Consider the following 57,671-nt stretch of genomic DNA (forward strand, 5'->3'; position numbering starts at 1 on the left):
TATGTTTGGCTGGAGGCTGCCAATCACTTCAAGGGGCCCCATCACAGTACAACTCACGCGAAGCTCGCGATAATGCCATTGCCGCATATATTGAAGTAATTAACGAAAATTCAATTGAAGCTTATTTCGATGAAAGTGATGCGCAGACTCGGCTTCGCATACGGAACAATTTTCTAGAAGCCAGATTAGGTCAAATTGATATCTATTATCGCGAGTTTGTGAGCGAGCTGATGGAGGAATCGACGTCCTTGAATGTATTCGTCGACACCAGCGTTGCAACACTGAATGCGGCTGGGACGATTGCTTTTGGTGGCCATACAAATGAGATTTTTTCGGCCACAGCGAGCAGTCTGCAAGGGCTCAAAGGCGCGATGAACTCGAATGCATTCTTTGAGCAATCTCTTCCAGCATTGATCACCACCATGGAAGCGCAGAGATTGAGCGTATATGGCGAAATCCGCGCAAGCCAGGAATGCGGCCCAACCTGTTCGGCAGCTGAAAATCTTGCAGGATATCCGATTTCGAGGGTCCTGGCCGATATTGCCAGATATGAAAGTGCCGGAACGATCCCGCTAGCGCTGACGCAGATCAACCGACGCGCTGGAGAAGCTCTAACAAATGCTGAGCTGCAGTTGAGGCAAGCGGTTAGTCAAAAACGTCGTTCAAAATCTGAGCGGCGAGTTTAGTATGCTGGTAAGCTTATACGGCCTGAAAAACTGCGACTCGTGCAAGAAGGCGATGAAGGCGTTCGACGCCTCCGGCCAGGCGGTCACCTTCATTGATATCCGCGCCGAGGCCGATGTGGCGTCACTGGCGCCGAAATGGCTGCAACAGGTTGAGGCGGCCAAGCTGATCAACACGCGCTCCACCACCTGGCGGCAGCTGGACGAATCCGAACGCGCCAAAGCCGAAAGCGACCCTGCAGGCCTGCTGGCGGCCAATCCGACCCTTGTCAAACGTCCGGTCATCGAGCGCGGCGATGACGTATTCGTCGGCTGGACGAAGGATGTTCAGGCCGCGCTGGGCATCTAGCCCACTTCACTCCACCAGCGTCACAAAGAACAGCTCCGTCTCGCGTATTTCACCATTGCGCCAATAGGTGACACGCGCGCTGTTGGCATCAGGATCAACCGGTTCGCAAGGCAGATCGGTGAGGGGCTGTCCGTTGAAATGGGTCAGCACATCCCCGATCTCCAGCCCGGCCTCCTGGCCGCGGCCACCGGGAAGAAAGCCGGTCACTTCCAGGCCACGCGCATTCGGCCCGAGAGAGATACCAAGCGACGGATCGGGCGCAACCGGGATCGGACCCTCGCCCTCAATCCGGGTGATCCGAACGCGGTTATTCTGTAGATCAAAAGTCCAGTTGAAATGGCGCATCAGCTCGCCGCCAATGATTTCCGACTGCACTGTGTTCTGGATCAGCGGGTCTTCGATAACGTGATCCCCGAAAGTCAGATTGCCATCAACGCGCCCGCCCATGCGGCGCTCGATCCGGGTCAGCCGGAAAGCTGAGCCGACCTGCACGGCCTCCTTGATCAGCGGCACATCGTCCAGATCGCTTATCGCCAGAAAGCTGCGCCCGGCCCCGGAATCAATCAACAGCCGCCTCGAACCCTCCGGCAGCCGCACCCGCAGCCAGGGCCGGCTGTCGCGCCCGCGCGTCGAAAATATGCGCTCATTGTCGATGCGGGGCAGGCGGCCCTGTTCGAGGTAAATTTCGCCATTTTCATAATCGAGCGTCATCAGGAAATCCTCGAAAACGCGAACGCCCATCAAGCCATCAACGGGCCGGCCAAGCGCCTGCGCGAGATGATCGAGTTCGGTCACCCGGGCGCTCAGATTGTTGATGCTGACATCGCCGGAACGGGCGTCCATGATATTGACCCGGTCCACATCGCGGACATCGCGGCCGGATACGCGCTCGATGGCATCCGGGTCCACCAGAGAGCTCGACGCACCGGTATCGTGGACAAACCACAGCGTCCGGTCGTCCGCATAGCCTTCGCGATCTGCCAGGGTGACGCCAACGAAAAAGTAATCGCGGCAAAAATGGGAGTCGAGTTCGATCCGGTCCTGTGCAGCGGCGTATTCCGGCACCGCAGCCGCAAGGAACACGCCCACGCTCAACCCGTAGATGATGCGCACAAAAACCTCCCTCATCTTGCCGAACCGATCCTGTCCGCGCCAGGATGAACACAGGATGGATTCGAACAAAACACTCTCTTCGATCTGCGTTTATTGCGGTTCCAATTCCGGCACGCATCCGGAATATCTGGCCGCTGCCCGGGCCATGGGCGAAGCCCTGGCCGAGCGCGAGCTCAGCCTCATTTATGGCGGCGGCAAGGTGGGCCTGATGGGCGCGGTTGCCGATGCCTGTCTGGCCGCTGGCGGCCGGGTGGTGGGAATCATTCCCGAATTTCTCGCGGTAAAAGAAGTCGCGCATAAAGGTCTGACCGAATTAATCGTGGTCGATAGCATGCACACGCGCAAAGCCGAGATGGAGCGGCTGTCGGACGGCTTTATCGCCATGCCGGGCGGGATCGGCACGATGGAAGAATTGTTCGAGATCTGGACGTGGAGCCAGCTCGGTCAGCATCGCAAACCCTGTGGTTTGCTGGATGCCGCCGGTTATTTTGATCATCTCAACGCGTTTCTCGACCGGATGTCAGCGGATGGATTCGTCAATCCGGAACATCGCGCCATGCTGCATCGAAGCGACGATGCCAACGCCTTGCTGGACGCGTTCGTGGCCTATGACGCACCGCCGGCAGATATTCGTATCAAGGTCAAACATACCTGATGACTTCACACAGCCTGTGAGTCGCGCTTAACGTCCCAGACCAACAGGGGAGGACATCATGACATCACTACTCACGCCCGCACTGGTGCTGATCTGCTGGACGCTGATCATGTGCCTGTGGATGTATGCCACGCGCATTCCGGCCATGCAGAAGGCGGGCATTGACGCCACAAAGATGAAAGAAAAATCCGAGATGGACGTGCTGCCGAAATCGGTGCGCCAGATCGCGGATAATTTCAATCATCTGCACGAACAGCCGGTCATTTTCTACGCGCTGGTCTTCTATGCCCAGCTGGCCGGTTCGACGACCCAGTTGATGATCTATGCCGCCTGGACCTATGTGATCCTGCGCATCGTGCACAGCCTGATCCAGGCGCTGTGGAACTTCATTCCCGCGCGGTTCGGCGTATTTTTCCTCTCAACGCTGGTCTTGATCCTGATGGCCGGGATCAATGTCGGGGCGTTGTTGGCGGGTTGACCGCAAATCAGCATTTTCACAATGCCTTAGGGGTGTTAATCAGCGGCCATGCACGCGCCTGAAGCCCGCCTGGAGCAGGTCATTGACCGGTTCGAAGAAGTTGAAGCCCGCCTTGGCGCCGCCGCCGATGGCGAGGAGATCGTGCGTTTGTCGCGCGAACATGCCGAGCTGAAACCGGTCGCCGATAAGGCCCGGGAGCTGAAAGCGGCCCGCGCCGAGCTTTCCGACCTCGAAGAGATGATGTCCGGCGAGGACAAGGACATGGCTGAAATGGCGCGTGAGGAGTTCTACGAACTTAAAGAGCGCCTGCCAGCGATGGAGCGCGAAGTCTCCTTGCTCCTCCTGCCGAAGGATAAGGACGATACCGCCAACGCCATGCTCGAAATCCGTGCCGGGACCGGCGGCGATGAGGCGGCGCTGTTTGCAGGCGATCTTTATGAAATGTATCGCCGCTATGCCGATCTTCAGGGATGGAAGTTCGAACTGGAAAGCGCCAGCGAGGGCGAGGTCGGCGGCTATAAGGAAGTCATCGCCTCGATCTCCGGGTCCGGCGTGTTCGGCCGGTTGAAATTTGAATCGGGCGTCCACCGCGTCCAGCGCGTCCCGGCCACCGAAAGCCAGGGCCGGGTGCATACCTCCGCGGCAACCGTCGCGATTTTGCCGGAACCGGAAGAGATCGATATCGAGCTGAAGGATGAAGACATTCGCGTCGATACGATGCGCGCTTCGGGCGCAGGCGGTCAGCACGTCAACAAGACAGATTCGGCCGTTCGCATGACGCACATTCCGACCGGAATAGTTGTCCTGTGTCAGGAAAAATCTCAGCACCAGAACCGGGCCCGCGCGCTGCAGCTTCTCAAGACCCGGCTCTACGATATGGAACAGCAGGCCAAGGCCGCCGAGCGCGCCGATGCCCGCAAATCCCAGGTCGGGTCCGGCGACCGGTCGGAAAAGATCCGCACCTATAACTTCCCGGAAAACCGGGTGTCCGATCACCGCATCAAGCTGACGCTCTACAAGCTGCAGGAAATCCTGTCCGGCAATGCGCTGGATGAGGTCGTCTCCGCCCTGATCGCCGAGGATGAGGCGGCGCGCCTGGCCGCCATGGAAGAGGCATGACCGGCAAGGTCGCCGCTCTGGCCCGCCATCCGGTGAAGGGCTTTACGCCGGAAGACCTGAAACACGTTCATTTAAAAGCCGGGGCACACTTTCCCGGTGATCGGCTATTTGCGGTTGAGGATGGCCCATCAGGGTTTGATCCTGACGCGCCGGAGCATATTGGAAAGATGGCCTTTACCGTGCTGGCGAAACTGCCGGACGTTGCGGCCATTCGAACGAAATGGAATGAGGATGAGGGCAGCCTGACCGCCTGGCATCCGGATTTCGGTGAGATCACCTGTGATCTCGACGGCGAGGCCGGGCGCAACATGTTTGCGGTCTGGCTTTCAGGCGTGCTCGCCGGACAAACCCGCGGGCCGTTGAAAGTGATCTCCGCCCCCAATGGCCATCGATTTATGGATAGTCGCTCCGGATATGTCTCCCTCATTAATCTGGAAAGCCTGCGCGACTTTGAAGGCAAAATCGGACGCAAAGTCGACCCGGCCCGTTTCCGGGGCAATATCATGATCGAGGACTGGCCTGCCTGGTCGGAACTCAACATGGCGGATCAGAAGATCAAGATTGGCGGGGCGCGCCTGAAAGGTCTCAAACCGATCGAGCGCTGCACCGCCACGCATGTCGATCCGCACGCCGCCAGGCGCGATATCGATGTCGTGCCGCTCTTGCGCGAGCATTATGGTCATTTCCTGTGTGGCCTCTATGCGGAAGTGATCGCCGATGGCGACATCAGGCCGGGCGATGCGGCAGAGCCTGTTTAAGTCTTGTCTTGCATGACCCCGCTCGGCGTAGGACATTAGGCTGTTAACCAATCCCGGATCCATCCCATGCGTTTTTCTCTGCCCGGCACCGCAACACTGATCGCCTCTTCTGCTCTTCTGGCCGCCTGTTCCGGTGAGCCCGAGCCCTTGAACCCTGACATGGTTTGCCATGTTGGCACCTATCAGTTCGTGGATGGCAACATCATCGATCTGGGGGCCTTATCGTCAGACGCCTTGCGCTGGCGCACAATGAATGGCGAAACCGGCCGGATCGCCCCGGGCGAAAACGGCCAATGGTCCGGACATATTGGATGGTCGGAACGGCCACATCCGGCCGTCTTCGAGATCGCAGAGTGCGGCAGCAACACGATCACGGTTTCAAATATCGACCGTCATGAGGGCGAGGCTACGCGGCTGGCGTTTTCAGTCGAAGACACAATTTTCGAAAACGAAGACGAGTTTATCGCGGGGCGTCTCGTAACCCCGCAAGGCGAGGGGCCGTTTCCGCTTGTCGTCCTTGTGCACGGCTCTGAGGACTACAGCGCGCTCGATTTTTATCCGATGCAGCGCATGCTGCCCGCCATGGGAATTGCCGTCTTTGTCTATGACAAGCGCGGGACCGGCACGTCTGGCGGAGAATACACACAGGACTTTTACTTGCTGGCGTCCGATGCCGCAGCGGCGATGGCCACCGCCCGAAGCCTTGGCGGCGATCGTATAGGCGAAGCCGGCTATGCCGGCTTCAGCCAGGGCGGCTGGGTCGGCCCGTTGGCCGCGTCCACCAGCGATCCGGATTTCGTTATAGCGGCCTTTGGCATGGCCGAAGGGGCGTTGGCCGAGGATCGCGAGGAAGTCCTCTTTAATCTCGCTGAGGCGGGTTATAGCGATGATCCGGAGGTTCTAGCCGCCGGGCGGGAACTGGCCGAAGCGGTTGGCCGCGTCATGGCGTCCGATTTCGAGGAGGGCGTAGAAGAACTGGCGGCGCTGAAAAACCAGTACCAAGACGAACCCTGGTATGACGGCATCCGTGGTGAGTTCACACACGAATTCCTCGCACGCCCCATTTGGCAGGTCGAAATGGCCATGCCCTTCTTCGAAGCCGGAACAAGCTGGGAATATGAACCCCGCCCGACGCTCGAGAGCTTGACCATGCCATCTCTTTGGGTGCTGGGCGGTGATGACTCGTCTGCGCCATCCGCCAACACGCAAGTCATTCTGTCCGAACTTCAGGCAGATGGTGTACCGATTGATGTCGCGCTCTTCCCGACCGCCGATCACGGCATCATCGAATATGAGCCGGGCGAAGACGGTGAACGCGTCTCCTTGCGATATTCAGAAGGCTATTACGCTCTGTTGGCCGACTGGATCCGTACGCGGCAATTCCAGGGCGAATACGGCACCGCCCAACTCACCCCCCGCCGCCAATAGAGCCTCGAGAAAACGCCCCAACACCATGGCCTACTCGCAGGCGCAAACCGCAGCCTGGCTCGCCCGTCTGAAAGCCGCCGGGATTGACGAGGCCAGCTTCGATCTCCGGCATATTCTGCTGGCCGCCATCAATGCGGAAATGGCCGACTCCATGGTTACGCGGCGCGTTAATCGCGAACCGCTTTCGCACATCCTGGGCGACAAGCCCTTCTGGACGCTCGATCTGAAAGTCACGCCGGATGTGCTTACGCCACGCGCCGACACCGAGACGCTGGTGGAGGTTGTCCTCAAACAGATAGACGACTGGCAGGCCGCACTCCGTCTGGCAGATTTCGGAACGGGTTCGGGCGCCATTTTGCTGGCGCTTGTTTCCGAATTGCCGAATTCCCACGGTATCGGCATTGATCTCAGCGAATCGGCGCTCGCAATTGCGCGGGAAAACGCGGTGCGGAATCAGCTCTCGGATCGGGTACAGTTCCAGACAGGTGATTGGGCCGCTGGGCTGGCGGATCAAAGCGTCGACATTGCCGTTTCAAACCCGCCCTACATTGCCAGTGCGGTGCTGGCGGCGCTCGATCCGGAAGTAAAGGATCACGAACCACATCTGGCGCTGGATGGTGGAGCCGATGGTTTGAATGCCTATCGGCTTTTAATGCCTCAGCTTTTCCGCATCCTGGTGCCGGGCGGGTTGATGGCAGTCGAAATCGGCCATGATCAGGCCGGGGCGGTTTCCGAATTGGCGCGCAGTGCCGGTTTTGCCGATGCCCGGACCGCCCGGGATCTTGCCGGCAATGACCGCACTGTGTGGGCCCGGAAGCGGGAAAAATAAGCTGGCAATACCCCCTTGGAAAATCGGAAAAGCCGGGCTAGCTTGACGTTCAAGTTGATGAATGCGCTTTGGGGCAAGGCTGTCAGGCGCGAAAATTCATCAAGCTTATCGTCCGGTTTCGTTATGGGTTTGCTTTGCAACGGATGATGCTCGCCGCAAGTACATGGGGGAAAGCGGCACGAATACAGCCTGAATATTGCGAGGATTGACGGCGATGAAACGTCAGCGCGGACGCGGCCGGGGGAAACCCGGCAATCAGGGTAACCGCTCATTTGAAAGCAATGGTCCGGATGTGAAAATCCGGGGCAATGCCTCAACTGTCTACGACAAATACATGCAGCTGGCGCGAGATGCCTCATCATCGGGTGACCGGGTGATGGCAGAAGCCTATTACCAGCATGCCGATCATTATTTCCGTGTAGTTGCCGCCCAGCAGGCCGAGCAGGAACAACGCCGCGCGCGTCAGCAGGAACAGCAGGACCGCCGCCGTCAACAGCGCCAGAATGACGGCGAGGATGATAATCAGGCCCAGAACAAGTCTGATCAGTCGGAAAATCAGTCTGAGGGCAACAAAGAACAGCAAGACGAGCGCCCGCGCCGCGGCCGCCGTCCCAAGCGCCAGTCCGCCGAAGAAAAATCCGATCCGCTTGAAATGGTTGATCCTGCGAAAAGCGAGCAGCCGGATGTTGCTGCGGCCGACGACGGTGAGGAGCAACCCAAGCCCAGGCGCGGCCGGCGGCCTCGTAAATCGGCCGAAGATTCCGGTGACAGCTCGGAAACCGAGGCGGCCTGATCAGGCGCTTACAGAGACTTTCAGAACCCCGGCCACTGTGCCGGGGTTTTTCTTTTGTGTCCTGATCTTGTGTGATCAATAGGCAACACCTATCTCAAACCCAGACACACCTGCCGTGCTTCATTCAAGGCGGCATCAAACCTGCAATCTCGCCTGAACGGGAGATGGAAAAGACATGAATCTGGAGACCTATACCGATCGCGCGCGGTCCATCATTCAAAACGCGCAACAATTGGCGCTTACCGGGCGCCATCAACAGTTCACGCCCGAACATGTGCTCAAAGCCCTGCTCGAGGATCAAGGCGGGCTGGCGGTCAATCTGATCAAATCCGCTGGCGGCAATCCCGGCCAGGTTCAGGATCTGACCGATCAGGCGCTGGCGCGTTTGCCGAAGGTCGAAGGCGCGGGTGCCGGGCAGATCTATCTGGCGCCTCAGACCGCGGATGTGTTCAAAACAGCCGAGGAAGCCGCCAGGAAGGCGGGCGACCAATACATTTCCGCTGAACGGCTTTTGCAGGCGCTGTCCATCGCCAAGGGGGCGCATTCCGCTGATATTCTCAAAAATGGCGGCCTCACGCCGCAATCGCTGAACACCGCGATCAATGACATGCGCGCAGGCCGCACCGCAGACAGCCAGTCGGCGGAAGACAGCTATGAAGCCCTCAAAAAATTTGCCCGCGACCTCACCGAGGCGGCCCGTGAGGGCAAGTTGGACCCGGTTATTGGGCGCGATGAAGAAATCCGTCGGGCCGTGCAGGTGCTCTCACGCCGGACAAAGAACAACCCGGTTCTGATCGGGGAGCCCGGCGTCGGCAAAACAGCTATCGCGGAAGGTCTGGCCTTGCGCATCGTCAACGGCGACGTGCCGGAAAGCCTGAAAGAGAAGAAACTTCTCGCCCTGGATATGGGCTCTCTGATCGCCGGTGCGAAGTATCGCGGCGAGTTTGAAGAACGCTTGAAAGCCGTACTGGGTGAGGTGGAAAGTGCGGGCGGCAATATCGTCCTTTTCATCGATGAAATGCACACGCTTGTAGGCGCGGGCAAAACCGATGGCGCGATGGATGCGTCCAACCTCTTGAAGCCCGCCCTGGCGCGCGGTGAACTTCACTGCATTGGAGCCACCACGCTGGATGAATACCGTAAGCATGTGGAAAAAGACGCCGCGCTCGCCCGCCGCTTCCAGCCGGTCTTCATCGGGGAGCCGACCGTGGAGGACACCATCTCCATCCTGCGCGGCCTGAAGGATAAGTATGAAGTCCACCATGGTGTACGGATTTCCGACAGCGCCATTGTGTCCGCCGCCACGCTCTCGAACCGTTACATCACCGACCGTTTCCTGCCGGATAAGGCCATCGATTTGATGGATGAGGCGGCCTCGCGCTTGCGCATGCAGGTCGATTCCAAGCCGGAAGAGCTGGACGAGATCGACCGCCGCATCATGCAGCTGAAGATCGAAGCGGAAGCCTTGAAGAAGGAAACCGATGACGCTTCCAAAACCCGGCTGGAGAAGCTGGGCAAGGAGATCGCCGAGCTGCAATCGAAATCCGATGAAATCACCGCCGCCTGGAGCGCCGAGAAGGACAAGCTGGCGTCTTCAACCGAAGTCAAAGACCGGCTCGACCGCGCCCGCGCCGAGCTGGCGGATGCGGAACGCCGGGGCGATCTCGGCAAAGCGTCAGAGCTGAAGTACGGCGTTATTCCGGAACTTGAAGCGAAGGTCACAGCCGCTGAAACCAGCGAGGATGGCGCACTTGTAAAAGAGGTGGTCGACGAAGAACAGATCGCGGCCGTCGTTTCCCGTTGGACGGGCGTTCCGGTGGATAAAATGCTGGAAGGTGAGCGTGAAAAACTCCTGAAAATGGAGGATGCGCTGCGCGGGCGCGTCGTCGGTCAGGATGAAGCCCTTGCCGCCGTTTCCGATGCCGTCCGCCGCGCCCGTGCGGGGCTGCAGGACCCCAGCCGTCCGATTGGCTCCTTCCTGTTTTTGGGCCCGACCGGGGTCGGTAAAACCGAGCTCACCAAAACGCTGGCCGATTTCCTGTTCGACGACGAACACGCGGTCACGCGAATGGACATGTCCGAATATATGGAAAAACACTCGGTTGCCCGCATGATCGGCGCGCCTCCGGGCTATGTCGGCTATGATGAGGGCGGGGCGCTGACAGAAGCGGTTCGCCGCCGGCCCTATCAGGTGATCCTGCTCGATGAGATCGAAAAAGCGCACCCGGACGTATTCAACGTGCTGCTTCAGGTGCTCGATGATGGCCGTCTCACCGACGGGCAAGGCCGCACCGTCGATTTCCGCAATACACTGATCATCATGACGTCCAATCTGGGCGCAGAATTCCTTATGTCCGCAGACGATGTAGAAACGGCGCGCGATGCGGTTATGGGCGCGGTGCGCGCGCACTTCCGGCCTGAATTCCTCAACCGGGTGGATGAGATCATCCTGTTCCGCCGTCTGGCCGAAGAGCATATGGGCGCGATTGTCGATATTCAGATGAAGCGTCTTGCGAAACTGTTGGCAGACCGCCGCATGACCATAGAGCTGGATGAAGCCGCGCGTGGCTGGCTGGCCCAGAAGGGCTTTGATCCCGCCTATGGGGCGCGGCCTCTGAAACGGGTGATCCAGAAGGAACTCCAGGATCCGCTCGCACGATTGTTGCTGGAAGGCCAGCTGAAAGACGGCGATGAGATCAAGGTCTCTGCAGAGGGTGGTTTTCTGTTGATCAATGGCAACGCGATTGCCCGCGAAGCTGCCCCGCCACCCGACGTGATGGTGAACTAGGCGATGGCAGGTCGGCAATCGCGCCCGCCAAAGCCATGCATTCAGTTTTCCCCGCCGTCACTTATAGCCACACGATGAGTACGCCAGTCGATTTCCAGATAGAGACCGATAAGCGCCGCCGTTCCCATATTGGCGAATGGCAATGGCAGAGTCGTTATCCGCGAAAGCGGGATTTCGGCATCTCCAATAAAGGCCGATGCATCAATCGGTGCCATCTGGATCTCCATAACCCGATCAATAGTTCGGGCCTCACCAACCACTCGGGCAGGCGCCGTGATGGGGAGTTCATTGATCCGCGTTTCTGGAAAGGTCAGTGTGGAGGGGTTGCCGGTATCAATATGAACCGGCAGCGAGACGTCTTCGACGCGTAAGGGGATTTCGATCAGCGGCGACGTGGGCGCGAAACTCAACCAAGTCGCATCCGTAGCGTGGCGCAGCTCGCCTCCGATCTCGACCCGATTCAATAAAAAATCGTAAGCCACGCGGCCATAGTCCGCGAAAATATCCGGCCCGATAACGCCGACACTTCCCATTTGGGTGGGGTCGCCGAAATCAATAATGATTGCGCCGATATCATTGGCTTGTGCGCCTCCCAGCTGAATCTCCGACAATTGCGTCGTATCAACCTCCACCGGATCGCCGCCCGCCGGGCTACCGACTGGCCGGCGTTCACCCAGTTCAAGCGAAAGCGTTTCCACCAGGCTCGTGCGGATCATTGCGCCGCTGGCGCCTGTGTCGAATATGAATGGGAAGGGGCCTTCCCCATTGATCATCACTTCCACAACTGGCCGTCCAGTTGAAATATCCATGGAGGCTGTATGAGGTGTGTCGGTGGGCGAAGGGGAAATGATTGCGAGAGCCATCAATGCGGTTACAAACATGAGATCACCTATATATTACGATTCGTAACATCTAAATGCCCCGATACCGATAGCAGGAGAAGTGAAAAATATGTCATCCAGAGAATCGGTCACCGAGCTGGAGGGTGCGACACTGGCCCTGATTGCTCGCGAAACTGCGGTCACCGCGTATCAGATAAAGGAATGGTTCCGGCGTTCGCCGTCATCTTTCTGGTCGGGCAGTGCAGGTGCGGTTTATCCGCTGATGAAGCGGCTTGAGACTGCCGGCCTGGTCGAATCAAAAGATGAGTCGCTTTCGAAGCGTCCAAAGAAAGTGTTTCGCCTGACTGCAGCCGGTCAGTTTGCATTGACGGCCTGGTTGTTGGATGCGGATCGCGCGGCCGATATGGGGTATGACCCCGTGCGTACGCGGTTAGCCTTTATCTCGCAGGTGCCGAAGCAAGCCGCGCGGTCCATGCTGTCTGCCGTGCTGGAGCGTCAAGATGAATTTTTGCCGCCGTCGGAAGCGCCAGGGACGATCCAGGCCCACGATTCCTGGCTGGCGATGCGGCGCCGGTGGATCAAGGGCTGGTTGAAGAATTTGGCTTAAACGGGCGGCATATTGTGCTGTCTCAGCGTGGAATAATCCATGATCGGTGTCTCGAAACGACAATTGCTTCGATCTTCTGGATTGTCCTCAAACAAACTGATCAGCCAAAATCTACGACAAACTAGCGTGCGCCGTCACCGGATTCGGCCTGGACCAGGTGAGACGCAGGTACTTCGCCAACTTCTGCGGCGTTCCGGGCCGTTTCGCGGATCTGGATGATCCGGTCGCGTTCCGCCTGAAACAGCGGAAGCTCATCTTCCTCCAGCACGCGGCCCGTGGGCAGATCCAGCGACATCGGGTTCACGGCCTGGCCGTTGTGATGCACTTCATAGTGCAGGTGCGGACCGGTGGACCGCCCGGTCGTCCCGACATAGCCAATGACCTGACCCTGCTGCACGCGCGCGCCAGCCGTAATGCCGCGCGCAAATCCATTCAGGTGCGCATAGGCCGTCTGGAATCCGTTGGAATGACGGATGCGGATATAGTTGCCGAATGTGCCAAACCGGTTGGCGCGTTCAACCACGCCATAGCCCGCAGCCAAAATCGGCGTACCGGTCGGCGCAGCGAAGTCGGTGCCCCGGTGCAAGCGGTTATAGCCCAGCACCGGATGACGGCGCATGCCGAAATGTGACGACAGGCGCGCGCCATTGATCGGCGTCATCATAAGAAGTCGCCGCGCGCTTTCGCCTTCGGCATTGAAATAGGCCACCTCGCCATCTTCCGCCTCATAACGGAAGTATTCAAAGGGATCGCCGCGCCCGGCATACATCACGTATAGAACATCGCCGGTGCGCATCACATTGCCGTCGGCGTCCAGAAAGCGTTCGAAGACCACGTCGAAGCGGTCGCCTTCGCGAATGGAACGCTGAAAATCGACCGCGTAGGCGAGTACGCCGGCAAGCTCGACCACGATCCGGTCGGTTGCGCCGGCTGCCAGGGCGTCAACATACAGACTGGTCGTGATGGAACCGGAGGAGCGCACCAGTTCGCGTTCAAACTCCGCGGTCATTTCACGCGCGCGATAGCTGCCATCTTCCAGGCGCGATACCGTGATGGACCGTTCAATATCGGGGCGGAAAGAAAATCCGGACAGGCGCGGACCATCCGCATCGTCAGCCTGATCGCGCGGCGTTTCGAGATATACCGTCAATCCTTGGCCAGCGCGGACGCGGCGCACGTCAAAAACCGGTTCCAGCGCATTCACGGCGCGGGCGATATCGCCGCCGGATGCACCGGCATCGCTTAAAGCACCGGCGAGCGTCCCGCCTCGGGGCACTTCTGCGGCGACGGTTTGGGTTTCAAGCGGACAGGCTACGCAGCCGGTATAAAACGCGGCGTGTTCCATTTGCTGCAGGGCGTCTACAGACGTCGTCACATAAGGCACGGCGTCCAATTCTGCAGCTGCTGTGGTTTCGGTTTCTGTGTAATACGGTTCTGAAAGTTCAACGATTTCCGGAGTATCAGCCTCACCGCCAATGCGGCTGATCAAGAGTGCAGCAAGCAGAATTACCGACAGGCTGACGCTCGCGATGATCGCCGCGGAACGGCGACGCAAATTGTCGAGAGAACGCACATCAAAACCGGACATGTATGGCCTTTAATGGATAGCTAACTTGCTTCGTTCAACGATGAGCAAGAACCGCGCCCGCTGCAGTTCTTGTGCTGTCAGACGAATGCGGGCGAGACAATGACGTGACGTAAGGAAGTTGCCAAGTGTTTACTGACAGTCAGAATTTGTAAGGTCAGGACATCGCGGCAGAATCATGTATCAGGATAAAACATGACTGAAACCAGCCCCGCCAACATGGCCCCCGAACAACTCGCCGCTCTGCTTTGTGCGCGGCTGTGCCACGATCTTGTCAGCCCGGTCTCTGCCATGGGCATGGCTTTTAGCGTCCTGGATGATGACGATGCCGACGGCATGCGCGAGGATGCGATCGAGCTGGTCCGCGAGAATGCGCGGCAGGCCGAAGCCAAGCTGGCCTTTGCCCGGATCGCCTTTGGCGCGGCCGGGTCCGCGCCGGGAACAATGGACTCTGACGAGCTGAAAGGCTTGGCGGAAAACTATTTCTCGACCTTGCGTCCCGACCTGGTCTGGAAAGTCAGTGCGTCTGGTCTTGAAAAAACGGCAGCGCGCTTGCTCTTGAACCTCTGTATGGCGGCCGGTTCGGCGGCAGCACGCGGCGGTACAGTAACGGTCGAAGCCAGCGCGGACGGGGCTGGTGGCACGCGGATGCGCCTGATTGCCGAAGGCCCTCGCGCCGAGCTAAAACCCGATTTCGAAGCGGCGCTGGATGGCAAGGAGCCAGAAGACGGCTTCAATGGCCGCTCGATTCAGCCATACTATGCTGGTTTGATTGCGCGTTCGGCTGGCGGTCGTGTCACGGCCCAGAATGGCGAGGACCGCGTGGAATTTGTGGCGCTGATCATCCCGAATGCCTCCATGGCGGCCTGATCTTTCAAAGACCTGTTAACCAAAGCGGGTGACGGTGAACTTCTGGACGCGGCCCACGCGTTGAGGAGAGAGACCCGCCATGAAAACCTGCCTGGTCGTAGACGATAGCCGGGTCATCCGGAAAGTCGCCCGCCGCATCGTCGAGAGTTTGAAATTTCATTGTGAGGAAGCGCCCGACGGCGCTGCGGCCCTCGAACACTGCCGGTCGGGCATGCCGGATGCCATCCTGCTCGACCGCAACATGCCGGTCATGAATGGCATCGATTTCGTCAAGGCATTGAGGCAGGAACCCGATGGCGACCAGCCGGTTGTTGTGTTCTGCACCACAGAAAATGATGTTCCCTCGATTACCGAAGCGCTTCGCGCGGGCGTCGACGAGTACATCATGAAACCTTTCGACAGCGACATTGTTCAGTCGAAATTCCAGCAAGTCGGATTGATCCCGGGATAGCCATGCTCGATAGCGCCGCCATAAAGTCCGTCTCCGCCGAAGCGCGCCGCCGCGCCGGTATCGCCATTCCTGCCGCCCAGACATTTCTGGTCGAAACCCGCCTGGCGCCGGTCGCCCGGTCGGAAGGCTATGACAGCCAATCCGACCTGGTGAATGCGCTTGAAAAATCACAGGAAGACCGGCTCTGGCGGCGCGTGGTAGAGAGCCTGGCGGATCACGAGACCTGGTTCTTCCGCGATGCGGCCCCGCTCGAACACTTCATGTCGGATATCCTGCCGGTCTTGGCACGGGTAAAGGGTAAGTCCGGCCCGATCCGCATCTGGTCGGCCGGGTGCGGTACCGGGCAGGAAGTCTGGTCTCTGGCCATGCTGCTGGAAGAGCAAAAAGCCCAGCTGGGCAATATGGAAATCGAAATCATTGGAACCGACATTTCCCGCCGCTCCATCGAGCGCGCGCAAGCCGGGGTCTACTCGCAATTTGAAGTCCAGCGCGGCTTGTCCATCCACCGGCTGATCGAGCATTTCGAGCCGGAAGGCCAGCAATGGAAGTTGAAGGATTCGATCAAGCGCTGGGCGCGTTTTGAACGTGGCAATCTGTTGAAGCCTGCGGAAACACTCGGCGCGTTTGACGTCATTTTCTGCCGCAATGTTCTGTCTGGCATGACGCCGGATGCGCGCAAACACACGCTGCGCATGCTGGCAGAACGCTCAGGCACCGCCGGTTATCTTATCCTCGGCCGCGGTGAAACCGTAGCCGGAGCCGGAGAAATGTTCCGCGCCATGAGTGGCGCCAAAGGCGTATACGCCCGGACCCTGGAAAGCGCCCGACAGGCGGCCTGAAAGGGTTAGCCCCGGTTGGGGTTCCAAACGCTTAAAGCACGCCCAGGAAGTAGGCCGACAGGATTTCATACCCATCTGCCTGCCGTGCGACCGTGAAAAAATGTGTTCCGAATGGCAAGTGGATATAGATCACCCAGCGATCTGTAACGGGCTCATGAACCAGGCGTTGAACCTGCTCTGTACAGGACCAGCCGTCTTCCTGAATGAGCGTTTGCTCGCAAAGCGCGACATCTTCATTGATCCCGGCCTCCAGGAGGAAGGCGGCAAGATCTGATGGCAGCAAGTCCTGCGCGACGAGTTGAGGCAGGCTGGGCCCTGACTGCGGATTAATCTGCGCGCGGGCGAAAGCGGCCCGGTCGCCCCGTGAACATCGCGCCACCTGATCGCGCAAATCATCCAGCGAAGCGTCGCCGGCAAATTCCGGATCTTCCAGCACATCGCCCAGTTCCTCTATAGTGAGAAGATACAGACAGGGTTCGCGATCCCAATAGCTGTGCACTTCCATTCCCGATTGTTGCAGCCGCTCTGCGATCTGTGCCTCGATAATCGGTGCATAATTTGAATCGAACAGAGGCCAGAAGACCAGCTGCCCGCCGCTGCCGGCATGATCGCACGCCGCATTCCGGGCGGTTCCGGACTGCCAGCGATCAAAAATTTCCTCTGAGGTCAGGGCTTCGTCCCGCAACTCGATCAAAATGTCCGCAAAAAGGGCGCGCTGGCAGTTGTTGAAAATCACCACGGTCCGGGTGACGTCGCGCCGCAATTGCAGGAGCGCAATAATCGATTCGAGGCTGACCAAATCTCCGCCCGCAAGCGCCGCGCCTCCCAGCTCGAAGAGGGTATAATCCAGAAAGCCGTCATAGAGCCGCAGCTCAGGGACAATCGCGCCATCCTCGGGGGGTTCGGTTTCAAACAAGGTGATCGTTTCGCGCTCCGGCCGCATGGCCAGGCGCTCAAGCGCAACATTGTTTTCGCCGATCTCAAGCGTGGCAAAGCGCGCCAGTGCGGTTTCGCTATCGCCCGTCTCCAGCAAGGCAGACAGGACAATGAACTCATGCAGATCGGCTTGGGTAAGGCGTATTTCGGTCCGGTCTTCGCGTGGGCTGCAGGCCGTCAGGACCAGCGTGAAAATTAGAAGGGTATAACGCATCGCGTTTCCTGATTTTGTCTGACCGACCGGAATGCCCGACCACGAAGCCGGTTCGCTGAAAGCCTAGCAGCGGGCAGCCCCGGCAGGCCATTACAAACAGGTAAGGATCGGCATTGCCATGGGGTAATTGAGTTTAAAAGAAAAAGCCCGGCGCGGGGCACCGGGCTTGTCCTGCTTGAGGGGTGTGGAGGTTTAGGCCACGTCCTTTTGTTCAACCGGGTCGCGCAGAACATAGCCGCGGCCCCAGACGGTTTCGATGTGATGCTGGCCGCCAGTTGCCGAAGCGAGCTTCTTGCGCAGCTTACAGATGAAGACGTCGATGATCTTCAATTCCGGCTCGTCCATTCCGCCATAGAGATGGTTCAGGAACATTTCCTTGGTCAGCGTCGTGCCCTTCCGCAAGGAGAGCAGTTCCAGCATCTGGTATTCCTTGCCCGTCAGGTGCACACGGTGACCATCAACTTCCACCGTTTTGGCATCGAGGTTCACGGCAATCTCGCCGGTGGTGATGATCGATTGGGCATGACCCTTCGAGCGGCGCACAATGGCGTGGATACGCGCGACCATCTCGTCCTTGTGGAAGGGTTTGGTCATGTAATCATCGGCGCCGCAACCCAGGCCGCGCACCTTGTTATCAATGTCCGCATTACCGGTCAGGATCAGGATCGGCGTTTCGATTTTCGACATGCGAAGCGTCTTCAACACATCAAAGCCGGGCATGTCCGGCAGATTCAGATCCAGGAGGATGATGTCATAATCATAGAGCTTGCCGAGATCGACACCCTCTTCGCCCAGATCTGTCGTGTAGACATTAAAGCCTTCAGATTTAAGCATCAGGTCGATGGATTGCGCTGTCGCGCGATCATCTTCGATGAGCAAAACCCGCATGGATAATCTCCGCCCCGCTGTGTGACGAATCACTCCGCCACTGTTTCCATGGTTAACGTGCTTCGGACGGTAGATGCAAAGCGTTAACGAAAGTTAACCGCGAATTGACTCGTATGGCAGAATCGAGTCCGTCCTCGATTCGTTCTAATGGGGGCGAGAGATAGGGGACGCCGTCTCTGCCAATCCCCGATGACGGGGGCGGGCGGCATTCTAAATAGCGCCTGAGATTTACTCAGGAGCCGCTCCCGATGAAATGCCCGATTGATGGTGAAACCCTCGTCATTGCCGACCGGTCCGGTGTCGAGATTGACTATTGCCCGAAATGCCGCGGCGTCTGGCTGGACCGAGGCGAGCTCGACAAGATCATCGAGCGGGCCGAACCCCCGCGCGCTGCGCCACCGCCCCATCAGGGTGGCTGGGACCGCGACGAGCGTCATCATCACGGAGATCGCCGTGACGGGCACCGCCGCCCGGAACGCCGCGAAAGCTTCCTGTCCGAACTCTTCGATTTCGAGCTGTAGGGACCGTCTAAGCAACACAACGAGCAACAGGTCAGTGTGACGTCAAGGTCATTTGCCGCTAATCTCCTTAGCAGGGGAGATAATTGTGCGGACAATAGCGCTTTTTATTGTTGTGTTCTTTTTGTTTTCTGCGTCTGCACTGGCGCAGGTCAGCCCGGTTCAGTTTTCAATATTGCCAAATGGCAGGGCGGGACTGGTCAATCAGCCAGTGACCTATTTCACTACAATTGTTAACTCCGGAAACGAGTCGCTGGACTGTACACCACGTTTCGGTGGATTCTTGGGTGGGGTACCTGCCGGCGTTACAGCCCAGATGGAGTTGATGGCCTGGGATGGCAGCAATTTCACGAGTGCACCGAATGCGACGGTCACGATACCGGCAGGTGGGCGGCAGGATTACATTGCGGCGATCACCGTCGATTCCGAGTATGCCGGATTGCTCATCCCGAACATCCGCTGCACCAATGCCGGTGGGTCTAACTTCGATACTCCGAGATACCCGGGCACCACAGATTTTCAGATTTCGGTCATGAACTCAGCGGCGCCGGATATCCTTCTGGTGTCCGATACGCTCACCAATGATGGCGTCGCCCGTGTTGGCGCAACCGGACCTCGTTCTCTGCTGATGACAGCCGCGGCAATCAACATTGGCGAAGCCGCCACTAATCTGGTTGTCGAACCGGAAATTCGAAACTTTTCGTTGCTAAACCGGAACATGACGGTTCTGGTTTGCGAAACCGATGCAGCGGGCGCTTGCCTGGGCCCGCAACGGCCGTCGCTTCCCATCGCCAGCTGGGAGGCCAATGAAACCAAGTTGTTTGCGGTTAGGGTTCGCGTTCCAGCAGAAATGGGCGTGCCATTCTATCCGGATTTGCTGCGTCTTCGCTTGACTATCGGCAATGCCATACCCGCCGGAGACGCTCCGCAAGCGTTCACTGATGCTCCTTCAGCCCGGCCCCAAGCCTATCAGGCGCCTGGCGTCTTTATTACTGAAATCGCCATGGGAGCCATGCCGATCGCGGGTGTGGACGCCAGCATTCCCTATGGTTCTTATCAGTGCGCAACGCGGTCAACCGGAGACACGACCGCGATGAGCCTGAATACGGGCGGTGTCCTTGTTTCCGGCCGTCGGACTCGCGCCTCGACCCAGCAGCGAGATGCGCCAAATGAGGATGAGGTGTTTTTTCAGGGTTTTGTAACGATCAACGATTTCGATCTACAGCCCTTCAATCAGCCGGTTCAATTCGACTATCGGCAAGCCGGGCCTCTTTCCCTGACAGTATTGGGAACCGGCACGCCGCGGCAGGCCGTCGGGGATATGACCATCCCTGTCAATCCAACCCTGACGGCAGAAAGAGGTCTCTTTTATGATTGGACCGGGACGGCCGGATTTGAAAATGACTTCCTGGACAATGGCCGGACGCGGTGTGCGCCAGTTCCGTCGCAATTGAGCCGGCCACGCGACGAAGATGGCGTCGCCCCTGCCTCCGGTTCATATGATGCCTCGCCGGACGTCGGGGAATCTTCGACTGTCACGGTGGAGGATCCAGATGAGGATGATCAGGATGCAGGCGTTTTTGTAGACGGTTTCATGGAGCGCGATCCTTCAGAGAATGTCGCATCAATATTATGGAATGCGGCTATTTTTTTTCAGGCAAGTGCCGACGGGCCGGACTTTGACGCAGCAAATGCGGTTACCGATGGTGATCGAATAGGCACTTTCGTTCCCGTCCGGTTTGGACCCAGCATGCTCGGGAACCCTGTAGCTTACTGTGGCGTGTTGATTTTGTCCGGCATTCCGGAGACCGAGGCGAATCCGGCGACCGAAGATCAGGATGCCGGTGTACACCGGCTTGTCCGACAGGGGGTTACGCTTAGCGACGACGACTTGGCCGATTGCGTTCCATAAATCGCACGTCTGTTTACGGGGCTCTAACCCCAATTTGATAGCTTGATTTTCGAGGGTGCCCAAAAGGGGCGCGAGAGGATCAAGAATGCAGGCGCTGATCGACCGGATAGAGGCCATGGACCCGCGTGTCATGACAGGGCGCGTGACAGGCATTAATGGCCTTTTGGTCGAGGTCGATGGGCCGCCGGCCGGCCTGGCGCTAGGCGCGCGCGCGCAAATCGGCACGGCGGCCGGAGAGGCCACCTGCGAGGTTGTCGGCTTTAAAGGCCCGTCTGCCATCATGATGCCGTTTGAGCCGGTGGACGGTGTGCGTCCGGGTTCGATCGCAAAGCTGGATCCGGAAGTCGCCAGCGTGCGGCCCTCTCCCGCCTGGCTGGGCCGGGTGATCGACAGTTTCGCACAGCCGCTGGATGGCGGCGAGGCACTGCCCAAAGGCCCGGTGTCTTATCCGCTGCGCGGCCAACCGCCGTGCGCGCATGGCCGGGGCCGCTTGGGGCCGCGTATGGATTTGGGCGTTCGCGTCTTGAACACGTTTACACCTATGCGACGAGGACAGCGCCTGGGCGTGTTTGCCGGTTCCGGCGTGGGTAAGTCCGTGATGATGTCCATGCTGGCGCGCAATGCCGATGCCGATGTCATCGTCATCGGTCTGGTGGGCGAGCGGGGCCGTGAGGCCCGCGAATTCGTCGAGGATGTTCTAGGTGAAGATGGTCGCCGCAAATCGGTGGTGATCACGGAAACGTCTGATGCCCCGGCTCTGGCGCGCCGTCAGGCTGCGCAGCTGACGCTGACCGTTGCCGAATACTTCCGCGATCGGGGCCAGAATGTGCTCTGCCTGATGGACAGCGTGACGCGTGTGGCGCTGGCGCAGCGCGAGATCGGTCTGGCGGCAGGCGAACCACCAACCACGCGCGGCTATACGCCATCCGTCTTTGCCGAACTGCCGCGCCTGCTGGAACGCGCCGGTCCCGGACCAAATGGCACGGGCTCGATCACCGGCATCTTTACGGTTCTGGTCGATGGCGATGATCACAACGAGCCTGTGGCCGATGCGGTCCGCGGCATTCTGGACGGGCATATCGTCATGAGCCGCGAGATTGCCGAACGGGGCCGCTATCCGGCGATTGATGTGCTCAAATCGGTGAGCCGCGTCGCGCCCGAAGTGTATGAAGGCAATGAAGCCGAACTGGTGCGCGAAGCGCGCCGCACACTGTCGGTCTATACCGATATGGAAGAATTGATCCGGCTGGGCGCTTATGCCGCCGGATCCAATCAAGAGACGGATCGGGCCATCGCGCTGAACGGTCCGCTCGAAGCATTCCTTGGCCAGGAGAAAGACGAAGCCACGAGTATAAATGATGGCTTCGCAGCCCTGGCCGGGATTTTGGGTGGTGATGGAGAAACAACATGACTCGTTCACACGAGCCACTGATCCGGCTGGCCCGGTTCAAGGTTGAGGAGCTGCAAAAGCAACTCGCCGATATCGACCGGGTGCGTCAGTCGCTGATCGATCAGGTCGAGCGTCTCGAAGCCTCGGTTCCCGAGGAACAGGCGGCTGCGACGCAAAACAAGGACGGTTATCTCGCCTATGGCAGCTATGCCCAGGCCGTGATCAAGCGAAAGCAGAACATCCGCGCGTCTATGGAGGAAGTCGACCAGCAGGCCGATGAAATCCGCGGGCGTCTGGAAGCGGCCTTCCGCGAGCTTAAAAAGTACGAGCTCCTCGAAGAACGCCGCGTCGCCCGCATTGAAGAAGCTTTGCGCGCCGAAGAGCAGGCGGAGCTCGACGAAATCGCCCAGTCCCGCCGCCGGTCAGCGCATTAGGGAAATACACCCGTCATTCCCGGGCGCACAAAGTGCGAGCCCGGAACCCATGCTGGAACGATAATGCTTCGGCATGGGTCCCGGACTGCCGCTACGCGTCATCCGGGATGACGAATGTAAAAATTACCGCCCGCCGGTCCAGGTCAGGCCAATGCGAAAGCTGCGGCCAGCCTCGCTGGCCCCGGCGAACACCCGCGAATAGTCTTCTTCAAAGACGTTATCGATACCCGCCGAGATCGTAATCGGCGATTGTTCTGTTGGCCGCCAATTCGCGTAAAGATCCAGCGTCGTATAGCCATCACGTTCTTCAGTGGGCGTATTCGTCTTGTCGAAATCGCCTGCAAACTCGGCCCGCGCGCCCAGCGTCAGCCGTCGCTCCTCAATCTGCCAGCGGCCATCGACAAACAGGCGGACCGGGGTCAGCGATCCAACCGGATTGCCGGTCGCATCATCTTCACCATCCACTTCCGACAGAGAGGCCACCAGATCAAACGGTCCACTCGAATAATCCAGCTGGACTTCATACCCGTTGAGTGTGGCTGAAGCGACATTCGCGCTATTCGTGGTGCCTGCCGAACAGGGCAGGAAGGGCGGAGCAAAACAGGTGGGATTGAAGGCGAAGTTTACCGATAGATTGATCAGGTCTTCAGCCTGGGTTTCAAACCATGACCCTTTGATCTCCAGCCGGTCGCCGGGGTGGAAGGCGCTGTCAAAGCCCAAGCCAGCGCCGATTTCCAGCGTTTCGGTCGATTCAGGCCGCAAATTCGGATTGGCGATGAATTCGTTGGTCACAAAAACCGGCGCGCCCAGCACAGGGTGGGGCAGCGAGAAGTGCGTGCCGTCGAGATAGATCTCGTTCACTGACGGGGCGCGGAAAGCTTCAGCCCAATTGGCAAACACCAGGAAAGTGTTGTTCGGCGCATAGCTAACACCAAACCGGCCCGAGGTCTGATTGTCGCTATTATTCCCGGCAATCGCAGAAGAACTCTCATAATCGTCAAAGCGAATACCCGGCAGAATCACCACTTCGCCTGGCAAACCAAACGGCTCAAACGCGGTCAATTCCAGCTGGGCAAAGACGCCGGCAAACTCGGTGGAGGCATCAGGCACGCCGCCACGGACATTGTTCGCAGCGGTTGAATCAAAACCGGATTGTTCGTCTTCATAGACTTCCCCACCAACTGTGAGGGCCGCATCTGCCGGGCCGAGATTGAACTCGAAGCGTTGATCTGTCCGGAAACCGCGGCTTTCCAACTCGCGGTCCACGACGCGGCCGCCAATCGTCTCGGTTTCTTCGACATGGGAGATTGTCTGGAACAGGGTAACATTGAGATCAAGGAAGCTGCCGGACGGGGCGATTTCACCCCCCAGGCGGAAGCTGTCGGTTTCAATGTCCTTATTCACCAGCGGGTTCAGCCCGCCCACGCCCAAATTGCCCTGACCGTTATTTGGTTCGGTTGCTTCGCCGCGGAAGGCCTGCCAGGAGCCTTCAAACCGCACGCCCGGCGCCGCATCCAGGCCCACTTTAAAAAGCCCGGCGATCGACATGTCATCAGCCGGCAGATCATTTCCGGAGCCCAAGCGGATATCTCCGCTTTCCCGGCGGGAGAGATATGCCAACCCGTCCAGTTGTCCATTCCGGCCATAAACGGCGCCTGAAACGGCAAATTCCTCATTTACACTGCGATAGCCGGCCGTGGCGCGCGCGCCCAGCGTTTGGCCATCTTCCAGAAGATCGTCCGCATCAGCGGTCTGGAAAGCGATCACACCGCCCGAGGCACCAGATCCGTAAAGCGCTGAGGCCGGTCCGCGAACCGATTCCACCGAAGAGAGCAGGGCCGGGTCGACAAAGAAGATGCCGTCATGGGCAGAGTTAAAATTCTGCCGCGCGCCATCCAGTAGCAGCGTCACATTCTCTCGTGATTGTCCGCGCATGGTCAGCGTCTGGCCGGTCCGGCGCGGGCCACCACCAACTTCCAGACCGGGAATCTGACGCAAGAGCGCTTCCAGCGTGTCCGGCTGGATCAGGTCCAGCGTCTCTGAATCCACCACTGAAACCTGACCGGGATAGGTAAAGGCCGGGATTTCGGTGCGCGTTGCTGTAACGATGATCACGTCATCGACGGTCTCTGGCTCGTCTTGAGGGGTCTCCTGCGCACTCGCAAAACCAGCGAAAACGGCAAGGGCAAGACTGCTGACACTAGCCAGCTGGAAACGGCGACGGAACATGACTCTCACTTTCTGCAAATAATTCGCAATAACGCTTGACCGGTTACATGCCGTGACGTTATTGCAATTGCAAGTGAGAATGTGTTGCGATAACGGATCGCGCTGCAGATGAGACACACCGATGGGGTATTCCATGCTTTCAAGATTTGCCGTCGTGGGCGCTCTGGCGTTTGGCCTGACCGCTTGCGCCACCACTCAGTCCGGCACCCAAACCGGCGGCAGCGCCATGATGAGCACCGCCGCCATCGCACCGCTTTATGAGCGCAGCGAAGCGGAGTTTCAGCGCGACCGCGAAGCCATTCTGGCCATGGCTGGAGAGTATGACGTTACCTTCGATTTCCGCGAAGTCGTGGCGCTGCAGGACGGTTATGAACTGGCCGATGACAAGCTGTCAGAGGCCCGGGAAGTCGTTCGCGTGATCGAGGACACAGGTGATCTGATCGTGATGCAACACCTGCTACTGACCGGCGAAGAAGACGACGCCATGGTCATCAAGCACTGGCGCCAGGACTGGGAATATCAACCGGAACGCATGATGGCCTTCCGTGGTCACGACAATTGGGACATGGTCGAAATCTCTGACGCCGAAGCGGCCGGTGCCTGGTCGCAGAGCGTCTATCAGGTCGATGACAGCCCGCGCTATGCCGGTCTGGCCCGCTGGGAGCATGGCGAGGCCATTTCCACCTGGGAGCCGGAAACCTCCTGGCGTCCGCTGCCGCGCCGCGATGACACGACACGTTCCGATTACCACGCCATTGAAGCGGTCAACCGCCATGTGGTCACCGCTTGGGGCTGGGTCCATGAGCAAGACAACACCAAGCTGGTCGTTGGCGAGGATGGCGAGTTTACCCCGCTGGTTCGCGAAGTGGGTGTGAACACTTACGTCCGCACCGATCTGCCGAATGACAGCAATGCCGATGAGTATTGGGCGGCGACCGCCGATTACTGGCAGTTGGTTCGCGACTATTGGGACAATCTGGAAGCCACCACCACCGGCTTCCACGTCGACGATGATGCGGAAGGCACGTTGCTTTACGGCCCGATGCTGAACGCCTCCATGCGGCTCTTTTTCGGCGCCGAGACCGTGGATGGCGCCTGGACGGAAGCCCAGGAATTGCTCAACGCACAAGTTGACGTGCAAGGCGCGCCCGAGCGTATGGCCGCCGCTGAGTAAGCCAAAGAACAAGTTGAATGCGAAAGCTCCCGGTTTTGGCCGGGAGCTTTTTTATTGCGAAAAGAACGCCTCAAAAAGCGGAGCCGCCGCTTCGCCATAATATAGCGCTTCGGGAATATCCCGCCGAACCGCAGCGCGCGCCTCGAAATAGGCCGCGAAGACCGGCGCTTCGCGATCTGGATCACCAAATGCGCCCGTAAAAGCGGCTTGCAAATTTTCCAGTTCAGTTGCGTCCACGAGCACCCAGACATGGGTCAGCGCACCGTCGGCAAAGACAAACTCGGCAAGACGGGCTTGCCCGAAGTAGTCAAAACCCTCGCAATCGACTTGAGTTAGGCTTTCCCTCGCCAGCGGGTTTTCCGCAGGATCCATAACACGTTCCGAATGGCTTGAACAGATCGACGCAAAGTCATGCGCGTCGGGCGAACCGCCAAATGCAAACTCTGTGGGGGAAGCAGGATTAAAAGGTGTGGCGCTGAGACTCAGCGCGAGCAGGGAAACCAGCATCGAATAATCTCCTTCGGTTTACTCAACCGATGCAGATCGACGGGCTTATGGATGCATTCCGCCATTTCCGGTCAATACAACCGGTCCACGGCGCTGACGTGGTTCCTCAGCGGCGTCCTCCGGTTCAGTGGCCTCATCTTCAGCGCTTTCAGGCTCAGTGACGTTATCCGGAACCGCTTCCGGGATCACCGGTTCATCGCCCGGCTCAGGTTCTGGAATAATCGGTTCGGCTTCCGCCGCAGTCTCGGCAGACTCTGAAACGCTCTCCGCAACTGGCGGCACCTGTTCGGTGCCGAGTGGCGAAGTTTCGTCAATCTCGCTGGCAACCTCCGCAACCGGCTCCGGTTCTGGCCGGGGCAGAGGTTCAATCGTCGTCTCCGTTTCCACCGCCTCGGCGGAATCAGTCTCCGGCGTTGTTTCCGCTTCGGGTTCTGCGGCGTTTGCAACAACAGGCGCAGGTTCTGGCGAGCCTCCGCCACCATTTGGCTCTACCAGCGCGGCGGCCGGCGGAGGACACATGCGCGGATCGCACGACCTCAGCGTCAGGATCAGGCTCTCTGCGCCGCTGATCTCGCCATTTTCCGAAGCTTCGACCCAGGCATGAAGCCGTCGCGGAATACCCGCGCTCTCGGCCCACGGGCGATCAATATAATAATCGATCCGGCCATTCTCACTGGCGCGCCAACGCACGGTTTCCAGGCCCTGCCGCCGTTCCGACCAGCGTCCACTTGCCATGCCGGTGGGCGACCATCCGGCATAAATGCGCGCCTGTGAGCCATCTTCCATGACGAAGCCATAAATCACGCCGTCGGGACCGGCCGGAAAAAGCCGCATCTCGACCTCTTGCGGTTTGCTGACGCAAAACCCCCAACCTGCCGTATTGCACCCGGTCGGCAAGAACAGGGCCGCAGCGAGGCTTATCCCGGCACTCAGGATCACCGTCTAAAGCGGCCCTTGAGCGTGAACAGAATGCCAATCAATAGAAAATAGATAAAAAGCGTGGTCAGGAGCACTAGCCCGCCGCGCCCATCGAGCCGGTCAAGCATCAATGCGAATGAGAAATCAGACGGAACCCCGGTCGCCAGCCGATAGAAAAAAGGCGTAACGGTATCGGCCACGAAGGCCAGGCCAACTACCACAGGCAATTGTGTCATCCGGCGCATGATCAGCGCGCCAAACAGCGACCAGACCAGGATCAACCACCAGTCCATGGCGGTGAAACCGTCTGAAACCCTGTCGAGGATCGCTTCCATAACGGACCAGCCTACGCTGCTTCGCGTCCGGCGGCGAGCCCGCTCGCCAATGAGGCGAGATCACGCATAGCCGCACAGTCCGGAGACCGCTGCCCCAGCGGCAATTGCGCCCGGATGGCCAAGGGCACATGTTCGTCGCGGGACACAATTCCGGCAAGCGTGGGCGCATAGCCGAGAAATTTCTCACATGTCATTTTAAAAGCGGCATAGGCTTCGCGCGCCTTGTCCGGCGTCGGGGCGTTATTGACCACCACCAGTGGCGCCGCGCTTTCATCGCGAATGCGCAGACGTTTCACAAAGGCATACGCGTCCGTCAGCGAGGTCGGTTCGTCATTGATAACCAGCAATACATCATCAGCCGCCATCGCCAGCCGCATTGTGCTGTCATCGGCACCTGCGGCGAGATCAAGAATGGCGCGTTCATAGGACAGCGCGATTGTGGCGCATGCTGCTGCGAGACGGTTCACTGCATCGGGGCGTAGGCCCGCGAGGCCGCCAGACCCGGAGCGCCCGGGAATGACGTCAAACCCGCCCGGCCTGGCGGCGCCGCCCAAAACCGGTTCACAGGCATCTTCCAGCAAGACCTGCCCCGACATCACGGCGGCCAGATCGGCTTGCGGAGACAGGCCCAGCTGAACATCAATATTCGCCATGCCCAGATCGCCATCAATCAGCAGCAGGCGTTCGCCTTGCGCTGAGAAAGCCTGAGCCAGACCTGCGGCCATCACCGTCTTGCCGACCCCGCCCTTGCCCGAGGCAATAGCGAGGATGCGGCCAGCCGGAGCGTTTTCGCCAGTCAGAAAGCTCATAGCGCCTCTCCCTCGGTCAGAACATCTTCCGGCAAATCATGCTGGTCCAGCAAAGTGCGGGCGAGCCGCAGAGGCGTTGCCGGAGCAAGCCCGCTGCCGATATAGGGGCTGGCGGATAGATGCGCATAGGCCAGCCCGGCTTCCCCCGCGCTGATCAGCGCGCCTTTGCGGCGGGCGCAATCATTCTTGGCAATAATGCAGCGCCTGGCGCCAATGGAGGCAAAGAGCGCGGCTGAGTCCGCAACATCTTCCGGCACAGTGCCAGCATCAATCACGGCTATGATGTCGGCTTCTGCTGCTGCGGCGAACGCCGCCGTCATATCCAGATCATCAAGGTCAAAGGGATTACCCGCTGGGGCATCTATCAGCACCAGCTGATCGCCTGCGGCCTGAACCTGCTCTTCGGCCTCGCGCGGATCATCAATCAACCCATGAGGAATGCCGAGTTTTTCAGCGAGTTCGGCTATCCGCGCTTCTGCTCCAGCTCGTTCGCAATCACTGGCGAGGATGAGGACCGGCACATTCGATGCGGCAGCGCGCGCGGCAATCCGGGCAAGCGTGGCTGTTTTGCCAGCCCCTGGCGCACCGGCAAATAACAAGGCTTGTCCGGCTTCGATTTCAATCGGCGAGAAGACGTAACGGTTCTCGATAGCCTGAGCGAGCAGGTGAGCGGCAGGCGCGGCTTCCTGTAGCTCACAGAAACGGGCCAGAGCTTCGATCGCTGTATCGGGGACACGATGAAAGCTCAGCGCGCGGATGATGCGGTCGATCCCGTCACTATCCTCGCCGCGCTGGATCCGGATTTCACTGTTGATACGCTGCGCCCGCTCGCGTGGGGCTTCCATGACTTCACCAATGCCGGGCCCGTCAGCAGCCGCGCGAACTTGAATGCCTCCGCCGGGCGCATCGCTGGTCGCAACAATAATCGCATCCTCGCCCAGCTCGCGGCGGATATCCGACATGGCTTCAGCCAGCGAGGGGGCGGAGAAGGTTTTCAGCCGCATAATCTAGACATGCCCCATGGTTTTCAGCCGAGCTGACGGGTGGATTTCATTCTGGCCCATTACGACCGTGTTCGGGCGGAAACGCTCGACCAGCGAGCGCACATACGGCCGGGTCGCCGGGCTGGTCAGCAGGGCGGGTGTTTCACCCTGATTGGCCGCGCGCTCATAGGCATCGCGAACCGCAGCAACGAACTCATGCAGCTTGGAGGGCGCCAGCGCCAACTGCTTGCGTTCGCCATCGCCGATCATCGCTTCGGCAAAGGCCTGTTCCCATTGCGGCGACATGGCCAGAACCGGCAATTGCCCGTCCGGACCGGTATTGGCGTGACAGATCTGACGGGCGAGGCGAGCGCGCACCAGTTCGGTAATCGCATCAACATGCTGAGAATGCGCACTGGCTTCGGCGATGCCCTCCAGAATGGTCGGCAGATCGCGGATCGAAACGCGCTCTTTCAAGAGATTCTGCAGAACCCGCTGAATGCCCGCGCGCGAGATTTGCGAGGGCGAGATATCATCAACCAGTTTCTTGTGTTCTTTCGAAAGGCCATTGATCAGCTTATCGACCTCGGCATAGGTCAACAGCTCCGGCATATGCTCTCGCAGAACTTCTGTGAGATGCGTGACCAGCACGGCTGAGGGATCCACGATCGTATAGCCGCGGAATGTGGCTTCCTCGCGCATATTTTCGTCGATCCAGGTGGCCGGAAGCCCAAAGGCCGGTTCTTTCACATGATCCCCGGGCAGATCGATCTGCGCACCGTGCGGATCCATAACGAGCAGATGCTTCAGCTTCACCATGCCGTCGCCCGCCTTCATTTCCTTGACGCGGATGACGTAATCATTCGAGCCCAGACGCATATTGTCGATGATCCGCACCGACGGCGTCACAAAGCCGGTTTCTTCGGCCATGGTCCGGCGCAGCGCCCGGATCTGATCGGTCAGTTTGCGGCCTTCGACATCATTGATCAGCGGCAACAATCCATAGCCGAGCTCGATCTTGAGCTCATCCATGGCGAGCGTCTCGCCAATCGGCGGCTCAGCATTTTCCGTCTCGGCAGTTTCCTGCTCCACTCGCGCTGTTTCTTCTGCGACTTCATTGGCTGTTCGTCGGCTGGCCACGAAGCCCAGACCCCCTGCGGTCAGCGCCATCAACGCAAAAGGTGCGATCGGCATACCCGGCAGCAGCCCGATGACACCAGCTGTGGCCGCGACCATGTACAGGCCCTGCGGATTACCGGCGAGCTGCCCATAAAGGGCCTTGTCCGCTTCACCTTCCACTCCGGCTTTCGAGACGAGCAGGCCAGCGGCCACCGAGATAATCAGCGCCGGGATTTGTGACACCAGACCATCGCCAATTGTCAGGGTCGAATAAGTCGAGGCGGCGGTGCCGAAATCCATTCCGGATTGGGCGATACCGATCACCATGCCAGCGATCAGATTGATGGCTGTGATCAACAGCCCGGCAATCGCGTCACCCCGCACGAATTTCGAGGCACCATCCATGGCACCAAAGAAATTACTCTCGCCTTCCAGCTCTTTTCGCCGTTGGCGGGCTTCATCTTCATTGATCAGGCCGGCCGACAGATCCGCATCAATCGCCATCTGCTTGCCGGGCATGGCATCCAGAGTGAAGCGAGCCGCAACCTCTGCAATCCGGCCCGAGCCTTTCGTGATCACCACGAAATTCACAATCACCAGGATGATGAAGACGATGACGCCGATCACGACATTGCCTTGCATCACAAAGGCCCCGAAGGCCTCGATCACCTCGCCTGCGGCATTCGTCCCTTCCGCCCCGTTCGACAGGATCAGGCGGGTGGACGCAATGTTAAGGCCCAGCCGCAACAGCGTGGCGATCAGCAAAACCGCAGGAAAGGCGGAAAACTCCAGCGGTTTCTTGATGAACAGCGCCGTCATCAACACCAGAACCGAGAAGGAAATAGAGATCGCAAGCGCGATATCCATTAACAGGCGCGGCATGGGCAGGATCAGCATGACCAGTATGCCCAGAATGCCGATACCCAGCGCGACATCGCCGCGCAGACCCTTCTTCAGGAATCCGATCAGGTCAAACCCGCCGGAGCCGGTCTGGGAGGAGGCGGTGGTGTCAGCCATCTACTGCCCTAAGCGGCTCCCGCGCGCGATTCGCCCGGTTGCGGGACAGAAACGCCTTGCTCTGTATAGAGCTTCAACTTGTTCCGTAGCGTCCGGATGGAAATTCCCAGAATATTCGCTGCATGGGTGCGGTTGCCCAGGCAATGTTCGAGCGTTTCAAGGATCAGATCCTGTTCGACCTCGGCCACGGTCCGGCCCACCATCTCCCGCTGGGCAAAATCGGCGGCTTCGGCGGCGCGTGAGGCCGTGTTCGTGGGACCGCCGGTAAACAGAGAGCCATCCGGCATGCGGATTGCTTCCGGTCCGATTTCCTGGCCCGAGGCCAACAGCACGGCACGGTGCATGGTGTTTTCCAGCTCGCGGACATTGCCCGGCCAGCCGCGCGCGATCAGCGCTTTCTTGGCGGTATCCGAAATCGGCCGGTCGCCTAGACCATTAGCGGCCGCGTATTTGCGGGCAAAGTGCTCGGCGAGGGCGATAATATCATCCGGGCGCGCCCGCAGAGGCGGCAGCGCCAGATTGACGACATTCAACCGGAAGAGCAGGTCCTCGCGGAACGTGCCTTCGGCCACCGCCTTGAGCAGATCGCGGTTTGAGGTCGCAATCACGCGAATGTCCACCTTGACCGGACCCGAGCCCCCCACGCGGTCTATCTCGCGTTCCTGCAGGGCGCGTAAAAGCTTGGCCTGAAGGCGCGCATCCATTTCCGAGATTTCATCCAGCAGCAGCGTGCCGCCATTGGCTTCTTCGAATTTGCCGAGACGGCGGGCCACAGCTCCCGTAAAGGCCCCTTTCTCATGGCCGAAAAGTTCCGATTCCAGCAGATTTTCCGGGATGGCGGCACAGTTCACCGAAACAAAGGGCGCGGCCGCGCGCTTCGACTTGGTGTGGACATGACGCGCCATGACTTCCTTGCCGGACCCGCTCTCTCCCGTAATCAGCACGCTCGCATCGGAGGCGGCAATCTGATTGGCAAAGGCGATCACCTCATGCATGGCCGGATCCCGCGCGATCATCGGCTGCTCATCGTCCGCAACGGCTTCGAGGACGGCAGCGATCAGATCGGCTTCCGGGGGCAGGGGAATGAATTCTTTCGCTCCGGCCCGGATGGCAGAAGCGGCAATATCGGGCTTTATGTTCACCCCGCAAGCGACGACCGGAACGGTAATCCGTTCCGATTCATTCGCCGCAATAAGCGCGGCAATGTCCAGCGAGGCATCGACCATAAGAAGGTCGGCGCCCTTACCGGCGCGCAGATGATTGGTCGCCTGATTGATCGTATCGACTTGCGCCACGCGCGCGCCGCGATCAATCGCAATTTTAGCCGCCGTATGGAGTTGTCCTCCGAGGCTTCCCACAATGAGCAAGCGCATGGCTTAGCCCTCCTTGCCGTTGCAGATGAGCGCGCTCATACGGCGTCCCCATCCTTGATAATTTCCGTCATCGTCACGCCCAGCCGGTCTTCGACCACGACGATTTCGCCGCGCGCGACCAGCCGGTCATTGACGTAGATATCGATCGCTTCCCCGACCTTGCGCTCCAGCTCGACGACCGAGCCGGCTTTCAATTTCAGGAGCGAATTCAATTCGATCTGAGTTTTCCCAAGCACCGCGGAAACATTGACCGGAACGTCGAAGACAGGTGCGAGATCGACCGCCGTCTTTTCGTCCTCGTCCGCCAGCGTGGCCGCTAGAGCGGCCGGATCCGGCGCGGCATCGGTTGTGGCGGGTACATCGGCTCCGCCACCGTCTGCCTGGCCGTCAAATTCAGGCAGGTCGAGATCACTATCATCAGTCATGTCCGTCTCCTTCTTCGACGGCCGGCTCCGTCCCCGCTGTTTCAGGCGGCAGGACCGTTTCTTCTTCCGGCGCGGCGAGCCAATCAGCGATCAACCCGTCCACACGCGCTTCAATATCTTCAAAAGAGCGTTCAACGCCGCCCTGACCCCAATCAAGCTGGCAATCTGCGCCTGTCTTCTCGGCGGAGGCCCGCACAACGACACCGCCGTCAAACCCGGCTTCGCTAGCGATTTGCTCGAGGGCCGCGGACACCTCCCCGGCAATCGCCTCGGCACACGTGACCTTGAAATGCGGTGCGCCGCGCAAATCCTGCATGACCGAGGCGCAAAACTCGATGACCGCAGCGTCGGCTTCGCTCGAGAGCGCGGCGCCTGCGAGCTTTTTCGCGGTGATCTTGGCCAACACCGCCGATTGCTCCCGCAAGTTTGCAGATTCGGTCTCCAGCCGCGCCAGAATGAGCTGCATTTGCGACGCGACCGCGCGCAGGGCGTCCGCTTGGGCTTGCGCGGCTTTGGCGGTTTCTGACTGCGCGCCTTCACTGAAGGCCTGCTGACGGATTTCCTCCACCTCTTCAGGCGTCAGCATGCGCTTGACCCTTTTGCCATCACGCAGCACTTCGCCACTGGCCGAGAAGACCGTGTCGAAGTCGAATTTTTCTGCGCTCTGGCTCACTTATCGGGTCTCCTAATAGATCAGCTCGTCTTCGCCGCCGCCATCGGCCAGAAGGATTTCGCCTTTGGCGGCCAGGTCTTTGGCGGAAGCCACCATGGCAGTCTGGGCCTGATCGACATCTTTCAGACGGACCGGACCCATGGCGGCCATGTCGTCTTTGAGAATTTTCGCGGCGCGTTCGGACATGTTCGAGAAGAAGAGATCGCGCAGGCTGTCGGAAGAGCCCTTGAGCGCCAGACCCAGCTGGTCCTTGTCCACCGCGCGCAAAAGCGTCTGAATACCGCCCGGATCAAGTTTGGAGAGGTCTTCAAATACGAACATCAGCGCGCGGATTTTCTCGGCGCTGTCGCGATTGCGTTCCTCAAGGGCCGCCAGGAAGCGGTTTTCCGTCTGACGGTCAAAATTATTGAAGATGTCCGCCATCATTTCGTGGCTGTCTCGCTTGGAGGTACGCGCGAGGTTGGACATGAATTCGGTGCGCAGGGTTTCCTCGATCTTGTCGAGGATTTCCCGCTGGACCGGCTCCATGCGCAGCATCCGCATCACGACTTCCAAAGCAAAGTCCTCGGGTAAGGCACCAAGCACACGCGACGCATGTTCGCCCTTCACCTTGGATAGGATGACGGCCACGGTCTGCGGGTACTCATTCTTCAGATAATTTGCGAGAACGACCTCGTTAACATTGCCCAGCTTGTCCCACATGGTGCGGCCGGCAGGACCGCGCAGCTCCTCCATGATGCCATCGACTTTTTCGCCGGGCAGGAAGGAGTTGAGCAGGCGCTGGGTGGCTTCAAACGAACCCAGCAAGGAGCCGCCCTGGGAGATCTGTTCGGCAAATTCCACGATCAGTTTTTCAACGGCCTTGGCTGAAACACTGCCGAGATTGGACATTGCCTGGGAAACCTCGCGGATTTCCTCCTCGTCCATCATCTCCCACAGCTCGTGCTTCTCTTCGCCAAGCGCGAGCAGGATGATCGCGGCCCGTTCAGGGCCGATCAGCTTGCCGGGATCTTCAACGATGCGTTTCGGGTCTCGGGCCATGGCGCTAGTTGTCACTCATCCAGCTGCGAATGATCGAGAGCGATTCATCCGGGTGGGAATTCACCACATTCGAGATTTGCTTGATGGAAGAGGCTTTTACCTGCCCATCAATTTTGGCGATGTCGATGCCCGATTCCGGCGGGGGGCCGGCCTGCCGGCGCCCAGCCTGGGGCGCTTGTCCGCCATCCGCCATGGCCTGGCCGCTTTGGTCGGCAATGGCCGGATTGGCGTTTCCGCCATCCCCGCCTTCAAGCGCGGCTGCCGGCGCACCGCCCGCACTGGCAATGGCCATGGCAGGCGTACCGGCAGCAGCATTCTTGGCCAGCGGACGCGCGACCAGGAAAATCACCAGCAGCGCCGTGATGAACATCACGCCGATCTCCGCCGCCCGCATGATCTCGTTCGTACCGATGGAAAATCCAGAGGCAGCAGGTGTGCCCAGCGTGGTATCGGCCCGGGCAAAGCGCATATTTGTCACTTCCAGCGCATCCTGCCGGACGCCTTCAATGTCGGTGAAGCCCATGGCGGAGCGAACCAGCGCCGTGATTTGCGCCATTTCTTCGGCGCTGCGGGGGGTGTAGGTCTGCGCCCCGTCTTCACCGATCTGGATCGTACCATCGACCGCGACCGCAACAGAGATGCGTTCAATGTCGCCGGCCTCGATGATCCGGGTCGTTGTCGTCCGCGACAGGGCAAATTCTTGTGTATCGTTTGAAACTTCCGACTGGCTGCGCGATTGCGGCCCGCCCGTTCCGGCCTCATCAGCATCTGGCAGGTTTTCGGAGGCGGAAACAGCATCGGCGGCACCATCGGTTTCCGAACTTTCTTCCGAGGACCGCTGGCGGCTGCGCAGGACAGAACCTTCCGGATCGTAGGCTTCCTCGCTCAGCGTGACGGACTCGCGATTGAGATCAATCGCCACCTGAACGCGGGCCGCTCCGGTACCGACAACGCCTTCGACAATGTCGAGAATGCGCGCGCGGTATTGCTCTTCCAGTTGCGCGCGCCGGCTTTCCAAAGCGACCGCGCCCAGCCCGTCACCTTCCTCCGGACTGGCCAGAAGGCGGCCGGTCGTGTCGGCAATGGTAATATCGCGAGACGACAGGCCATCGACCGCACTGGCGACAATATTTCGGATAATGCCGGCGTGTTCCGCATTCAAAACGCCGCGCGCGGCAATCACGATCGAAGCCGAGGGCTGATTGCTGTCACGTTCAAACAGGCGGCGCTCCGGCAACACCAGGTGCACCCGCGCAGTATCAATGACATCAAGAGACTGGATCGTCCGCGCCAGCTCACCTTCCAGGGCGCGCTTGGCATTCATATTCTGAACAAAGCTGGTCGAGCCGAGCGCATCGGTCTCGTCGAAAATCTCATAGCCGACATTGCCGGAATTCAAGGCACCGCCACTGGCGACCCTTACGCGCGCCTCGTCAACCTGATTGCGCGCCACGAAAATGGACGAGCCCCCGCCACGAAACTCATAAGGGATGCCCGCGCTGTCCAATGCCTCGCTGACGCGGGCGGAATCCGCCGGATCCAGACCGGAATAGAGCAGGGCCTGGCTGCCACCGCCCATATTGAAGCTGAAGAAAAGAAGGGCGATCGCCACACCAGCGCTCAGGCCAAAAATGGCGATGAGGCGCATGGCACCAAGCGAACGAAGCTGTTCCATCAATGAGTTCACGCGGGGTTCCTGCCGAATCACTGCGCTGCTTCGAAGCAGCTAGTAGGCAGTTTTTTCCCACTAACCCCGTAAACGCGGGTTTAATAAGAAAACACCCGGTGCACAGACCGGGCGATTTCTCACCAGAAAAGTCAGTCGGGATCAGGCCGTCAGAGGCGTTTCCTTACCGCGGTAATGCTGAATGCGTGTCGTGCGCAGGCCCGCCAAGCCATGCTTGTCGATCGCGCGCTGCCAGCCGAGAAATTCCTCGACCGTCAGGCGATAGCGCTCACAAGCTTCTTCCAGCGACAACAAACCGCCGCGAACGGCCGCGACTACTTCGGCCTTGCGGCGGATCACCCAGCGCTTTGTTGATGGATTGGGCAAATCCGCCAGCGTCAGCGGGCTGCCATCCGGACCAATGACGTAATTTTCCTTGCGAAGCCGAGCTTGCATTTCCACCACCCTTGAACCTTGTTGGACGCTCTTTGTCGTCCTTGATTGGGTGGACCTTACGCCAAGGCTCTTAAATTCCGCCTAAACGCCGTGGTAAATCTTGATTTAACTCAATGACTAAAATGCAAAGGACCTCCCGCGGGAAACGGGAGGCCCTTCAGTCAAGCTTGGTGGGATTTAGCGCTAGCGCTTCATCCGGATGGCTTCATCCAGCATTTCGTCAGCCGTGGTGATGATTTTCGACGAGGCCGAGTAAGCCCGCTGGGTGGTAATAAGGCTTGTGAACTCGGTGGCCAGATCCACATTCGAGTTTTCCAGCGTCGAAGAGGCAATCGTGCCTGCCGCCGCCGTACCGGGTACATTGAAAGTGTAGCTGCCAGAGTCCGGTGTGACTGAGTAAGCACCACCCGCTTCGACATTCAACCCGTTCGGATTGACGAAGGATGCCACCGGCACCTGATAGGTCTTGCGGATAATGCCGTTCGAGAATTTGGCGTAGACAAAACCGTCATTGTCGACCTCAACCCCGGTAAACGTACCGAAGGCCGATCCATTGACCTGGGTCGAAGTCAGCGTCGAGGGGCTGTCATATTGCGTCATGCCGCCCGGCTGGGTGGGTGAACCGATATCCAGTGTGATCGACTGGCCGGCAACGCCGGTTCCACTCGCCCACTGGAACTGGTTAGCTCCCAATGCACCGGTATTGGTCGAAGACAGGAAATCCAGCGTCAGCGGCAAGGTCGTGTTGGTCAGGTCAATCTCGCCTTGCGCATCAAAGGCAATCGTGCCGGTGCCGATCTGACCGTCCACCAGGCCGGAGCCTGTGGTGATGTCGCTGGTCGGTGTCACATGAAGCTCCGCATGCCATTGATTGGCGGTGGCGGACTTCAATATCGACAGGGTTACCGTGCGGGCACCGCCCTGGCTGTCATAAATCTGGATCGAGCGCTGGAAATCCGGCGTGACGGTGCCGGAGGCCATATTGGTGGCGCTGGCAGCCGGGTTGTAAGTGGCCTCAGCTGCTGAAACCGCCTGGCTGGCCTGCAGATTGCCATTGATGCCAACCGAGGTCGTGGCTTCCGCCGCGCCCCCGATCGAGGACAGGTTGATCGCTTCCAGGCTGGACAGGTCGGACGGGTTGGTCGTGACGGTGCCATCAGCAGCGACCGGCCATCCATAAAGGAAGAGACCGGCATCATTTCGCAAATTGCCTTGCGAGTCCGCCGAGAAGGAACCTGACCGGGTAAACAGGACCGCGTCGGTGGCATTTACATTGGAAGCCACCGGCCGGACCACGAAGAAACCATCGCCAGCGATCGCCAGATCGGTCGGTGAAGTGCCGGGCGTCAAAAGCCCGCCGGTCGAGATCTGGAAGCGATTATTTGTGGTCACGCCGCCGGAGGAATAACGCGAGCTCACACCATGTGATTCATACATGGGCGAGAACACCGCCGAGGCGCGCTTGTAACCAACCGTGTTGACGTTCGCGATATTGTCCGAAACAGCGGCCAAGGCGCTGGAATTGGCCAACAGGCCAGACGCACCGGCCCAAAGGGCTGAATTGATACTCATTTTTGTTGCTCCCTGAGTTTTCAGTTGGAGCGTTCTGCTTTTCATCATCCACCCGGCAGAATTCTTGCCGCCAAGTGCGGGCTCTTGAGGGGCCCTGGCTTTCCTAGATCACACCTGCCTCCCGCAGGCTGCGAACCGAGGATAGACGGACACGAAGCCCGTCCATTTCAACGACCACTTCCGAACCGGAGAAATCAACGCCGGTCACGCGGGCGGTGGTCAAAATCTCTGCCTGCATCGGCAGGCCATCATCATTCACCGCGGAGATTTCCATGGTGTAAGTGCCGTCGTCCAGCTGATCGCCGGACAGATCGGTACCATCCCAGTTAAAGGTGTGGGTGCCGGCATTGGCTTCACCTTCCGCCGTGGCCACCGTGCGGCCGTTGGCATCCTTGATGGTGATCAGCGTGCCCTGGCTGTTTTCCGGCAGAATATAGGTCCATTCCGCATCGCCTTGGCGCAAGACGCCGTCCGGCGAAGCCACTGTGGCTTCCCGGCCGATGAAGCCGACTGCGGCGCCCTGAGCGGCGGCCGCCTGAATGGTGATCAGCGATTCCAGGTTCTCATTCGAGCGGATTTCCTGCTCGACACCGGAAAATGCCACCAGCTGATTGACGAATTCGGTGGAATCCAGCGGATTGAGTGGGTCCTGTGCTTTCATCTGCTCGGTCAGCAGAGTCAGGAACATCTCGAAATTATTGGCCAGCGAGGCCTGTGCATTCTGGGTTTGCGATCCAAAAGCTGCGCCGAGCGCATCAACACCTGACATCACCCACTCCTATAATCTTATGTCCACGCCCGAGCGGGCGTTGAGGCGGAACCCGTACAGCTCCGCTGGCGGTGCCGCAGCCATCACCGGCCCGGCCTCATCTTCTGCAAATTCGACCTGGTGGAAGCCCGGCAGCTTGCCGTCACTGTCGCCGGCCTCATCCTGATCCTGCGTCAGCTCGAACGACAGCCCGTCGGAATCCAGCTGAAGCCCCGCTTCTTCAAGCGCCCGTTCCAGCTCACGCGCATACTGGCGCATATCATTCAGCGTTTCCGGGCGTTCCGCGCTCAACAGCGCCTGAACGCGATTATCATTGCCAACCTGCAACCGCACTTCGACACGGCCCAGCTCGGGCGGGTCCATGCGGATTTCAAACCGGCGTTCGCCATTCTGGAATTTCGCGGCAATCTGGGCCGCCAGCGTTCCGGCGGTGGCAGGGGTGAAGCGAGCGGTACCCGCGGCTGTTCCCGGGCGTTCCGCAGTACGGCTGGTTTCAGCCGCGCGCAAAGAAGAGAGGTCCACGCTATCCTGATCCACCGGTGCGTCGCTCAGCGCCGGATCAGCCACGGCTTGCGGCAAGGGCGCCAGACGCCCCGTATCGGCCTGCATGAAACGCGCGGGATCCATCAGCGTGTCGGATTGACCGGTCGGTGATGTTGGAGCCGTCGCTGGCGGTTGGGGAATTTGCGGAGCGTCCACCTTTGGCAGGTTGGACGCCGTTGGGGCTGTCGATGCAGATGCCGCCGTCTTGGTGTTTGAATTGACAGCCGATTGCGCGGGCAGGGGCTCACCCTGCGCCTGGCGGCGGGCCTGCACCCCGGCCTCCGGCGTCTGGAGCGGCGTGGCGGCTGTTTGTGTTGCACCAGCATTTGGCGACGCGCTTTGTGCGGCGGCTGCCGCCACAGGATTCGCGGGCGCAGCTGTGTTCGTCGTGGTTTGCGGCTGGACCGTCTCAATGCCCGCGCCTGCGCCTACCTGAACGGGAGCGGGTGGAGGTGTAATGACCGCTGGCGCCGTCACATTTGCCGGTGCGCCTGAATTGGCTGAGGCTTTGGAATTGACGCCTGACTCAGCATTGCCGGTTTTTCCCTGGCCGGTTATGGGCTCAATGCTTGCAGTATCGGGTAATGCGGGCTGACCACCGGCTTGCGGCAGAACAGTTGAGGTCTCGACGGCAGGCCCATTCAATGACGCCGCCGAATTCGTGGCCGGCAAAGCGGCATCAACCGCTGGGCCATTAGCCGGAAGCGGAGCCATTGCCGCACCGGCCAGATTGCCCGCCTGTCCCGGAAGGCGTTGAGCCACGCCAGATAAGAGCCCGGCTTGCAACTTGCCTGTTTGGGTTCCGCTATTCGCAAAAGCCGGGTTTGCCGTTCCCGTGGTGGAGGAGACGGCAAGTCCGGCGGCCGGGTTGTTTGAAACAGTCTGGGTATTTGAAACGATTGTCGTGAGTGCCGGAGCGGGCGTTTGAGCCGCAGTATTAGCCGCGCTGCCGCTCATGCGCCGCGCGACCGGTGCGACGGGCGTGACCGCACTGACCATCCCGGCAAACAGGCTCGCATCCCCAGCATCAGGCGCAGATTTGCTGCCTGAGGCCGTTGCGGCGTTTGCATTCGGCAGGATGGGCACAAAGGCGTCCATTCTGATTGTCACTCCCCGGTGCCAGACCCCCAGTGGCCCACGCATCCGTCGCAAGGAGTCGCAAGGACCGTGCCAGCCTATTAATCTTATAAAACATTGAAAAATATAGGCTAAATAGTTCGCGCGACAGGTCTACTTGTGCCGCCCGGCAGGAATCGCCTGCCGGGCCGGACCGATTCTGCCGGGTGAAGCGGTGACACGTCGCGTTCCGGAAATCTGGCCCCGCGATTGCGACAGTTTTTATCGAGTTTTTCTCCGTGAACGGGCGGAAAGCAGGCCGGAATGACGAATTACATATATATATCAATGTGTAAGCAAATGCGCGCGCAGGGCGCTGCTCCCGGGCGCGTCGCCGAAATCCCGGCAAATTCTGCCCGAAACCCGGCAGCAATGGCCATATGCGCGGGAGTTAACCCATGTCGCTAGGCTCTATTCTCGGCAGTGCGCTATCTGGTCTGCAGGCCAGCCAGATCGGCATCCGGACGTCGTCGAACAATGTCGCGAACGTCAACACGCCCGGCTATGCCCGCACCGAAGCCAGCTTCACCACGCGCGTCATCGACGGCAAAGGCTTTGGGGTAAGCGTGGCAGGCGTCCGCCGCGTGTCCGACGCCTTCCTTCAGGCCGCCTCGGTCCGGGCCAGCGCGGAGGCGTCCAGCGCGAATGTGCTGGCGCAATCGCTCGACCGGTTTCAGGCTCAGGTCGGCACGTCTGATGATCAGGGTTCGCTTTTCTCACGCCTCAATCAGGCGTTTACGTCAATCTCTTCGGCGGCGGTGGAGCCCTCCCTGACGGTTTCGCGTCTCTCGGTCGCCTCCGATTTGCAATCTTTTTTCGATGAAGGCCGCCGCCTGTACAGCGAGCTGGCCACGCTGCGCCAGGAAGCGGACTCGCGGATTGCCTCAACCATCAACCGGATCAATGAACTCACCGCCGAGATCGCCGCGCTGAATTCCGAGGTTCAGACGCTCACCGCGTCGGCTGGCGATGCCACCGGAGCTCAGAACCGTCAGTCCGAGCTGATCGACGAGCTCTCTCAATATCTCGATATCCGCTCCACCACGAATAGCGATGGCCGCGTCTTTGTTTCCACTACAGACGGCGTAGCCCTGGTGGAAAACGGGGCAGCGGTCTTGCGCTATCCGCCATCGGGCTCTGGGGCAGCGGGCGTTGACTATGCCCGCGTCACCATTCAGCCGCCTGGTGGCACAGGCGAAATGGATTTCACGCCTCATATCCGGTCCGGTGAGTTATTCGGTCATATGCAGCTTCGGGATGCCGAGCTTCCGCAATTGATGGAAACCATCGCCGAACTGATCGCCGGCACGGCGGACGCGTTGAACAAGGCGCATAATGATGCCACCGCTTATCCGCCGCCGACCACGCTGGAAGGCCGCAATACCGGGCTTCTGGGAACCGACACGCTGGGATTCACCGGTTCCACGACGCTGGCCGTCGTCGGAGCGACCGGAGAGCTGGTCAAACGTATCGATGTCGATTTCTCAGCTGGCACGCTCAGCGTGGATGGCGGCGCAGCGTCATCCTTTGGCGTCACCACCACGATTGATAATTTTGTTGCCGCGCTGAATGGCGCACTGGCAACCGATGGCTCGGCCAGCTTCACCGATGGCCAGCTCTCGATCAGCGCCGCAGGCACAAACGGCATTTCAACGCTGGAAAGTGAAACCGCACCGTCAGATCGCGGCGGGCGGGGCTTCTCCCACTTCTTTGGGCTGAATGATCTGATCGAGGCCGGACGGCCCCTGTTCTTCCAGAGCGGCATGACCGCCACTGATGCGCATGGCTTTGGCGCAGGGCAGACCCTGGAATTCCAGATCACCGCGCCGAACGGCTCTATCGCGCAGGATGTCGCCATCACCGTCGCTGGCACCAGCTTTAATGATCTGCTCACCCAGCTGAATGACCCGGTCAATGGTTTGGGCCGCTATGCCAGTTTCTCGATCAATGCCTCGGGCGAATTGATCCAGACGCCGGTTGCCGGCTTTGAAAACTTCGACGTCGAACTCACCGGGGACAACACGCAGCGCGGCACCACGACTGTCGCCTTCTCCGAACTCTTCGGCCTAGGCCTCGCGGCAACGGCAGGCCGGACAGATTATCCGCAGGTGGCCCCACGTATCCGCTCGAATTCCGCCCAGCTGGCGATGGCCAAGCTGGATCTTTCCGGCACGCCCGCAATTGGTGATGTGGTTGTGGCAGCCGGTGATGGCCGTGGCGGCCAGGCGCTGCAAGCGGTGATGACGACCCAGAGATCCTTTAATGCCGCCGGCAGTTTTGCTGCCGGGTCGGCAACGCTGGAAAGCTTCATGTCACGTGTTGCGGGCGATATCGGCACGCGTTCGGCGCGGGCAGACCGGGCCATGCAATCGGCGGAATCCTTGAAAACCGCGGCTGATCAGAAACGTGCCGATGTGGAAGGCGTCAGCCTGGATGAAGAGCTCGCCAATATGACGCTGTTCCAGCAATCCTATAACGCCTCGGCGCGTCTGTTGCAGACCGCCAAGGAACTCACCGACACGCTGCTGAACCTGATCTAGGAGCGCATCGCATGACCCGTATTGCCACCGCTGCTGCTGCCCAGACCGCGCTCCTTGATCTGATGCGCGCCCAGCGCACCGTGTTTGAAACCCAGCAACAGTTGACCACCGGCAAGCTGCACCCGGATCTGAAAGGCGCAGGTCACCGGGCCGAATCCATCTCGGCAGCCTATGGCGCGCGTGACCGCGCCGAGGCTTATAAATTTTCTGCCGAGCGGGTCGAGAACAAGATGGAGATCACGGCAGTCGCGCTTGACAAGCTGTCGGAAGCCGCCACCGATCTGCGCGTCGCGATGACGACGATTGATGGCACCTACATTATGAGCCAGGCCCGCGAAGCCTTTGAAAAGGCGCGGGATGCGCTCGCGACCCAATATGCCGGCGGCTATATTTTCGGCGGCACACGGACGGATATCATTCCGGTCAGTGCGAACTCGCTGGATGATCTGGTCGCTGCGCCCACTGCCGGTGACGTATTCCAGAACTCCACCCGCCGCCCGGTCGCCAAGCTGGATGATCAGCTGACGCTGGAAGTGGGCCTGTTGGCCAATGAGGTCGGCGAAGACCTGATGGCGGCCTTTAAGCGCCTGGCCGAGTTTGATGCCGATGCGAACGGACCCTTCGATGGTCCGCTGGACGCTGCCCAACAGACCTATCTGCAAGGCGAAATCGCCAATGTGCTCAACGCCTTTGACCGCATCAATGATCAGGTCGGGTTGAATGGCGCCATGCAATCCCGGGTGAGCTCGCAAATCCAGAACCAGGAAGCCAAGGCGGACTATCTCACCAATTTGATCGGTGACTTGGAAGACGCCGACATGGCCGCCGCCGCCACCCGTTTCCAGCAGGCGCAAACCGCGGTCGATGTCTCTGCCCGGACATTCTCCGTCCTCAGCCAGGTGTCGCTCTTGCCGTTCTTGCGCTAACGGCCTTCCGTTCCCGCGCCTTTTCGCCTATATGCCGCCCTCCCAATAACGACTGCTTCGGGCCTTGAACCCGATGGAGACGAGCAATGACGACGACCTTGACGCGCGCGAGCGATAGCCGCGCCGATGAACTAATCCGTGAATTCGGCCTCGATGGCGATATTCTCGGCCTGGGGGGCAACCCGGCCGATCATCGCGTTGTAGCGGCCATGTCTGGCGGGGTGGATTCCACCGTCACCGCGACCCTGCTTCACAAGGCGGGGTATGACGTGGTGGGCGTGACGCTCCAGCTTTATGATCATGGCGCGGTGATCAAGAAAAAAGGTGCCTGCTGCGCCGGGCAGGACATTTATGATGCCCGCCGCGCGTCAGAAGAAATGGGCTTTCCGCATTACGTGCTGGACTATGAAAACCGTTTCAAGGAAGCGGTGATGGACGAGTTCGCCGATACCTATCTGGCAGGCGCGACCCCCATCCCGTGTGTGCGATGCAATGAGCGTGTGAAATTCGCGGACTTGCTGGCGCAAGCCAAACAGCTCGGCGCGGCCTGCATGGCGACGGGGCACTATATCCGCCGCCTTGACGGCCCGAACGGTCCGGAGCTGCGCCGCGCGGAAGATGCCGGAAAAGATCAATCCTACTTCCTGTTCGCCACCACAGCGGAACAGCTGGATTATCTGCGCTTTCCGCTGGGCGGGCTGACCAAGGATCAAACCCGTCAGCTGGCCGAAGCCTTTGGCCTGGCCATCGCGGACAAGCCTGACAGTCAGGACATCTGCTTTGTGCCGGATGGCAATTATGCCGATATCGTCGAAAAACTGCGTCCCGGCGCGGCGGAACCCGGCGATATTGTCCATGTCGATGGCCGCGTGCTGGGCCGCCATGAAGGCGTGCTGCGCTTTACGGTCGGGCAACGCCGTGGATTGGGCATTGCCGCAGGCGATCCGCTCTATGTGATCAAGCTCGATCCCGCGAACCGGCAGGTCATTGTGGGTCCGCGCGAGGCCTTGGCGGTGAAGGAAATCCGCATCCAGCAAGTCAACTGGATTGGTGATGGCGCCTTGCCGGAACAGGATGGATCGCCGGTCCTCGTAAAAGTCCGGTCCACGCGCCCACCTGTGCCAGCGGTGCTGCAAGTCGCCGACGGCAATACCAGCGTCTTGCTGGACGAAGGCGAAGAAGGCGTCGCGCCGGGTCAGGCGGCGGTGTTTTATTCGCCTCTGGACAATGCAGATCGCGTCCTTGGCGGCGGCTGGATTACGGGAACGGTTTAACCCGATCACGCAGTCCAATCTTACAAACTTTCTGGGTCCCTCGGGTTCGACCCGAGGGTCCATCTTTTCATAATTGATGGATCCCCGGATCAAGTCCGGGGACCCCAGTGTTTTGGTCGAGATTTCCGATTGCAGGTGCAGAGCTCAGATTTCTGGCTATCCTCCCCGCATGACCGCCACGCCCGACACTTACTTCGCCAAGGTCGAAGACAGCCTCGCACCCATCGCGCTGGCCGTGCGGGAGGCGGTTCAGACCGCCGGTCCGGACCTCACCGAAAAACTCGCCTGGGGGTTTCCGACCTATGCCGGCAAGGAACGCGTTGTCTCGATTGCCGTGCACACAAGCTGGGTGAATCTCCAGCTCTGGTATGGCGCGGCGCTTGCCCCCAAATTTGATCGTATTGAAGGCACCGGCAAATCGCTGCGCCATGTGAAAGTCCGTGCGCTGTCCGAAGTCGATGATGGCTTGATCGAGATCATCCGCGCGGCGATTGCGCTCGATCAATCCGACCCGCAACGCGTGGCCTAAACAAACAGCGCCTTCATCCCGACCACCAGCGCCCAGTGCGCGGAAATCGCCGGCCAGATCGAGGCTGAGCGCTGATAACTGATCGTGCAGGCGACAGCCATCAGCCCGGCGGCACCCAGGAACACCGGTTCGGCGAACATGGGTTGGGCGGTCGGCAGACCCAACCAGATTTGCGCGGGGTGCCAGAGCAGAAACAGGATGAGGCTGAGGACGATACGAACCCAGAACAGGCTTTGCCGGACCATCCGACGGCGCTGTTGGTGATCCTGGCCGGGCTCTGGTTGCAGGATGACGCGAAACACCAGCTCTTCGCCCAGAGCCGGCGCAATGAAGGCAATCACAGCAATGGTCAGTAGTGTCGTGTCGAAACGCGGCTGAAATGTAAACATGTCCGTTGCGATCATCACCGGCGTGGTAATCATCACATAAACGCCAAACAGGACCAGCGCTTCCAGCCAGTGGCGCGGCTCTGGCAGGCGAAACGCTTCGCGCGCCCGGTTCATATGCTGTTGCAACATCATGGTCTTGCGTTTAGCGCCGGTCGTGATCACGTAAAAGCCTGAAAGCGTTCAACACTTGGTGCGCGTCATTCAAAATTGTTTGTGTGCAGTGCAGCATTTTCTACCGTGACAAGGCTTGACGAAAGCCTGAAGCCGCCGTTCACATGCGCGCCCGAATGAACAGTCCTTAGTTTGCGAGGAGTGACTGAATATGAGTGCCAAAGAAGATCCCGTCGTCATTGTCGGTATGGCCCGCACCCCGATGGGTGGATTGCTGGGCGAGCTGGCCCCTTTGTCCGCGAATGAGCTGGGCGCATCGGCCGTTAAAGCCGCGCTGGATGAAGCCGGCGTGGCCGGTGACGATGTCGAGACGATTTACATGGGCAATGTGCTGCCGGCCGGTCAAGGTCAGGCCCCGGCGCGTCAGTCCGCGCTGAAAGCCGGTTTGCCGAAATCGGTTGAGGCCACCACGCTGAACAAAATGTGCGGCTCTGGCATGCAGGCCGCCATTATGGGCCGTTCGGCTATTTTATCAGGCGAAGCCGACATAGTGGTCGCTGGCGGCATGGAATCCATGACCAACGCCCCGCACCTTCTGCCCACACATCGCGGCGGCTTCAAATACGGCCATGACACGGTCAAGGACCATATGGCGCAGGACGGTCTGGAAGACGCTTACGAAAAACAGCCCATGGGCGTTTATGCCGACATGATCGCGCAGGAACACCAGTTCACCCGCGAACAGCAGGACGCTTATGCGCTGGAGACTTTGGCGCGGGCGCAACGCGCCACCGAAGAAGGTGATTTCAAACGCGAGATTACGCCGGTGACCATCTCAACTCGCAAGGGCGATATTACGGTGGATACCGATGAATTGCCGCGCAAGGCGATGCCGGAGAAAATCCCGAGCCTGCGCCCGGCCTTCTCCAAGGACGGCACGGTCACAGCGGCGAACGCGTCGGCCATTTCTGATGGGGCAGCCGCCCTCGTGCTGATGAAGCAATCCGAAGCCGAACGCCGGGGCCTGAAGCCGCTGGCCAAAATTATTGCAACGGCGGCCCATGCGCACGAGCCAAAATACTTCACGACGGCTCCGGTTCCGGCCATGCGCAAAGTGCTGGATAAGGCGGGCTGGTCGACCAGCGACGTAGATCTCTGGGAAATCAACGAAGCCTTCGCGGTCGTTCCGATGATCGCTATGAAAGAGCTGGGCCTGTCCCATGAGAATGTGAACGTGAATGGCGGTGCCTGTGCGCTGGGTCATCCGATTGGCGCGTCTGGTGCGCGCATCATGGTGACGTTGCTGGCAGCGCTCGAAAAGCACGGCAAGACCAAGGGCGTCGCCTCGCTCTGCATTGGCGGTGGCGAAGCCACGGCGGTTGCGCTGGAGCGTGTAAACTAGCGCACCTTGCGGATCTGAATGACAAACCCCGGAGCCATCGCTCCGGGGTTTTTCTCGTTCTGGGCGAAAAACAGGCTTTGCGGTATAGTCAGAAGCGAGGGAACAACAGGGGAGGTTCCTATGCGGACGATGATGGCAATTGCAGCCCTGGCGCTGAGCACGCCGGTGATGGCTCAGACCTATAATTACACAGCCAGAACCGAAAACCCGGTCCTGCAGGCCGGGCAGGTGAGAGCCGGGTCTCTGACCTGGTCCTGCTCTGGCAATGCCTGCCGCATTTCCGGCCCCTGGGTCAGCCCCGGCGTATCGGCCTGTGCGCAGCTGGCGCAGATTGTTGGGGACATTACGGAATACGGCCATCCAGGCGCGCAACTGAACGCGTCCCAGCTGCGAACCTGTAATGCGAACGCAGCCGCCCCGCGCGTGATCCAGTCACCAGGCGTGGTCCGCGAAACCATTCAGCGCCCGGTTACGCGGCTGCCGGGCGGGCAGGCCCCGCAAATCGACCCGAGCGTGGTGCAACCCCGCCAGACGGTCACTGCCGCAACCACGGTCAACTACACAGCGCCGCGCATCACGCGCCAGACCTTGCACATCGAGCCTCGCCCGACCGAACGCATCTATGCGATCCGCGATGGTGGCGGAGATGGTGATTTTGGTGGCAATGGCCCGCGCGTAAGGGTGGGGGCCGAGATTCTGGCGCGCGAGCACTGCCTTTACGTTCAAGTCGACATGATTGCCGAGGAAACACGCCCCGATCACACGCGGGGCCGGGCATCCGCTGAGCGCCGCATCTGGTGCAATCCGGATGGCGGCCATATCGAACGGATCGTGTCCTCCGCCCGCGCCAGTGCCGAATACACCGATACGGATTGGGAACTCGATACGCTTGTGCCGGGTAGGGGTGAGGTGGATCCGCGCCGTGCCATTCCCGAAACCGAGGGTCCGGTCCGCACATTCATGGTGATGGGCGACACCAATGGCGACATTGCCAGCAATGACAATGATGGGCGCGATGTCGGGGATTTACGGGACGATGGCAGCCGCACCGTGTCGCGGACCAGCGTGCAGGTTCAGTTCAACGAGATCGAGATCATCGTGCCCTACGTGCCGCCGGTCACCGCGACCAGTCCGGCGGGGACGACGACAATTACGGTCGCGCAGCAACACACGGAATTTCATATCTTTCCGCATACGGGCGGCGACCGGGAATTCTTTGGCAATGGACCGCGCATGACGGTCAATTCGCGCCTGTCGCTGTCTGGCGATGGCCGCCGCCTTCTCGCCGATATTTCCGGCAATGCGGAAGAAACCGGTGGCGATACGCGAGCCGCCGGCAGCTGGACCGAAACGCTGTGGCAGGCACCTGCAGGATGGCGCATTGATGCCGTCGAAGTGCATTATGGCTGGTGGGATGATGACGGAAACTGGCAGGAAGACACGCGAAGTGCGCTCGACCGGAATACACGAGTCAGCTTTACCGACCGCGATCACGAGCATGACTTCCTGGTAGAACGCGCTGGCGAAGCACGCCGCAGCCCTGATAATTCCATCTATTTCCATGAAGCAACCGAACGCGTCCGGCGTGAGGCGATGAGCCCGGTTTCCGCTTTCCGTGTGGTGGGCGACACCAATGGTCAGGATGCCGGTATCCTCACCGGGATGCAGGCGTTTTACCGCCCGCTGATCGTCACCTTGTCGCCAACCTCCAGCACAGCCAGCGCCAGCGATCTGGAACCGGACGTGTTTTTGAACGTCCCGACGGGTGACTATGGCAACATGCTGTCCGGCGGTAATTATTGCGGCCCGCAAGCCGGCTCACGCGTGCTGCGTTTTTACGGCGTGTCGACCACTTATGAGCAATTCAAGCGCCGTGTTTTAAGCTCCGGCAATCTGGTGTCCGATCAGAGCCTCGGCACACCGCCCGGCACGCTGCGCGACCGGATGAATGATCTTTCCTCCGGTTTTGTTCATGATGTTCTGCCGCTGGGGAATGCGCGCGACCGCGCCAATTCGTTGCAAGCTATCCGCGATCACCTCGATCAGGGCCGGCCTGTCATAACGCTGATCGGCTGGGGCAGCCAGTTCGCCTTTGAAGTCGTGTCACCCCATGACGCGGCAGGCGCAGCGCACTGGGTTGTGGTGCGCGGCTATGATGACCGGGCGCAGACCTTCCATGTCATCGATAATGGCCATGCGGTCGAATGGTCTTACGAGCTGTTTGAATCCCTGTTCGATTATGGCCAGGACGCGCAATACGAGCTCTTGCTGGCCATGTTCAATGCCGAAAAAGGCTCGATTATCTATCGCCGCTAACAGGCGACACGAGTAGACAAACCGGCCCTATCCGCGCTAGGTCCCCGCGCGGGCGGAACGCTATCGCGTCACCGCCGGTCAGCTGACACATTAGAGGCATGGTCTATGGCGAGCTCTGAACCGCGCTATCGCGTTCCTACTCCGAAATTCCGGCCCGGTGATGAGCCGGATTTCTCCCATCTGGAAATCCCTGAAGCGGGATCGGCTAAGAAGCCGGCCATTGATGTGGCCGGTCGCGACACCAGCGATCTGGCACTCGGCATGGTGCGTGTGCTGGATCACAACCATCAGGCCGTCGGTGAGTGGGACCCGCAGATCAAGCCGGAAATCCTGCGCGAGGGCCTGCGCCATATGATGCTGACCCGCGTCTATGACGAGCGCATGCAAAAGCTGCAGCGTCAGGGCAAGATGAGCTTCTACATGAAGTCCACCGGCGAAGAAGCCATTGCGGTGGCCGGAGCCATGGCGATGAAAGATAGCGATATGGTGTTCCCGTCCTATCGCCAGCAGGGCATTCTGTTCGCGCGCGGCCGCGACATTGTCGACATGATGTGCCACTGCATTTCAAATAGCCGCGACAATCTCAAAGGCCGTCAGCTACCGGTCCACTACACCTGGGCAGAAGGCAATTTCTTCTCGATCTCCGGCAATCTGGGAACGCAATTCCCGCAGGCTGTGGGTTGGGCCATGGCCTCGCGGTTCAAAAACAGCGATCAGGTCACGGCCAGCTGGATTGGCGATGGCACCACCGCTGAAGGCGATTTCCACGGCGCGCTGACGTTGGCGTCGACCTATAAGGCACCGGTCATCCTGAATGTTGTGAACAACCAGTTCGCGATCTCAACGCACCAGAATATCGCTATCGGTGATGCGCCAACCTTCGCCATGAAGGGGCTGGGCTATGGTCTCGCTTCCATCCGCGTAGACGGCAATGACTTCCTGGCGGTGTATGCGGCCATGCATTGGGCCGCAGAACGCGCGCGGGCCGGGCATGGCGCGTCCTACATCGAATATTTCTCCTATCGCGCAGATGCGCATTCCACCTCGGATGACCCGTCCGGCTACCGGCCCAAGACCGAAGCGTCGGCCTGGCCGCTGGGCGATCCCATCGAGCGGTTGAAGAACCACCTGATCGGATTGGGCGAATGGGATGAGGAGCGCCATGAAAAGTTGGATAAAGCCCTCAATGAGCTGGTCGTGAAATCCTACAAGGAAGCGGAAAGCTTCGGCACGCTGCATGACGGGCCGCTGTCGCCCATCCCCTCCATTTTCGAAGACGTGTTCGAGGAACAGGACTGGCGCCTGATCCGTCAGCGTCAGGATCTGGGAGTCTAGACCATGGCGAAAATGAACATGATCCAGGCGCTCAATTCAGCGCTCGACGTTTCGATGGAAAAAGACCCGAATGTCGTCTCCTTTGGCGAGGATGCGGGTTATTTCGGTGGCGTGTTCCGTGTCACGGCGGGCTTGCAGGAAAAATACGGTCTCGACCGCTCGTTCGATACACCCATCAACGAAGCCGCGATTGCCGCGATGGCGATTGGCATGGCCGCAAACGGTATGCGTCCGGTCGCAGAAGTCCAGTTTTCCGATTACATCTTCCCGGCGATCGACCAGATCGTGAACGAGATGACGCGCCTGCGCTATCGTTCGGCAGGCACCTACACCCAGCCCATCGTGGTGCGTTCGCCCTGGGGCGGCGGTATTCGCGGCGGCCAGACCCACTCGATGAGCCCGGAAGCGTTTTTCACGCATGTGCCGGGTCTGCGCGTGGTCATCCCGTCCAACCCGTATGATGCGAAGGGCTTGTTGATATCGGCCATCGAGAACAATGACCCGGTCGTCTTCTTCGAGCCCAAGCGGATGTATAATGGCCCCTTCGATGGCAAGGCCGATGGCGCGCTGGCCAGCTGGGCCAACCATCCCAAGGGCGAAGTTCCGGAAGGTCATTACACCGTGCCGCTGGATAAGGCCGAAGTAGTCCGTGAAGGCAATGACGTGACGGTTCTTGCTTATGGCACGCTGGTGCATGTCGCCATGGCGGCTGCCGAGAAATCCGGCATCGATGCTGAAGTGATCGATCTGAAAACGCTGACGCCGTATGACATCGACACGATTGCCGCGTCCGTGAAAAAGACCGGCCGCTGCGTCGTTAGCCAGGAAGCGCCGCGGACCTCCGGTTTTGCGGCAGAACTTGCGGCACAGGTTCAAGAAGAGTGCTTCTACTCGCTCGAAGCCCCGATATACCGCGTCACCGGTTGGGATACGCCTTACCCGCACGCTCATGAATGGTCCTACTTCCCGGGCCAGGACCGCTTTATCAATGCGCTGAAATCCGTGATGGAGGCCGCCTGATGTCTGAATATCGTTACAAGCTGCCCGACGTTGGCGAAGGCGTGGTTGAAGCCGAAATCGTCGAATGGCGCATCAAGGTCGGCGATACGGTTGTTGAAGACCAACCCATCCTGGATGTGATGACCGACAAGGCCACGGTGGAAGTGCCGTGCGCCGTGAACGGTGTTGTCACCAAGATTGTCGGCGAGCCGGGCGATGTCATCCCGGTGGGTACCGAAATTCTTTTCATCCAGACCGATGGCGAAGTCCCCGCTGAAGCCAAGGAAGAGGCACCGGCACCAGCGGCTGTAGAAGCGCCGAAAGCCGAAGAGAAGCCGGCGGAAACCCCGAAACCGGAACCCAAGCCAGAGCCGGCACCCGCTGCAACGCCTGCCCCTGTGGCGCGCGCCGAAGGCGATCGCCCGCTAGCCAGCCCGGCCGTGCGTCAGCGCGCACAAGAAAACGATATTGATCTTTCCAGCGTGCCGGGCACGGGTCCCGCCGGACGGATCACGCATCAGGACATGGATGATTTTATCGCCTCCGGTGGCCGTCTGGCCGCACGTGCGGGCGGGGGCGGCTCGGGCCGCACCAAGCGCACGGGCGTGGAAGAAACCAAGATTATCGGCCTGCGCCGCAAGATCGCGGAAAACATGGTCAAAGCCAAAACGACCATCCCGCACATCGCCTATGTCGAGGAGATCGATCTGACGGCGCTGGAAGATCTGCGCAAGCATCTCAACGCGACTAAGGCGGACGATCAGCCCAAGCTGACGCTCATTCCTTTCCTCGCCGCGGCGTTGTGCCGGGCCTTGCCGGAAACGCCGCAAGCCAACGCGCATTATGACACCGAAGCGGGCGTTCTCACCAAATATGAAGCCGTGCATCTGGGCATCGCCACGGCAACCCCGAACGGCCTGATGGTGCCGACCATCAAGCATGCCGAAGCCATGGATGTATGGGAACTGGCTGCCGAGCTGGGCCGTCTGGCCAAAGCTGCGCGCGATGGTAAGGCCACGAAGGACGAGCTTTCCGGTTCGACAATCACGATCACATCTCTGGGCGCCATTGGCGGTCTGGTGACCACACCGGTCATCAACCTGCCGGAAACGGCCATCATCGGCGTCAACAAGATGCAGGAGCTGCCGCGCTTTGATGAAGGTGGCCGTGTGGTACCGAAAAAGCTGATGAATCTCTCCTCCAGCTTTGATCACCGCATCGTCGATGGCTATGACGCTGCGCTCCTGATCCAGAACGTCAAAGCTTATCTCGAAAATCCGGCGACCTTGTTTATGCCATAGCTTGCGGAGGTCCCCGCGAAAGCGGGAATCTGAAACTTGCCGCTCCGCCTGGACGAGATTTTCCTATCCCTCAAAGGAGTGGGAAGGCCGGGATCAAGCGACCCACTTTCCCACTTACATCTCAGGCCATAAAACCCGACCTTGCGCACTCGCGATAAATCGCACGCATCAGGCAGGGACAGGCCATGAAGTTTATAGGGATTGCCGCGCTATGCGCGCTTGGCGCCACAGGAACCACCGCCGCGCAATCGGCGGCAGCCGATCAGTTTGCAGACGGTCTGGCGGAATTCCGGCGCGAAGCAGGCATCCCCAGCTTCTCGGTGATTGTCATTGAGAACGGCGAGATCGTCTCGGAATCCTATCTGGGCTTCTCCGATGATGAGGGCGACGTCGCGACCGGCGCTGACACCAGCTATTTTGTGGCTTCGGTCACCAAGGCGATTGCAGGCACGACGCTGTTCCTGGCGGATCGGGCAGGGGAGATTGACCTGGATACACCACTGGCAGACGCCGAAGACTGGCAAGGCTTTTGCGAGTGGTTTCCAGATTCGTCCATTGTCTTTGCCGGCGGCGACATTAATGGCGTGACGGTGCCGGACTTTGCCTGCGCCGGTCAGACCTTGCGAAACGCAGTGAACATGCGGGTCAATGGCGAGCCGGGTACGGACTTTCTCTACAATCCTCTCGTGTTTGCCCGCATTTCCCGGCATCTGGACGAGGTGCATTCCCGCGATTTCCGCTCGCTTGTCTATGACTATGCGCTGGACCCGGCAGAGATGCGCGACACCGCCGCCGGATGGCGCGATGCGCCGCGCGGCCATGTACTCTCCCACCTCGCCCCGCCCATGCACAGGGTCGATGGGCGGTTTGTAAAACAACCCCTGCCGGATGATGATTTCCGTGCCGCCGCCGGGCTTTATATGACGGCCCGCGACCTGGCCCGGTTCGATATCGCCCTGTCGGACGGCACGCTGATGTCTGATGCCCTGCGCGAAGAGATGTGGACGCCGCCGATGAATGCGGATGGCCAACCGTCAGATTATGTCCATGGCTGGTTCGTTCAGCGTTGGGGCGACGAACGTCTGATATATCACACCGGTTGGCAGCCGCAGTCTTATTCGGCCATCTATCTGCATATGCCAGAGCGGCAATTGACGCTGATCGCACTGGCGAATTCAGAAGGCCTGTGGTGGGGCAGCCGCCCGGACCGCGCGGAAATCCACAACAGCCCGCTGGTCCAGCGCTTCTTCGAGGCTTACGGGATGACGGAGTGACGAGAGCCGTCGGGATCTAGAGCCTCGCGCTGGCTATTCTGCGGCCTGCCCGCCCTGGCCATGGTCGAATTCTACCAACCAGGCACGCGCTTCTTCTTCCTCGCGGAAGACGCGCAGCTCATACAGGCCAGAGAGAAAGGGCATAGCGGCCCAAAGCTGCACGATGGGCAGATTGTGCGCGTCCTCTATCACCCAGGCCATTTTGAAGTCCGGCCCCCGCACGGTGCGCAGCCGTTCGGCCTCGCGGCGGAGACCGTCGCGCATGACCTCTGGCGAGATTTCGGACAGATCGGTACCGGCTTCGATAATGCCCAGGCAATTCATGCCTTTTCGCCAGTCAGGCGAAAAATACAGCCCGTCATTCAGTCGCGAAATGTCCTCCAGCGTGACAACACGGCGGAGACGAAACTCGGTAATATTGCCGGTTTCGGGGAATTGAATCGAGTAAGCCATCACGGTCCTGCACTGGGCGGAGGCGGCATCTAGGCGAGGCCGCACGCTGTCGCAACCCGGCAGGTGCGAAAAACACTGCTTTGCGTAGGGTTACTGGCAAAAGTGCGGCAATAAGATGGCGGAGGGACATGCTGAATACCCGCCATGCAGGTTCGGCACTTCCCCTGAAAGCCCTGCCCCGCTAAACCCTCGGCGAACACGAGAACAAGGGTTTTGGCATGAGCGATCTGACCTGTGATGTCCTGGTAGTGGGCGGTGGCCCGGGCGGTTATCCGGCGGCCATTCGCGCCGGCCAGCTGGGCCTCGATACCATCATCGTCGACAAGGATGGCTGGGGCGGCACCTGCCTGAACCGTGGCTGCATCCCGTCCAAGGCCTTCATCCATGCCGCCGATAAATTCGCCGAGATGCGCCACCATGCCTACAGCCCGGCTCTGGGCATTTCGCTGAGCGCGGCGCCGGAACTCGACATGAAGGGCCTGGTCGCCTGGAAGGACGAGATCGTTGGCAAGCTGACGGGCGGCGTGGAACAGCTCCTCAAAGCGGCGGGCGTCAACGCCATTTCCGGCTGGGCCGAGTTTGAAGACGCCAAGACCTGCACAGTCACGCTGGAAGATGGCTCGACCCGGAAAATCACGGCCAGGAATGTCATCCTCGCCACCGGCTCGGTAGAAGTCGAACTGCCCTTCCTGCCCTTTGGTGGCAAGGTGATCGGTTCCACCGGCGCGCTGGATCTGGACACGCTGCCGGAAAAGCTGGTCGTCGTGGGTGGCGGCTATATCGGGCTGGAACTCGGCATCGCCTATCGCAAGCTGGGTTCAGAGGTCACCTTCGTGGAAGCGCTGGATCGCATCCTGCCGGTCTACGACAAGGAGCTGACCCGCCCGATCACACGCTGGCTGAAAGACAATGGCGTCACCGTTCATACCAGCTCCAAAGCCAAGGGCCTGGTGGAAGACGGCGGCAAGACCTTCCTCGAATACGAAAACCCCAAGGGCGAAACCGAACGCCTGGAAGCGGATAATGTGCTCGTCGCGGTAGGCCGCAAGCCGCTGATCAAGGGCTGGGGCCTCGAGAAGATGGGCATCCCGAATGATGGGAAGTTTATTCAGGTCAATGAACGCTGCGAGACCGGTATGCGCGGCGTTTATGCGCTGGGTGATTTAACCGGCGAACCGCTGCTGGCGCACCGCGCCACGGCCCAGGGCGAGCGCGTCGCGGAGATCATCGCCGGGCACAAGACCGCGTTTGATCCGGTGGCCATCGCCGCCGTCTGCTTTACCGAGCCGGAAGTGGTCGGTGTGGGTTTCACGCCGGATGAAGCCAAGGAGCAGGGCGAAACGGTCATCACCGGCAAATTCCCGCTGGCCGCGAATGGGCGATACCTCTCCATGGAAGGCGGCGCCGATGGCGGCTTTGTGCGCATCACCGCACGCGAGAGCGACCATGTCATTCTCGGCATTCATGCCGTGGGCAAGCATGTCTCGGAACTCTCAGGCGAGTTTGCGCTGGCCATGGAAATGGGCGCACGCCTGGAAGACATTGCCGGTACGGTCCATGTCCACCCGACGCTGACCGAAGGCCTGGCCGAAGCGGCTCTGGCCGCGCTGGGCCATCC

53 protein-coding genes (2 of these 53 only partly in view) are annotated in these 57,671 nt (G+C 59.8%); 30 read left to right on the plus strand and 23 right to left on the minus strand.

The window, feature by feature from the left end; genetic code table 11:
• Positions 1-686 carry the 3' portion of a hypothetical protein gene (locus tag ACO079_RS12775; RefSeq protein ID WP_421790616.1) on the plus strand. It extends 49 nt beyond the left edge of the window, so 686 of the gene's 735 nt are visible here — the last part of the coding sequence; its start codon lies beyond the left edge, outside the window; the stop codon is at positions 684-686.
• A gap of 1 nt (position 687) precedes the next feature.
• A complete protein-coding gene (locus tag ACO079_RS12780; RefSeq protein ID WP_421790617.1) occupies positions 688-1,032 on the plus strand; it encodes an ArsC/Spx/MgsR family protein in 345 nt (114 codons plus the stop codon).
• A 6-nt stretch (positions 1,033-1,038) separates the two neighbouring features.
• Here ACO079_RS12780 and ACO079_RS12785 read toward each other — a convergent pair whose 3' ends face one another.
• On the minus strand, positions 1,039-2,160 hold the full coding sequence (locus ACO079_RS12785; protein WP_421790618.1) for a hypothetical protein: 1,122 nt from the start codon (positions 2,158-2,160) through the stop codon (positions 1,039-1,041).
• 40 nt (positions 2,161-2,200) lie between these two features.
• On the opposite strand from ACO079_RS12785, the gene ACO079_RS12790 reads away from it, so the two are divergent.
• From ACO079_RS12790 to clpB, 8 genes are all read left to right on the plus strand, one after another.
• Entirely contained in the window at positions 2,201-2,800 is a 600-nt protein-coding gene (locus tag ACO079_RS12790) for a TIGR00730 family Rossman fold protein (protein WP_421790619.1), read from the plus strand.
• A gap of 58 nt (positions 2,801-2,858) precedes the next feature.
• Positions 2,859-3,278 carry an MAPEG family protein gene (locus tag ACO079_RS12795; protein ID WP_421790620.1) on the plus strand — a complete coding sequence of 140 codons (420 nt, stop codon included), beginning with the start codon at positions 2,859-2,861 and terminating at the stop codon, positions 3,276-3,278.
• A 48-nt stretch (positions 3,279-3,326) separates the two neighbouring features.
• Positions 3,327-4,397 (plus strand): peptide chain release factor 1, encoded by a 1,071-nt coding sequence (prfA, locus tag ACO079_RS12800; protein WP_421790621.1) that lies wholly within the window; start codon positions 3,327-3,329, stop codon positions 4,395-4,397.
• The gene (locus ACO079_RS12805) at positions 4,394-5,155 is read left to right on the plus strand and encodes an MOSC domain-containing protein (protein WP_421790622.1); all 762 of its coding nucleotides are present in this window, start codon (positions 4,394-4,396) and stop codon (positions 5,153-5,155) included. Before prfA ends, ACO079_RS12805 begins: the two co-directional genes overlap by 4 nt.
• Before the next feature lie 66 nt (positions 5,156-5,221).
• Complete coding sequence (locus tag ACO079_RS12810) at positions 5,222-6,583, plus strand: alpha/beta hydrolase family protein (protein WP_421790623.1); 1,362 nt, start codon at positions 5,222-5,224, stop codon at positions 6,581-6,583.
• A gap of 25 nt (positions 6,584-6,608) precedes the next feature.
• Positions 6,609-7,412, plus strand: coding sequence for a peptide chain release factor N(5)-glutamine methyltransferase (gene prmC / locus ACO079_RS12815; protein ID WP_421790624.1), 804 nt, complete (start codon positions 6,609-6,611; stop codon positions 7,410-7,412).
• A 214-nt stretch (positions 7,413-7,626) separates the two neighbouring features.
• Positions 7,627-8,205, plus strand: coding sequence for a DUF4167 domain-containing protein (locus tag ACO079_RS12820; RefSeq protein ID WP_421790625.1), 579 nt, complete (start codon positions 7,627-7,629; stop codon positions 8,203-8,205).
• Between the two features lie 175 nt (positions 8,206-8,380).
• A complete protein-coding gene (gene clpB / locus ACO079_RS12825) occupies positions 8,381-10,993 on the plus strand; it encodes an ATP-dependent chaperone ClpB (protein WP_421790626.1) in 2,613 nt (870 codons plus the stop codon).
• A gap of 41 nt (positions 10,994-11,034) precedes the next feature.
• Here clpB and ACO079_RS12830 read toward each other — a convergent pair whose 3' ends face one another.
• Positions 11,035-11,874 (minus strand): retropepsin-like aspartic protease, encoded by an 840-nt coding sequence (locus ACO079_RS12830; protein WP_421790627.1) that lies wholly within the window; start codon positions 11,872-11,874, stop codon positions 11,035-11,037.
• Between the two features lie 70 nt (positions 11,875-11,944).
• Here ACO079_RS12830 and ACO079_RS12835 point away from each other — a divergent pair, with 70 nt between their 5' ends.
• Positions 11,945-12,442 carry a PadR family transcriptional regulator gene (locus ACO079_RS12835; protein ID WP_421790628.1) on the plus strand — a complete coding sequence of 166 codons (498 nt, stop codon included), beginning with the start codon at positions 11,945-11,947 and terminating at the stop codon, positions 12,440-12,442.
• A 121-nt stretch (positions 12,443-12,563) separates the two neighbouring features.
• On the opposite strand, the gene ACO079_RS12840 is transcribed toward ACO079_RS12835, so the two are convergent.
• Positions 12,564-14,030, minus strand: coding sequence for a peptidoglycan DD-metalloendopeptidase family protein (locus ACO079_RS12840; protein WP_421790629.1), 1,467 nt, complete (start codon positions 14,028-14,030; stop codon positions 12,564-12,566).
• 192 nt (positions 14,031-14,222) lie between these two features.
• Here ACO079_RS12840 and chpT point away from each other — a divergent pair, with 192 nt between their 5' ends.
• From chpT to ACO079_RS12855, 3 genes are all read left to right on the plus strand, one after another.
• On the plus strand, positions 14,223-14,897 hold the full coding sequence (gene chpT / locus ACO079_RS12845) for a histidine phosphotransferase ChpT (RefSeq protein WP_421790630.1): 675 nt from the start codon (positions 14,223-14,225) through the stop codon (positions 14,895-14,897).
• A gap of 79 nt (positions 14,898-14,976) precedes the next feature.
• Positions 14,977-15,348, plus strand: a complete 372-nt coding sequence (locus ACO079_RS12850) for a response regulator (RefSeq protein WP_421790631.1) — start codon at positions 14,977-14,979, stop codon at positions 15,346-15,348.
• A 2-nt stretch (positions 15,349-15,350) separates the two neighbouring features.
• Entirely contained in the window at positions 15,351-16,187 is an 837-nt protein-coding gene (locus ACO079_RS12855; protein WP_421790632.1) for a CheR family methyltransferase, read from the plus strand.
• Positions 16,188-16,218: 31 nt separating this feature from the next.
• Here ACO079_RS12855 and ACO079_RS12860 read toward each other — a convergent pair whose 3' ends face one another.
• Complete coding sequence (locus ACO079_RS12860; RefSeq protein ID WP_421790633.1) at positions 16,219-17,337, minus strand: hypothetical protein; 1,119 nt, start codon at positions 17,335-17,337, stop codon at positions 16,219-16,221.
• A 192-nt stretch (positions 17,338-17,529) separates the two neighbouring features.
• Positions 17,530-18,225, minus strand: a complete 696-nt coding sequence (gene ctrA / locus ACO079_RS12865) for a response regulator transcription factor CtrA (protein ID WP_421790634.1) — start codon at positions 18,223-18,225, stop codon at positions 17,530-17,532.
• 248 nt (positions 18,226-18,473) lie between these two features.
• Here ctrA and ACO079_RS12870 point away from each other — a divergent pair, with 248 nt between their 5' ends.
• From ACO079_RS12870 to ACO079_RS12885, 4 genes are all read left to right on the plus strand, one after another.
• Positions 18,474-18,746 (plus strand): zf-TFIIB domain-containing protein, encoded by a 273-nt coding sequence (locus ACO079_RS12870; protein WP_421790635.1) that lies wholly within the window; start codon positions 18,474-18,476, stop codon positions 18,744-18,746.
• Positions 18,747-18,831: 85 nt separating this feature from the next.
• A complete protein-coding gene (locus ACO079_RS12875) occupies positions 18,832-20,655 on the plus strand; it encodes a hypothetical protein (protein ID WP_421790636.1) in 1,824 nt (607 codons plus the stop codon).
• An 85-nt stretch (positions 20,656-20,740) separates the two neighbouring features.
• Entirely contained in the window at positions 20,741-22,066 is a 1,326-nt protein-coding gene (gene fliI, locus ACO079_RS12880) for a flagellar protein export ATPase FliI (protein ID WP_421790637.1), read from the plus strand.
• Complete coding sequence (locus ACO079_RS12885) at positions 22,063-22,479, plus strand: flagellar FliJ family protein (protein ID WP_421790638.1); 417 nt, start codon at positions 22,063-22,065, stop codon at positions 22,477-22,479. Before fliI ends, ACO079_RS12885 begins: the two co-directional genes overlap by 4 nt.
• A 123-nt stretch (positions 22,480-22,602) precedes the next feature.
• On the opposite strand, the gene ACO079_RS12890 is transcribed toward ACO079_RS12885, so the two are convergent.
• Positions 22,603-24,708 (minus strand): TonB-dependent receptor domain-containing protein, encoded by a 2,106-nt coding sequence (locus tag ACO079_RS12890; protein ID WP_421790639.1) that lies wholly within the window; start codon positions 24,706-24,708, stop codon positions 22,603-22,605.
• A 133-nt stretch (positions 24,709-24,841) separates the two neighbouring features.
• Here ACO079_RS12890 and ACO079_RS12895 point away from each other — a divergent pair, with 133 nt between their 5' ends.
• On the plus strand, positions 24,842-25,882 hold the full coding sequence (locus ACO079_RS12895) for a DUF6607 family protein (RefSeq protein ID WP_421790640.1): 1,041 nt from the start codon (positions 24,842-24,844) through the stop codon (positions 25,880-25,882).
• Positions 25,883-25,933: 51 nt separating this feature from the next.
• Here ACO079_RS12895 and ACO079_RS12900 read toward each other — a convergent pair whose 3' ends face one another.
• The 15 genes from ACO079_RS12900 to ACO079_RS12970 form a co-directional block, all read right to left on the minus strand.
• Positions 25,934-26,389, minus strand: a complete 456-nt coding sequence (locus ACO079_RS12900; protein WP_421790641.1) for a hypothetical protein — start codon at positions 26,387-26,389, stop codon at positions 25,934-25,936.
• Between the two features lie 45 nt (positions 26,390-26,434).
• On the minus strand, positions 26,435-27,223 hold the full coding sequence (locus ACO079_RS12905; protein ID WP_421790642.1) for a hypothetical protein: 789 nt from the start codon (positions 27,221-27,223) through the stop codon (positions 26,435-26,437).
• A gap of 101 nt (positions 27,224-27,324) precedes the next feature.
• The gene (locus ACO079_RS12910) at positions 27,325-27,642 is read right to left on the minus strand and encodes a hypothetical protein (protein WP_421790643.1); all 318 of its coding nucleotides are present in this window, start codon (positions 27,640-27,642) and stop codon (positions 27,325-27,327) included.
• An 11-nt stretch (positions 27,643-27,653) separates the two neighbouring features.
• Positions 27,654-28,451: a cellulose synthase operon protein YhjQ/BcsQ gene (locus tag ACO079_RS12915; RefSeq protein ID WP_421790644.1), complete on the minus strand. Its 798-nt coding sequence runs from the start codon at positions 28,449-28,451 to the stop codon at positions 27,654-27,656.
• Positions 28,448-29,455 carry a flagellar biosynthesis-like protein (FlhF) gene (locus ACO079_RS12920; protein ID WP_421790645.1) on the minus strand — a complete coding sequence of 336 codons (1,008 nt, stop codon included), beginning with the start codon at positions 29,453-29,455 and terminating at the stop codon, positions 28,448-28,450. Before ACO079_RS12920 ends, ACO079_RS12915 begins: the two co-directional genes overlap by 4 nt.
• Before the next feature lie 3 nt (positions 29,456-29,458).
• On the minus strand, positions 29,459-31,570 hold the full coding sequence (gene flhA, locus ACO079_RS12925; RefSeq protein ID WP_421790646.1) for a flagellar biosynthesis protein FlhA: 2,112 nt from the start codon (positions 31,568-31,570) through the stop codon (positions 29,459-29,461).
• Positions 31,571-31,578: 8 nt separating this feature from the next.
• Entirely contained in the window at positions 31,579-32,943 is a 1,365-nt protein-coding gene (locus tag ACO079_RS12930; protein WP_421790647.1) for a sigma-54-dependent transcriptional regulator, read from the minus strand.
• Positions 32,944-32,978: 35 nt separating this feature from the next.
• On the minus strand, positions 32,979-33,368 hold the full coding sequence (fliN, locus tag ACO079_RS12935) for a flagellar motor switch protein FliN (RefSeq protein ID WP_421790648.1): 390 nt from the start codon (positions 33,366-33,368) through the stop codon (positions 32,979-32,981).
• Positions 33,361-34,041 carry a hypothetical protein gene (locus ACO079_RS12940; RefSeq protein WP_421790649.1) on the minus strand — a complete coding sequence of 227 codons (681 nt, stop codon included), beginning with the start codon at positions 34,039-34,041 and terminating at the stop codon, positions 33,361-33,363. The genes fliN and ACO079_RS12940 overlap by 8 nt, the downstream gene beginning before the upstream one ends.
• Positions 34,042-34,053: 12 nt before the next feature.
• Positions 34,054-35,082: a flagellar motor switch protein FliG gene (fliG, locus tag ACO079_RS12945; RefSeq protein ID WP_421790650.1), complete on the minus strand. Its 1,029-nt coding sequence runs from the start codon at positions 35,080-35,082 to the stop codon at positions 34,054-34,056.
• Between the two features lie 4 nt (positions 35,083-35,086).
• On the minus strand, positions 35,087-36,769 hold the full coding sequence (fliF, locus tag ACO079_RS12950; RefSeq protein WP_421790651.1) for a flagellar basal-body MS-ring/collar protein FliF: 1,683 nt from the start codon (positions 36,767-36,769) through the stop codon (positions 35,087-35,089).
• Positions 36,770-36,910: 141 nt separating this feature from the next.
• A complete protein-coding gene (locus ACO079_RS12955; protein ID WP_421790652.1) occupies positions 36,911-37,204 on the minus strand; it encodes a DUF1153 domain-containing protein in 294 nt (97 codons plus the stop codon).
• 183 nt (positions 37,205-37,387) lie between these two features.
• Positions 37,388-38,776, minus strand: a complete 1,389-nt coding sequence (locus ACO079_RS12960; protein WP_421790653.1) for a flagellar hook-basal body complex protein — start codon at positions 38,774-38,776, stop codon at positions 37,388-37,390.
• Between the two features lie 103 nt (positions 38,777-38,879).
• Positions 38,880-39,545 carry a flagellar hook assembly protein FlgD gene (locus ACO079_RS12965; protein ID WP_421790654.1) on the minus strand — a complete coding sequence of 222 codons (666 nt, stop codon included), beginning with the start codon at positions 39,543-39,545 and terminating at the stop codon, positions 38,880-38,882.
• Between the two features lie 9 nt (positions 39,546-39,554).
• Complete coding sequence (locus ACO079_RS12970) at positions 39,555-41,186, minus strand: flagellar hook-length control protein FliK (protein ID WP_421790655.1); 1,632 nt, start codon at positions 41,184-41,186, stop codon at positions 39,555-39,557.
• 416 nt (positions 41,187-41,602) lie between these two features.
• Between ACO079_RS12970 and flgK the strand changes: the two genes are divergently transcribed.
• The 4 genes from flgK (at position 41,603) to ACO079_RS12990 (ending at position 46,473) form a co-directional block, all read left to right on the plus strand.
• Positions 41,603-43,744 carry a flagellar hook-associated protein FlgK gene (flgK, locus tag ACO079_RS12975; RefSeq protein WP_421790656.1) on the plus strand — a complete coding sequence of 714 codons (2,142 nt, stop codon included), beginning with the start codon at positions 41,603-41,605 and terminating at the stop codon, positions 43,742-43,744.
• A gap of 11 nt (positions 43,745-43,755) precedes the next feature.
• Entirely contained in the window at positions 43,756-44,670 is a 915-nt protein-coding gene (locus tag ACO079_RS12980) for a flagellin (RefSeq protein WP_421790657.1), read from the plus strand.
• A gap of 86 nt (positions 44,671-44,756) precedes the next feature.
• Positions 44,757-45,944: a tRNA 2-thiouridine(34) synthase MnmA gene (gene mnmA / locus ACO079_RS12985; protein ID WP_421790658.1), complete on the plus strand. Its 1,188-nt coding sequence runs from the start codon at positions 44,757-44,759 to the stop codon at positions 45,942-45,944.
• A 169-nt stretch (positions 45,945-46,113) separates the two neighbouring features.
• The gene (locus ACO079_RS12990; protein WP_421790659.1) at positions 46,114-46,473 is read left to right on the plus strand and encodes a DUF5655 domain-containing protein; all 360 of its coding nucleotides are present in this window, start codon (positions 46,114-46,116) and stop codon (positions 46,471-46,473) included.
• On the opposite strand, the gene ACO079_RS12995 is transcribed toward ACO079_RS12990, so the two are convergent.
• A complete protein-coding gene (locus ACO079_RS12995; protein ID WP_421790660.1) occupies positions 46,470-47,024 on the minus strand; it encodes a type II CAAX prenyl endopeptidase Rce1 family protein in 555 nt (184 codons plus the stop codon). The two genes, ACO079_RS12990 and ACO079_RS12995, sit on opposite strands and share 4 nt — an antisense overlap.
• Before the next feature lie 160 nt (positions 47,025-47,184).
• On the opposite strand from ACO079_RS12995, the gene ACO079_RS13000 reads away from it, so the two are divergent.
• From ACO079_RS13000 to ACO079_RS13025, 6 genes are all read left to right on the plus strand, one after another.
• Complete coding sequence (locus ACO079_RS13000; RefSeq protein ID WP_421790661.1) at positions 47,185-48,375, plus strand: thiolase family protein; 1,191 nt, start codon at positions 47,185-47,187, stop codon at positions 48,373-48,375.
• Positions 48,376-48,495: 120 nt separating this feature from the next.
• Positions 48,496-50,691, plus strand: a complete 2,196-nt coding sequence (locus ACO079_RS13005) for a CC_3452 family protein (RefSeq protein WP_421790662.1) — start codon at positions 48,496-48,498, stop codon at positions 50,689-50,691.
• Positions 50,692-50,796: 105 nt separating this feature from the next.
• On the plus strand, positions 50,797-52,026 hold the full coding sequence (locus ACO079_RS13010) for a thiamine pyrophosphate-dependent enzyme (RefSeq protein ID WP_421790663.1): 1,230 nt from the start codon (positions 50,797-50,799) through the stop codon (positions 52,024-52,026).
• 3 nt (positions 52,027-52,029) lie between these two features.
• Positions 52,030-53,046: an alpha-ketoacid dehydrogenase subunit beta gene (locus tag ACO079_RS13015; RefSeq protein WP_421790664.1), complete on the plus strand. Its 1,017-nt coding sequence runs from the start codon at positions 52,030-52,032 to the stop codon at positions 53,044-53,046.
• The gene (locus tag ACO079_RS13020; protein ID WP_421790665.1) at positions 53,046-54,326 is read left to right on the plus strand and encodes a dihydrolipoamide acetyltransferase family protein; all 1,281 of its coding nucleotides are present in this window, start codon (positions 53,046-53,048) and stop codon (positions 54,324-54,326) included. The genes ACO079_RS13015 and ACO079_RS13020 overlap by 1 nt, the downstream gene beginning before the upstream one ends.
• A gap of 185 nt (positions 54,327-54,511) precedes the next feature.
• Entirely contained in the window at positions 54,512-55,600 is a 1,089-nt protein-coding gene (locus tag ACO079_RS13025) for a serine hydrolase domain-containing protein (protein ID WP_421790666.1), read from the plus strand.
• A gap of 33 nt (positions 55,601-55,633) precedes the next feature.
• Here the strand turns inward: ACO079_RS13025 and ACO079_RS13030 are convergent, their stop codons facing one another.
• The gene (locus ACO079_RS13030; RefSeq protein ID WP_421790667.1) at positions 55,634-56,053 is read right to left on the minus strand and encodes a hypothetical protein; all 420 of its coding nucleotides are present in this window, start codon (positions 56,051-56,053) and stop codon (positions 55,634-55,636) included.
• Positions 56,054-56,271: 218 nt separating this feature from the next.
• On the opposite strand from ACO079_RS13030, the gene lpdA reads away from it, so the two are divergent.
• Positions 56,272-57,671 carry the 5' portion of a dihydrolipoyl dehydrogenase gene (gene lpdA / locus ACO079_RS13035; protein ID WP_421790668.1) on the plus strand. The gene runs 28 nt beyond the window's last position, so only the first 1,400 of its 1,428 coding nucleotides appear in the window; it begins with the start codon at positions 56,272-56,274; its stop codon lies off the right edge, out of view.

This window comes from Hyphobacterium sp., assembly GCF_965228115.1.
Taxonomy (GTDB): Bacteria; Pseudomonadota; Alphaproteobacteria; order Caulobacterales; family Maricaulaceae; genus Hyphobacterium.

Bases quoted from the DNA above. Each gene is read 5' to 3' on its own strand.
- ACO079_RS12780 (WP_421790617.1), top strand. From the start codon at position 688: ATGCTGGTAAGCTTATACGGCCTGAAAAACTGCGACTCGTGCAAGAAG.
- ACO079_RS12785 (WP_421790618.1), bottom strand. From the start codon at position 2,160: ATGAGGGAGGTTTTTGTGCGCATCATCTACGGGTTGAGCGTGGGCGTG.
- ACO079_RS12790 (WP_421790619.1), top strand. From the start codon at position 2,201: ATGGATTCGAACAAAACACTCTCTTCGATCTGCGTTTATTGCGGTTCC.
- ACO079_RS12795 (WP_421790620.1), top strand. From the start codon at position 2,859: ATGACATCACTACTCACGCCCGCACTGGTGCTGATCTGCTGGACGCTG.
- prfA (WP_421790621.1), top strand. From the start codon at position 3,327: ATGCACGCGCCTGAAGCCCGCCTGGAGCAGGTCATTGACCGGTTCGAA.
- ACO079_RS12805 (WP_421790622.1), top strand. From the start codon at position 4,394: ATGACCGGCAAGGTCGCCGCTCTGGCCCGCCATCCGGTGAAGGGCTTT.
- ACO079_RS12810 (WP_421790623.1), top strand. From the start codon at position 5,222: ATGCGTTTTTCTCTGCCCGGCACCGCAACACTGATCGCCTCTTCTGCT.
- prmC (WP_421790624.1), top strand. From the start codon at position 6,609: ATGGCCTACTCGCAGGCGCAAACCGCAGCCTGGCTCGCCCGTCTGAAA.
- ACO079_RS12820 (WP_421790625.1), top strand. From the start codon at position 7,627: ATGAAACGTCAGCGCGGACGCGGCCGGGGGAAACCCGGCAATCAGGGT.
- clpB (WP_421790626.1), top strand. From the start codon at position 8,381: ATGAATCTGGAGACCTATACCGATCGCGCGCGGTCCATCATTCAAAAC.
- ACO079_RS12830 (WP_421790627.1), bottom strand. From the start codon at position 11,874: ATGTTTGTAACCGCATTGATGGCTCTCGCAATCATTTCCCCTTCGCCC.
- ACO079_RS12835 (WP_421790628.1), top strand. From the start codon at position 11,945: ATGTCATCCAGAGAATCGGTCACCGAGCTGGAGGGTGCGACACTGGCC.
- ACO079_RS12840 (WP_421790629.1), bottom strand. From the start codon at position 14,030: ATGTCCGGTTTTGATGTGCGTTCTCTCGACAATTTGCGTCGCCGTTCC.
- chpT (WP_421790630.1), top strand. From the start codon at position 14,223: ATGACTGAAACCAGCCCCGCCAACATGGCCCCCGAACAACTCGCCGCT.
- ACO079_RS12850 (WP_421790631.1), top strand. From the start codon at position 14,977: ATGAAAACCTGCCTGGTCGTAGACGATAGCCGGGTCATCCGGAAAGTC.
- ACO079_RS12855 (WP_421790632.1), top strand. From the start codon at position 15,351: ATGCTCGATAGCGCCGCCATAAAGTCCGTCTCCGCCGAAGCGCGCCGC.
- ACO079_RS12860 (WP_421790633.1), bottom strand. From the start codon at position 17,337: ATGCGTTATACCCTTCTAATTTTCACGCTGGTCCTGACGGCCTGCAGC.
- ctrA (WP_421790634.1), bottom strand. From the start codon at position 18,225: ATGCGGGTTTTGCTCATCGAAGATGATCGCGCGACAGCGCAATCCATC.
- ACO079_RS12870 (WP_421790635.1), top strand. From the start codon at position 18,474: ATGAAATGCCCGATTGATGGTGAAACCCTCGTCATTGCCGACCGGTCC.
- fliI (WP_421790637.1), top strand. From the start codon at position 20,741: ATGCAGGCGCTGATCGACCGGATAGAGGCCATGGACCCGCGTGTCATG.
- ACO079_RS12885 (WP_421790638.1), top strand. From the start codon at position 22,063: ATGACTCGTTCACACGAGCCACTGATCCGGCTGGCCCGGTTCAAGGTT.
- ACO079_RS12890 (WP_421790639.1), bottom strand. From the start codon at position 24,708: ATGTTCCGTCGCCGTTTCCAGCTGGCTAGTGTCAGCAGTCTTGCCCTT.
- ACO079_RS12895 (WP_421790640.1), top strand. From the start codon at position 24,842: ATGCTTTCAAGATTTGCCGTCGTGGGCGCTCTGGCGTTTGGCCTGACC.
- ACO079_RS12900 (WP_421790641.1), bottom strand. From the start codon at position 26,389: ATGCTGGTTTCCCTGCTCGCGCTGAGTCTCAGCGCCACACCTTTTAAT.
- ACO079_RS12905 (WP_421790642.1), bottom strand. From the start codon at position 27,223: ATGCGGCTTTTTCCGGCCGGTCCCGACGGCGTGATTTATGGCTTCGTC.
- ACO079_RS12910 (WP_421790643.1), bottom strand. From the start codon at position 27,642: ATGGAAGCGATCCTCGACAGGGTTTCAGACGGTTTCACCGCCATGGAC.
- ACO079_RS12915 (WP_421790644.1), bottom strand. From the start codon at position 28,451: ATGAGCTTTCTGACTGGCGAAAACGCTCCGGCTGGCCGCATCCTCGCT.
- ACO079_RS12920 (WP_421790645.1), bottom strand. From the start codon at position 29,455: ATGCGGCTGAAAACCTTCTCCGCCCCCTCGCTGGCTGAAGCCATGTCG.
- flhA (WP_421790646.1), bottom strand. From the start codon at position 31,570: ATGGCTGACACCACCGCCTCCTCCCAGACCGGCTCCGGCGGGTTTGAC.
- ACO079_RS12930 (WP_421790647.1), bottom strand. From the start codon at position 32,943: ATGCGCTTGCTCATTGTGGGAAGCCTCGGAGGACAACTCCATACGGCG.
- fliN (WP_421790648.1), bottom strand. From the start codon at position 33,368: ATGACTGATGATAGTGATCTCGACCTGCCTGAATTTGACGGCCAGGCA.
- fliG (WP_421790650.1), bottom strand. From the start codon at position 35,082: ATGGCCCGAGACCCGAAACGCATCGTTGAAGATCCCGGCAAGCTGATC.
- ACO079_RS12955 (WP_421790652.1), bottom strand. From the start codon at position 37,204: ATGCAAGCTCGGCTTCGCAAGGAAAATTACGTCATTGGTCCGGATGGC.
- ACO079_RS12960 (WP_421790653.1), bottom strand. From the start codon at position 38,776: ATGAGTATCAATTCAGCCCTTTGGGCCGGTGCGTCTGGCCTGTTGGCC.
- ACO079_RS12965 (WP_421790654.1), bottom strand. From the start codon at position 39,545: ATGTCAGGTGTTGATGCGCTCGGCGCAGCTTTTGGATCGCAAACCCAG.
- ACO079_RS12970 (WP_421790655.1), bottom strand. From the start codon at position 41,186: ATGGACGCCTTTGTGCCCATCCTGCCGAATGCAAACGCCGCAACGGCC.
- flgK (WP_421790656.1), top strand. From the start codon at position 41,603: ATGTCGCTAGGCTCTATTCTCGGCAGTGCGCTATCTGGTCTGCAGGCC.
- ACO079_RS12980 (WP_421790657.1), top strand. From the start codon at position 43,756: ATGACCCGTATTGCCACCGCTGCTGCTGCCCAGACCGCGCTCCTTGAT.
- mnmA (WP_421790658.1), top strand. From the start codon at position 44,757: ATGACGACGACCTTGACGCGCGCGAGCGATAGCCGCGCCGATGAACTA.
- ACO079_RS12990 (WP_421790659.1), top strand. From the start codon at position 46,114: ATGACCGCCACGCCCGACACTTACTTCGCCAAGGTCGAAGACAGCCTC.
- ACO079_RS13000 (WP_421790661.1), top strand. From the start codon at position 47,185: ATGAGTGCCAAAGAAGATCCCGTCGTCATTGTCGGTATGGCCCGCACC.
- ACO079_RS13005 (WP_421790662.1), top strand. From the start codon at position 48,496: ATGCGGACGATGATGGCAATTGCAGCCCTGGCGCTGAGCACGCCGGTG.
- ACO079_RS13010 (WP_421790663.1), top strand. From the start codon at position 50,797: ATGGCGAGCTCTGAACCGCGCTATCGCGTTCCTACTCCGAAATTCCGG.
- ACO079_RS13015 (WP_421790664.1), top strand. From the start codon at position 52,030: ATGGCGAAAATGAACATGATCCAGGCGCTCAATTCAGCGCTCGACGTT.
- ACO079_RS13020 (WP_421790665.1), top strand. From the start codon at position 53,046: ATGTCTGAATATCGTTACAAGCTGCCCGACGTTGGCGAAGGCGTGGTT.
- ACO079_RS13025 (WP_421790666.1), top strand. From the start codon at position 54,512: ATGAAGTTTATAGGGATTGCCGCGCTATGCGCGCTTGGCGCCACAGGA.
- ACO079_RS13030 (WP_421790667.1), bottom strand. From the start codon at position 56,053: ATGGCTTACTCGATTCAATTCCCCGAAACCGGCAATATTACCGAGTTT.